Consider the following 57,671-nt stretch of genomic DNA (forward strand, 5'->3'; position numbering starts at 1 on the left):
GCCCTTGAACCCGCCGAAAGCGCGACGGAAGCTGGGGTTTCCCAGCAGGCCCGCCGAAAGCCTCACCATTGCCGGCACCGGCGCCGTTGCCGTGCTAGTCATCCAGCACCACCGCCATCGACACCCGGGCCCCTTGCCGAAGCCCCTCTGCGCTCAGCACTTCGCCGTGAAGGCACCGGCCGCCCTCGGAAAGGCGCCCCACCACCTCGGCCACATCGCAGGACACATAGCCCAGCACTTCGCCGTCGGGGCATTTCACCGCCATGGCCCAACGATCATAGGGGTTGCGATAGTCCCGCTCCAGCCGCAGCTGCTGGCCCTCGAAAAGCTCGGCGGCCAACCGCTTGGCGTCGGGGTTGTGGAACAGCCCGGCCACCTTCGTCTCTTCCACGATGACCACGGCTCTGTTTGGTTTGGCGTGTGCGGGGTAATCCATTTCTGCTGCCTTTCGCTTGCTGTGCCTGTTGAGTGCAGTATGACTGCCGACAGCATTTCATGTGTCCCTCTTTTGGTACAGTTAAAGAAACAATCGCCCGAAAAGAGAAAAGGGCGGAACGGCCAAGCCGCCCCGCCCTTGCATGCACGCGTTTGCGGAAGCAGATGCTACACGATGCCCTGGGCCATCATGGCGTCGGCCACCTTCTCGAAGCCGGCGATGTTGGCGCCCATCACGTAGTTGCCCTCATGGCCGTAACGGCGGGAGGCGTCGTCGATGGCGTGGAAGATGGACACCATAATGTCCTTCAGCTTGGCATCCACTTCCTCGAAGGTCCAGGAGAGGCGCTCGGAGTTCTGGGACATCTCAAGGCCGGAGGTGGCCACGCCACCGGCGTTGGCGGCCTTGCCGGGCAGGAACACCACGCCCTGCTGCTGCAGGTAAACGGTGGCGTCCAGCGTGGTGGGCATGTTGGCGCCCTCGGCCACCACCTTGGCGCCGTTGGCCACCAGGCTCTGGGCGTCTTCCAGATGCAGCTCGTTTTGGGTGGCGCAGGGCAGCGCGATGTCGCAGGGGATGGCCCATACGCCGCGGCCCTCGTGGTACACCACGCCCTCGCGGCGGGCGGCGTACTCGGAGATGCGGGCGCGCTCCACTTCCTTCACCTGCTTGATAAGGGCGATGTCAATGCCGTTCTCATCGTAGATCCAGCCGGTGGAATCGGACATGGTTACCACCTTGGCCCCCAGCTGCTGTGCCTTCTCGGCCGCGTAGATGGCCACGTTGCCAGAGCCGGAGATGTCCACCGTCTTGCCCTGGAAGCTATCGCCGTTGCACTTCAGGTACTCCTCCACGATGTACACCAAGCCGTAGCCGGTGGCCTGGGTGCGGGCCAGCGAACCGCCGTAAGACAGCCCCTTGCCGGTAAGCACGCCCTCGAAAACGTCCTTGATCTTCTTGTACTGGCCGAACATGTAGCCGATCTCGCGGCCGCCCACGCCGATGTCGCCGGCGGGCACGTCGGTGTCAGCGCCGATATGGCGGGCCAGTTCGGTCATGAACGACTGGCAGAAGCGCATCACCTCCATGTCAGACTTGCCCTTGGGGTCGAAGTCGCAACCGCCCTTGCCACCCCCCATGGGCAGCGTGGTGAGGGAGTTCTTGAAAATCTGCTCGAAGCCCAGGAACTTGATGATGCCCAGGTTGACGGAAGGATGGAAGCGCAGGCCGCCCTTGTAGGGGCCGATGGCGCTGTTGAACTGCACGCGGAAACCACGGTTCACCTGCACCTTGCCGTCGTCGTCCACCCACGGTACGCGGAACATCACCACGCGCTCCGGCTCCACGATGCGCTCCAGGAGGCTGGCGGCCTCGTATTCGGGATGGGCCTCGATCACCGGCTGAAGCGATTCCAGCACCTCGGTTACCGCCTGAATGAACTCGGGTTGCTCGGCATTTTTGGCCTTGACCTGCTCGATGACGCGCTCTGTATAGCTCACTTTCGACCTCCTGTAATTGGATAGAGGGGGCGTTTTCGCCTGCAGGGGGCATTATAGGAAGGAGGGTGCGCGGGGCGCGGTTTTTTTAATATGCCCGAAACAAAGCGTTTCACCAGCGGGCGGTCGCGGCGGCAAACGAGTCGACAGCGCTGCGAACCCGGCGCTATTCGGGGGAAATGACGCGGGCCGAAACCACGTTCGCGTGATTGATGACCAAGGCCCCCACGCTGCCCACGTCCGGCGTGCGCACCACGAAGGTGCCGTCCACGAAGCCGCCGTCAATGCTCAAATCCTTCTCGGGGCCAGTGACGATGAGCACGTCCACGCTGGCCGGAGACGCCAGCAGCACCGTGGTGCGCGCGATGCAGACAACCGACGACGCCCCCCTCTCGCGCAACCCGTCCGCCAGCTTCTTCAGCTTGCGCTCCGACACGTAAGCAGAAACTTCGAGCACTCCGATTTTCCGCTCCCCCACCGTGAACAGTTGAGGCTCTTCGTACTGGCCGGCCTTGGTAAGGTTCAAGGAGAGCACCGAGGCGCCCTTTTCCCGGTAAAGGTCGTTCACGTCCGACAGGTAAACCTTATGGCCCAAGCCGTCCTCGGCCTCTCCCAGCTCCAGGATTTTACGCCCCTCTTCCACCTGGGCGTCGGTCCCCTCCTGGCCGGCCGGGGCGCCGTTGCCCATCCAGGGGGCGGCCGTATCTGCGGCGTCGGATTCCTCCTGCGGCTCCACCGTGCCGTTGTACACCACCACGGTGTAGTCCTCCATCGAACCCACCTGGTCGTCCACGTAGCTGGCGGCCACGTTGAAGTTGCGGCTGGTGAAGAAATAGCTCACCGAGGCCGCGGCCACAACGGCCAGCAGGGCGGCGAAGATGAGCAGCGCTATTTTCTCGCGGGTGATTTTCATGGGAGCTGTGATTGTAGCGCATATGGCGGCGCTGCGGGCGCGCCCCGGTCATCCCCCATGAACCTTAACGCTCCATTACAGGGCCGAGCGGCCCGCGCCGTCCCGCGCCGCCTACAACATGCGCTTGATGAAGCGGCCGGTGTGGCTGGCCTCCACCTTCGCCACCTGCTCGGGCGTGCCCTGGGCGATGATAGTGCCGCCGCGGTCGCCCCCTTCGGGCCCCAAATCCACAATGTGATCGGCGCTTTTCACCACGTCCAGGTTGTGCTCGATTACCAGCACCGTGTTGCCAGACGACACCAGTCGCTGCAGCACCTCCAGAAGCTGGCGCACATCCTCGAAGTGAAGGCCGGTGGTGGGCTCGTCCAGGATGTAGAAGGTTTTGCCCGTGGAGCGCTTCTGCAGTTCGCTGGCCAGCTTCACCCGCTGCGCCTCGCCGCCGGAAAGCGTGGTGGCCGGCTGCCCCAGGCGGATATAGCCCAGCCCCACGTCGAACAGGGTTTGCAGCTTGCGCTTGATGCCGGGGATGTTCTCGAAAAACGCCAGTGCGTCCTCCACCGTCATGTCCAGCACTTCGGATATGTTCTTGCCGCGGTAGGTGACCTGCAGGGTTTCTCGGTTGTAGCGCTGGCCGTTGCACACCTCGCAGGGCACGTAGATGTCGGGCAGGAAGTGCATCTCTATCTTGATTTGGCCATCGCCCTTGCAGGCTTCACAGCGGCCGCCGCTCACGTTGAAGGAGAAGCGCCCAGGCGAGTAGCCGCGCGCCTTCGACTCTTGGGTGGAGGCGAACAGGGCGCGGATGTCGTCCCAGAGGCCGATGTAGGTGGCGGGGTTCGAGCGCGGCGTGCGGCCGATGGGGCTCTGGTCGATGTTGATCACTTTGTCCAGATGTTCCAGGCCGGTGATCTTGCGGTAGGGGCCCGTGCGCTTGTGGGCGTGGTTCAGCCGGTTGGCCAGCGCCGGGGCCAGCGTGTCGGTGATAAGGGAGCTCTTCCCCGAACCGCTGACGCCGGTGACCACCGTCAGCGTTCCCAGCGGCACCTTCAGCGTCACGTTCTTCAGGTTGTTCTCGGTGGCGCCGGTGAGGGTGAGGGTGCCCTTCTTGGGATTGCGGCGCTGCTGCGGCACCGCGATGGAGCGGCGGCCGGACAGGTAGTCGGCCGTGAGCGAGCCCTCCTGGGCCATCACCTGGGCCGGCGTGCCGGCGGCCACCACATGGCCCCCGTGCTCGCCGGCGCCGGGCCCCATGTCCACCACATAATCGGCGGCGCGGATGGTGTCCTCGTCGTGCTCCACCACCACCACCGTGTTGCCCAAATCCCGCAGGTGCTCCAAGGTGGCGATCAGCCGCTCGTTGTCACGCTGATGCAGGCCGATGGAGGGCTCGTCCAAAATGTAGAGCACCCCCATCAACCCGGCGCCGATTTGAGTGGCCAGCCGGATGCGCTGAGCCTCGCCGCCGGACAAAGTGGCAGTGGCCCGCTCCAGAGTGAGGTAATCCAACCCCACGTCCACCAAAAACCGCAGCCGCGCCACGATTTCCTTCACGATGGGGTTGGCGATGAAGCCGTCTTGGCCGGCGAAGCGCAGCCCTTCGAAGAACTCCAGCGCGTCCACCGCCGAAAGCTCGGTGACGTCGTGGATGGACTTGCCGTTCACCGTTACCGCGAGAATCTCCGGCTTCAGCCGCCGCCCCTTGCAGGTGGGGCAGGGAACCGTGGCGAAATAGGCCCCCAGCTTTTCGCGCTGGGCATCGCTCTGGGCTTCGGAATAGCGGCGCGACACCGCGGCCAACGCCCCTTCCCACTGGATGAACCAATAGGTTTCCCGGCCGTCCACCGTGGTGTAGTCCACCCGGATCTTTTGATCGCCCAGGCCCTCCAACACCCCTTTCTGCACGCTGCGGGGCAAATCCTCCCATGGCGTATCGGCGGAAGCACCCAGATGGGCCACTACTGCCGCAAGAATCTGCGGGTAGTAATTCCCACTGCGAAACGGCGCAATGGCACCCTCGGCGATAGAGAGGGATGGATCGGGCACCACCAGCGAGGCGTCCACCTCATCGCGACTGCCGATGCCCAAGCAATCGGGACAGGCGCCGTAAGGGGCGTTGAAGGAGAAGTCCCGTGGCTGCAGCTCGTCCATGGAGTGGCCGTGCACGGGGCAAGCCAGTGCCAGCGAGAACAGGTACTCCCCTTCCCGCAAGCCACCGGTGGCACCCGAGGAAGTGGGGGCGTCCTGAGCCAAGGGCTTGCCGTCAGGCCCCATCAGCTGCACCAGCACCCGCCCTTCGGCCAGCTTGGTGGCCAGCTCCACCGCTTCGGCGATGCGGCTGGTGGCCGAAGCCTTCAGCACCACGCGATCCACCACCACGTCGATGAAGTGCTTGTACTTCTTGTCCAGCGTTAACGGCTCCCCTTCAAGGCGCATCATCTCGCCATCCACCCGCACGCGGGTGAAGCCCTCTTTCTGCAGATCGGCGAAAAGCTTGGTGAACTCGCCCTTGCGGCCGCTCACCACCGGAGCCAAAATGACCGCCTTGCGCCCCTCTTCTGCCAACGAGAGCACCTCGTCGGTTACCTGGTCGGTGGTCTGCTTCTTGATCTCACGGCCGCACTCGGGACAATGGGGAACGCCCACGCGGGCGAACAGCAGACGCAGGTAGTCGTAGATTTCAGTGGTGGTGCCCACCGTGGATCGGGGGTTTTTCGAGGTGGTCTTCTGGTCGATGGAAACCGCCGGCGACAGGCCGTCGATAGAGTCGAGGTCGGGCTTGGACATCTGCCCCAAGAACATGCGGGCATAGCTGGAGAGGCTTTCCACATAGCGGCGTTGCCCCTCGGCGTACATGGTGTCGAAGGCCAGAGACGACTTGCCGGAACCGGAAAGGCCCGTGATCACCACCAGCTGGTCGCGGGGAATGGTGAGGTCGATGTCTTTCAGATTGTGCTCGCGCGCACCCTTGATGACGATTTCGCTTTGGCCCATTGGCTATGCTCCTGAACAAACTAAAGGCCCGCGCATGCGGGTACGGCGCCGGCCGCGCAGCCGGCGATTGACCATTTTCGGTAGATTCTACCGCAGGGCAACCATAATAGATCATAATTTGGGAACTTATGTTCGCTTTTCAAATAATTATCACAGAGAAGCGGCAACAGGCCAGCCGCAGGGCGCAGAGAACCCCTCGCTTAAAGAGAGCGCAACGGATATCTTTCCCTTACAGGAAGAAGGGGATGTAGCACAGCACCACCAGGGCACCCCAAAACAGGATCTTCGCTTTTTTCCGGCTCATGGCTACCTCCTTTTGTCGGCGAGGTGCGCACAGGCTGCGCCCATTGCTCGACCATCAGTGTGTCACGGGCGCAGAAGCCGTGGAGGTGCAGCGGCCCGATGTAAAAGCGCCGAGCGCAGACCGCTAAAAAGCCGTGAATTCCGTTACCGGGGCGAAGGAATCCCCCCCCCCGAAGCGCCGCTATTGGGCGCGGGGATGGGCGCGGCGGTACACCTCGGCGATGTGATCGGGAGTAATGTGGGTGTACACCTGGGTAGTGGAGAGGCTGGAATGGCCCAGCAGCTCCTGCACGCTGCGCAAGTCGGCGCCGCCGGTGAGCAGATCGGTGGCGAAGGCGTGGCGCAGGTCGTGGGGGGTGTAATGATCAGGAAGGCCGGCCGCCTGCTTCGCCTCGTTGAACACCAGGCGCAAGGCGTTGGCAGACATCGGGCGGCCGCGGCTGGAGAGAAACAGGGCGCGCTCTCCCCTCTGGGCTTTTTCCGCCAGCTGGGGACGACCGCTCTGCAGGTAACGGGCCAAGGTTTCCAGCGCCAGCGGGTACACCGGCACAATGCGCTCCTTCGACCCCTTTCCCAGCACTTTCACCGTGCCGCCCTCGAAGCTCACCGATGTAAGCGCCAGCCCCGCCGCCTCGGAAATGCGCAGGCCGCAGCCGTATACCATTTCCAAGAAGGCCTGGTTGCGCAGGGCGCGGGCATTGGCCGGGTCGTCGTCGATGAGCTGGCGGTTCACCGCCAGCAGCGCCTCGGTTTCCGTTTGGCGCAGGGCGTGGGGCAACCGTTTGGGCAGCTTGGGGCCCGAAAGTACCGAAGCCGGGTCTTCGCGGGAGGAATCCTGCTCGGACAGCCAGCGGAACATGCCCTTGAGGGATGAAAGGCGACGGTTCATGGTGCTTTTCGCGTATTGGGCGCGGTCCATATCGGCCAGGTACAGCCGCAACCGCTTGTGAGTGGTGTCGAAGGGGCTCAGCTGTTGGCGCTGGGCCCAGCGCAAGTAGGCCAACAGATCGGCCCGCTTCGCCGCTAGGGTGTTGGGGGAAACCCGCCGCCCCGCCTCCAATTGCCCCAGATAGGCCGCCACTTTGTCGTAGCCCGGCAGCTGCTTGTCCTCTTCGATGGGCTCAGTGGGCTCCATGGCCTAGCCTTCCTCGGGCAGAAACGGCTCGGCCGCCTCGGCCCCCGCTTCCCGTTGCCGCGGGGACAAAAGCCCGGCTTCCACAAGCGCGCCCCCGTAGGCCCGCAGCGCCGCCGCGCCGCGCCGGGCGAACTGCCCGTAGCGCTCCCGCTTCTGCTTCACTGGATTCTCCAACGGCGGCATCAGGCCGAAGTTCACGTGCATGGGCTGGTAGTTTTCCGTAGCGGGGCTGGTGGCGTAGGCCATCAGCGCCCCGAACGCCGTGGTGGGCGGCAGCGGCACCGGGGCCGCGCCCCGCGCCCAAGCGGCAACGGACAGGGCGCAGTGCAGCCCCAAGCGCACCGCTTCGCAATAGCCCTCGGTGCCCGCCAGCTGGCCCGCTACCCACAAGGGCACGGGCATGCTTCCGACACTGCCCCCAACCATGCGGCCGCTGCCTTCCAGCAGGCGGGGAGCATCGATGAAGGTGTTGCGGTGCATCACGCCAAAACGGGCGAAGTCGGCATGCTCTAAGCCCGGCACCAGGGAAAACACCCGCTTTTGCTCGGGGAAGGTGAGATTGGTCTGAAATCCCACCAGGTTATAACAAGTTCCCTCGGCGTTCTCGGCCCGCAGCTGCACCGCGGCCCACGGGCGCCTCCCGGTTTCCGGATCCACCAGCCCCACCGGCTTGCAGGTGCCGAAACGGGGGGCATCGCGGCCAGCCCGCGCCACTTCCTCGATGGGCTGGCATGCCTGGAAGAGATCCTTCGATTCGAAATCTTTGGCCACCACCCGCTGGGCCGCCAGCAGCTCGTCGATGAAATGCTCGTACTGGTCGCGGGAGAAAAACGCGTTCAGGTAGTCGCCGGCGCCTTCTTCGTAGCGGCTCTGGCGCACCAGCTTGCCCATGTCCAGGGAGTCCGCCATCACGATGGGGGCCGCGGCATCGAAAAACGCCAACGCCTCGGTGCCGGTGAGCCGTTGCAGCTCTTCGGCCAGGGCATCGGAAGTGAGCGGCCCCGTGGCCAGCACGATGCCATCAAAGCGCTCCGCCAGCGGGGCAAGGCCTGCCACCTCTTCCCGCACCAGATGCACCAGCGGCTCTTCTTCCAGCGCGCGGGTCACATCGGCGGCGAACTGGTCGCGGTCCACCGCCAACGCCCCGCCCGCCGCCACCGAATGGCGCCGTGCGGTTTCCAAAAGCCGGGAACCCAGGAAAGCCAGCTCCGCCTTCAGCATGCCGGCCGCACTGTCGCGCTTCATGCCCTTCAGCGAATTGGAACACACCAACTCGGCCGCGAAAGAAGTCTTGTGAACAGGGGTTTTTCGCACAGGGCGCATCTCGAACAGGGTTACTTCCACCCCGCGTCCGGCCAACTGCAGCGCCGCTTCGCTGCCAGCCAGCCCTGCCCCCACAATGGCGATATGAGTTCTCTTTTCCATGGCGAGAAGCTTACCACAACCCCGCCCCGTCCCCCTGTCATGGATTAGCGGTCGGGGATGCGGGGGCCAAAGCGGCCGTCGGGGTATTGGCAGACGATGCCCCGGCGCTGGAGCGCGGCGATCTCGGTCATGAGCCAGGGCAGCGGGGCCACCCCCGGCAGCCACTGGCCCACTAGCCCCACCAGCTGCTCAGTGGAACAGCACTCGGCCGCCAGGGCCAGGGCCAGGCTCTCCCGAGCGCGCTCCTCGGGGGTAGCGGCAACGGACGCGGCGGCGCTTTCCCCGCGCGCCACTTCCTGCTTCAAGCATCCGAAGAGCGAGAGCAGGCTGTCGTCGAAGGCGTCATCGTCCACTATGGGCACCGCCCCCTGGTACACGAGGCGGTTGGCCCCCCGTGAGCTGAAAGACGTGATGGCGCCCGGCACCGCCCACACCTCGCGCCCCGCCGCCAGCGCCTCATCTGCGGTGGAGAAAGTGCCGGACGGCAGCCCCGCCTCCACGATGAGGCACGCGAGCCCCAGTCCGGCGATGATGCGGTTGCGCTCCCGGAACGTGGCCCGCAACGGGGCGAAACCCCATTCGTGCTCGGATATCACCGCTCCGCCGCTGTCCACTATCTGCTGGAACAGCTCCCGGTTCTCGGCAGGGTACAGCCGGTCCACTCCCCCGCCCAGCACTGCCACCGTAGGCGTCCCGGCCGCCAACGCCGCCCGATGGGCTTCGCTGTCGCAGCCCCGCGCGCCGCCAGAGACGATGGTCACCCCGGCCTCTGCAGCTCGGCCGGCGAATCTCCGCGCGCACCCGCGCCCATAAGGGGTGGCCTTCCGAGCCCCCACCACCGCCAAACCCGCCGTCAGCGCCCCCGGGTTCCCCACCCCGTAGATCACCTCCGGTGGACGCGGCACGTCCCGCAACGCAACAGGATAGCCCGCATCCGCGCGGCCGAGCACAAAGCGCGGCCCCGCCAGCACCTTACCGTTTGTCACAAGCCCTCCCCTTTCCGTCTGAGGCCCGCCGGGGCCACCGCCCGCCGCTCACAGGTTTCCCACCCCTTCGCGTAACCGAAACCCCAACGCTTCCGCCAAATGATCGCGGACGACAGCGGGGCGCTGTTCCATGTCGGCGATGGTGCGGGCCACGGACAGCAGCCCCATGATGGAACGGCCGCTCATGGCGCAGGTTTGCGCCATCTCCTCCAAAAATGCCTGCGTGACGCCGTCCATGCGGCAGGCCGCCACCAAATCGGGGGCCCGCATCCGCGCCCCCGTACCGGGCCGCCCCGCCGTCGCGTTGCGCCAAGACGCGTACTCCCGCGCCGCCAGCACGCCGTCGCGCAGCTGCGCCGACGATGTGCCGCTGCCGGTGGAAAGCACCGCCGAGGGCGGCAGGCGCGGAATGTCCAGATGAATGCTGATGCGGTCGAGAATGGGGCCGCCGATGCGCCCTTGGTAGGTTTTCACCTGCAAATCGGTGCACTTGCAGGCATGCTCCGCATCTCCCAGGTAGCCGCACGGGCAAGGGTTCGATGCCGCCAGCAGCATGAAATCGGCCGGCAGCACCACATTGCCATCGGCCCTCGTTATGCAAGCGCAGCCCGATTCCATGGGCTGGCGGATGCTCTGCAGCACCGAACTTTTGAACTCGGCCAGCTCGTCTAGGAACAATATGCCGTGATGGGCAAGGGAGATCTCCCCTGGCCGCACCGGCGTGCCCCCGCCCACCAACCCCGCTTGGCTTGCGCTGTGATGGGGGCTGCGAAAGGGACGCGCTCCGGAAAGAATGGCGTCGGTGGGCTCTCCCGCCACCGAATGAACGACGGCGCTCTCCAGTTTTTCCTCCTCGGTAAGGGGCGGCAAGATAGTGGCCATGCGCGAGGCCAACATGGTTTTCCCGGAGCCCGGCGGCCCCATCATCAAAAGGCCGTGACGCCCCGCCGCCGCAATCTGCAACGCCCGCTTCGCCACCTCGTGCCCGGCTATGTCGGAGTAATCCAGCGCTTCCACCGCGCAGCGCCCCGGCGGCGCGCCGCGCACGGGCACCAACCCCTCTCCGCCAGGGTGCAAGGCGCCGATGCGGGCCAGGGAAAGCTGCTCCAGCCCCTCCAGCGGCACTTGCGGCGCGCCAGCCGCTGCGACCAGCCCCAGTCCGTGGCGCAGGGCGCAGATGCCGAAGGCCAACGTGCCGGCCACTTCCCTCAAACCGCCCTCCAGCGACAGCTCGCCCACGAACAAGCGGTTTTCCGTCAGCGCCGGATCCAGCTGGCCAGTGGCCTGCAAAATGCCCAGCGCAATCGGCAAGTCGAAGCCGGCACCGGTCTTCTTCAGCGACGACGGCGCCAGGTTCACCACCACTTTGTCCGTGGGCATGGTGAACCCGCAGGCGCGCAACGCCGCGCGCACCCGCTCTCGCGATTCGTGAACTGCCGCATCAGCCATGCCCACCACGGTTACGCCGGGCAGCCCCGTCGACACCACCACCTCCACATCCACCGGATAGGCCTCCACGCCCCGAAGCGCCGCGCTTTTCACCACGCACTGGCCGTAACGCCCGCTCATGGGGTTTGAAAAGCGCCGATGTCATGGCGGATAAACGCCCGCGAATGCCCCAGCGCAATGACCGACACCACGTCGAAGCGCACATCGATGTCCACCAAATCGGATTCCTTGAGGTAGCACAGGGCAATGCGCTCGTAGCGCTGCCGCTTCTTGCGGGAAACCGCTTCGGAGGGAAACCCCTTGGCTTCGCTTCGGCGCGTTTTCACTTCCACGAACACCAAGCTACTGTCCCCGAGGCATATGATGTCCGCCTCGCCGGCAACGCAGCTCCAGTTGCGCTCCAGAATCACATAACCATGGCGATGCAGAAAGCGACAGGCCGCCTCCTCCCCCTTCGCCCCCAGCTGCTTGTTGCGCACCCCTTTGGGCACGTCCTCCTCATCGGGGAGAGGCTCCCAATCGATGGGCTCTTCCTCTGGCCCCTCGCCGGCGCCCAGAAACTCTTCTTTTGAATCGCCGAGCGCGCCAGGGCGGTGCGGCACGTTTCCCGCCGCCACTAAATAGGGAAAGGCCTTCGCCGCGCAATCGGGGGGAATGGGCACCGCCCCCATGGGCACGCCCCCTTCGCTGGAACATCCGGTACCGTCGCCGCTTTTCGGCCGTATGGGCATATCCATAGTCATCCTCTCTCTCGTTGGAGAGCATATTAGGTTCCGCAATCGCCAACAGGGCGCCAAACGGCCATCAACGCGACCCCACGATGACGGCGCCACGACACAAATCGTCCGCATCGGCGCCCGTCCCGTTCCCCGCGCGGGCGAGTGCGCCCAACGCGGTCCCATCGCCAAAACGTCGCGAATTCGCCACCGTCCCCTCCCCGATGCGCCGCCGCATCGCCGCCGCGGCGCCATGGCGGCGTCAACCCTCCTCCGACACCCCCTGCGCCATAAAAAACGCCCGGTCAGAAGACCGGGCGTCCGCTTTCCAACCGTCGCGCCGAAGCGCGCGGGGAAAATTCCTAGGCGAAGAAAATGGAAATCTCGCGCTCCGCCGACTCGGGGCTGTCGGAGCCATGGATCACGTTCTCGTCCATGATCAGGCCGAAGTCGCCGCGGATGGTGCCAGGGGCGGCATCCGCCGGATTGGTGGCGCCCATGAGGGAGCGGCACTTAGCCACGGCGCCCTCGCCGGAGATGACCATCTTCACCACCGGGCCGGAGGTGATGTAGGAAATGAGGCCCTCGTAGAAAGGCTTGCCCTCGTGCTCGGCGTAGTTGGCCTTCGCCTGCTCGGGGGTAACCATGCCCAGCTCCATACGCTCGATCTTCAGGCCGGCGCGCTCGAAGCGGTTCACAATCTCGCCAATGTGGCCGTTGCGCACACCGTCGGGCTTGATCATGGAGTAGGTCTTCTGAACAGTCATTCGTTCTCCTTCAATCGGTTTTCGCCCGGATGGTCCGGACCGCCACTTCCTACGCAGTGGCCGCGTTTTCAACAAAAAACAGCCGCTAGCTTTGGCTGGCGAAGTACAGCTCCACGTTGGAAATCTTCCAACTGGCCAGGTCGCGCACCATGGAAACGCGGTACGTGACCTGCCCCCCTTCGTCGGTGGTGGCCGTCACGAACACCTCCGATTCGGTCATGGAGCGGTTCACGCCATCCACCCGGGCATCCGGGTCGGCCGCCACGAATTCGGTCATGGTTTTGGCGTTCTCGGGCGAGGTGGCGCCGGAGAACAGACTGTCGGCCGCCGCAGAAGGATCGGCGAACAGCTCTTTGGCCACCATCTCCTGAGTGGGGTACCCGTAGCCCTGGGTGTAGGCGAACACCAACGCCGCCGCGGCCAAGATGACCACCACGATGAAGGCCACCGCAATCTTCAGTCCCACGTTGCGGCGCTTGCGGTCTTTCTTCGCAATGCCCTTTGACCACTGCTCGATCTCTTTATCGGTGGAGTTGAAGAAGTGATCCTGGCCGTCGGTGGCATTGTCGTACATGCCCAGATAACCGGGGAAATTTTCGTCCTGGGGAAGGTCGTCGTAATAGAACGGGTCCTGTGCGCCGGCAAATCCATCGCCGATGGGCATGCCGTCGGCGGCCACGTCCAAGCCAGACACATCCGCCACCGGCAGCATCTGGGTGGCGTCCGCCTGCCCCTGGGCCACCACACCGATGGCCCGCTGGTAGTCGACGCTGGCGGCATCCGAGAGGAAATAAGTCTTGTCTCGCAGCGCCTCCTCAAAGGCTCCCACCGCCTCAGTCATCTTGCCAGCAGCCACATAGGCCTGCCCCAGATTGGCGTACAGCTTGTTCTTGGTGGCCGGCTTCATCTCGAACGGCAGCGCGCTCTCGTAAGAGGCCACGGCGTCTAGCGGCCGGTCCAGCGCCATGAAGCACAGGCCCAGGTTCAGCAGTGCCTTGGTAACGTCGGGGTTGGCCTCGTCCAGGGCCGCTTCGCGAAACGCCACGCCCGCTTCGGCGGTCTTCCCCAGTTTCATCAGGGCGTTTCCCATGCCCATATAGGCCTTGTAGGGGGTTTCGTTGCCCCCTTCCTCCACGGAAAGCCTGAAGCAGCGCACCGCGTGCTCGTAATCGCGCAGCGACGCATAAGCCATACCCAAATTGCACTCCACCGTGGAAATGGCGGCGTACTGGGGGTCGGCGCTGGCCTGGGTGTAGGCCTGAATGGCCTCGGTGGGGTTGTTCAGTTTGATGAGGCAGTTGCCGATTTGATGATACAAAAGCCCCGTTTCGCCCGGTGCAAGGGGGGCCGAGGCATCCTGCAGGCACTCGGTGAAAGCGATGAGCGCCGTTGGGTAGTCCCTCAACTGGTATTGCCGGTTAGCGTAGTCGAAGAGCTGTTTGTTCATGGATTTCCTTACCTAGCCTCTGGTACTGCCCGCGAAAGTGGGTTACTGGGCCGCGTTCTCGATCTCGATGGTCTCAATCACGTCGCCAGCACGCAGGGTGCCGATGACCTCTTTGCCCTCGATGGTTTGGCCGAACACCGTGTAGTTGGGGTCCAGGAAATGCTGGGGGCCCAGGCACAGGTAGAACTGGGAACCGGCGGAGTCGGGCATCTGGGAGCGGGCCATGGCCAGCGCGCCGTCCTCATGGGAGTTGTTGGGGTTGGTGGTGTACTCCTGCTTGATAGTGTAGCCGGGGCCGCCCATGCCGAAGGGGCCGGCGCCGGAAGCCACCTGCTGCGAAGTGGCGTCGCGAGTGTTGGGGTCGCCGCCCTGAATGACGAAGTTGGGCACGTAGCGGTGGAACTTCAGGTTGTCGTAGAAGCCCTTGGTGGCCAGTTCTACGAAATTGCCCACATGGATGGGGGCGTCGTTTCCAGCCAGCTGCACACGGATGGTGCCCTTGTTGGTCTTGATGACGGCGATCTCCTCGCCGGTGGGCTGGTAAGCCGGGGTATAGAGGGCCATTTTCATCGCTCCTTAAATCGGAATCGTCTCACTTGATGGGCGCCGGCGCGCAAACGCCGTCAGCGCATCCGCTCAATTCTAGCAGTTACCTGCCAATCCCCGGCTAAAACCCCCTCAATCTTCACTGAATAGCGCGGCGAAAGATGCTGACGGTTTCAACGTGGTAGGTTTGGGGGAACAGGTCCACCGGCACGGCGGAGTGCAGCTGGTAACCGCTTTTCTCCAGCAGCGCCACGTCCCGGGCCCAAGTGAAGGGGTCGCAGCTCACGTAGGCCACCTTCTGCGGGCCGGCCGCGGCGATGGAGTCCACCACCCCCGGCGCCAGGCCGGCGCGGGGCGGATCCACCACCAAGGCATCCAACTCCCCCAGCTCCGGCAGCTCGCGGGCGGTATCTCCCCCCACCACTTCCACTTCCACATCGGCCCGCTGGGCGTTGCGGCGCAAGTCCCGCACCGAACTGCCGGCCGCCTCCACCGCCACCACATCGGCCCCGGCGGCGGCCAAGGGAATGGAGAAGGTGCCGCCCCCAGCGTAGAGGTCGGCCACGTAAGTGCCCGGCTCTACTTCAAGCCCCTCCAGCACCAGCTGCACCAACCGCTCCGCCTGGGCGGTGTTCACCTGGAAAAACGACGGGGCGCTTACCAGAAAGCGGAAGTCGCCCAGCTGCTCCTCCCAGCAGCCCTTGCCGAAAAGCGCCTCCACTTTCTTCACCTTGCGAGCGGCCCCCTCATCGGCCATCACCCGCACCAAAGAGGTGGGCTTGCAGGAGCTGGCCAGCGTCTTGGAAGCCACCGCCCGCGGAAAGGCGCCGGGGGTGGTCCACAGCGCCACTTCCACGTCCTTCGTGCGCACCGAGCCGCGGACCCCCACCCGAAACAGCCCGCAGGTTTCGCTTCCCAGGGCATAGCGCAAGGCGCCGGAAAGGGCGCGGGGAAGCTTCTGCAGCGGCCGCACCGCCGCCGGACAGCACTCCACCGGGTCCAGTTGATGAGCGCCCTCCTGATAAAAGCCCAGGCTGAGCAGGCCGCGGCCATCGGTGCCGCAGCCCAGCTCAATCTTGTTGCGGTAGCCCCACTCCCGCTTCGAGGGAACTGTGGCCGCTACCAGCTGCTCGGCCCGCTCGCGGGGAAACTTCCCGTTTTTCACCAGGGCGTCCACCACGTTGGCCCGCTTCGCCTCCAGCTGAGCCCCGTAGGAAAGGATGCGCCAGGGGCAGCCGCTGCAAGCAGCCTGGCACGCGGGCCGCTGCTCCCGCAGCGGGGAGGAATCTACAATTTGGCACACCCGAGCGCGAGCAAAGGTCTTCTTGTCTTGAACCAGCTCCACGGCCACGTTGTCGCCGGCAACGGCCCCTTCCACGAACACCGTCTTGCCCGACTTCAGCCGCCCCACAGCGGCCGAACCGTAGCTCATTCGGTCGATATGCACAATTTCAGCCACGACAGATGCCTCTCTGTACTATAATGGTCGGTACGCCCTCGTAGCTCAGGGGATAGAGCGTCTGCCTCCGGAGCAGAAAGCCGCAGGTTCGAATCCTGTCGAGGGCACCATTTTTTCTTGCTGCGCCCATTATGGGCGAATAAAAAAGAAGAACCCAACCGGGTTCTTCTTTTTTATTCATATGGTGCCCCCAACGGGAATCGAACCCGTGTCTCAGCCTTGAAAGGGCCGCGTCCTGACCTCTAGACTATGGGGACACATGGCTGTCCTTAAGACAGCTGGTCTATTTTTGCAGATATCAAACACCAATGCAAGAAGAATTTCCCCCGTCGGCGAAATGAACCAGGGAAGCAACGGGGGCCTAATCGAGGTAATCTTCCTCTTCGCCGCTCATCAGGCAGTTCAGGTAATCCTCAAGCTCTTCGCGCACCGCGCCGCCGTCCCGCAGCACCACTTCAATCTGCCCATCGGACAAATCCTGCGACAGCTCGTCGTCAATCCCCGCCGCAATGAGTGCGTCTAGCCCCAGCGCCTTAAGAATGCCGGCCGCTTTCTGGGGGGTGTTGTCAAAAACGGGCAGGTTCCGGCAATCGGTCACAATGCCCTTGTCCACGGTGTAGCAGACGAAGCTGGAGCAATGGCCGGGTTTGGAGGAAACCACTCCCCCGCCTTCGCATGCAACAGCTATCTTCATTCACACCTTCTTTCTCCAGCGTAAAACCTTAGCGGTTGCGTCAGCGGTTTGCGGCGAGGGGGCGGTGAGCGGGGCGAGGGAACGCAACGAAAGGCGCCCAAGGGGCTATAGCTGCCCGCGGGCCAGCGACGGCGCGGCCTAGCGCACGTGAGCCGGCTTATGGCCCCAATAGAAATGCAAGAAATGGCGCACGCCGGTACGGGTGGGCAGCTCCACGGCCGGATCGGCCAGCTGAAGGGTGCGCCGCGCAATATCCTTTGCCGCATCGGGGTGCCGCAGAAGCGAGGCGTTGATGAGAGCCGCCTGAATGGAGCCGGGATTGTCCTGGATGCTGCGCAGCGTGTCAAACAGCTCGCGGGCGGTGGTGGCGGAAAACGCCGCTCCCACGCCGGTAAGCATGCGCAAGTTGGCCTTCTCCTGCCCATAAGCGCGCCCCAGTAAAATCATGGGCACGTGAGCGTTCAAGCACTCGGTGGTGATCAGGCCACCCGATTTGCAAATGACCAGATCGCAGGCGGCCATTAACTCGGGCATCTTGTCCACATAACCCAGCACCGTAAGATTGTCGATGGAATATTCCTCCGCCAAATCTTCCACATGGCGGGTGTAGTCGGGGGAATCGCCGGTGATGATGACGAAGTGGAAGCCCTCCAAACTGTGCAGATGGGGAATCAGCTCGTCCATGGAAGCGCGGAAGTGCTGGTAGGGTTTGGGCAGCCGGGCGCCCGCCAGCGCCAGCACCACCCGCCTGTCCTGGGGAAGCCCGAACTCCTCCCGCGTCTTCTCGCGGTCGTGGGCCGCGCCGAAGGTGGGGCGGGTGGGCAGGCCGGTGATGGCGATACGCCGCTCTTCCACTTTGCGCGCCCGCAGCGTTTCGGCCATGGCCTCATTGGCCACGCAGAACACATCGCTGTAGAGATGGGGCCACAGCCCCTCGGTTTCGTAATCGGTGGGCACGCTTACCAAGGGAAACTTCTGTCCCGTGAGCATACGGGCGGAAACCACCGTGTTGGCGGCCGTGATGTGGGTGGCCACCACCGCCAGCGGCTTCACCCGGGCCACGTACTGGGTGAACTTGGGGAAGTTCACGCGGCCCCAGATGGTGCCCCCGCCCCACAAGAGGCGGCCGGTAAGCACGTAGCGCCAGGTGAGGTCATAGAAGGGGCGGGTGGCCCCGATGAACAGCGACGCGGTTTTGTCGCCGTCGAACACCACGCGGCCGAACTCCAGGATGTCCAGCACCTCCACCTTGAAGTCCCGCGGGATATGGGGGTAGCGCTCGAAGAAGCCTGGCTCTTCCCGCAGGGCCCCCAGCGCTTCGGCGATGGCGTTGGCGGCGCTGCGATGGCCCGAGCCCACCGAGGCGTGCACCACCAAGATGGTCTTGCCCGGTTCCACCGGCGCCTCCAGGGCAACCGAGGGGGCCGGCTGCGCGTCCGCACCGCCCTCCTCCCCCGCCGCCACGAGGCGCGCCTCCAGCACCAAGGGCTCTTCGCACGCCGCCTGGTGGCCCGAAGGCTCCGGCGCGGGGCTGCTCGTGTTCTGTGCGATTTCTTCCATGGGGAAATCTTACCCGAAGCGCGGGCGCGGGGCCACATCAACATATTTATCCCGCGAAACCGCCCCCTCGCCGCCGCTTCCTCAACACCGGATTACATGATTGCCCCGCCCGCCCGGCATCCCGGCCGGCTTCCCCTATAATTACCGGTTCGAGAAGATGCTGCACAGGAAGGAGCCTTTGGTGTCGAAAGCCATCGGACAGGCGCCCGCGGACAACGCCCCCCGCATTGAGGAAGTGCTCAAAGGCCAGGACGTGGCCGTTCTCATTCCCTGTTACAACGAAGAAATCACCATTGCCAAAGTGGTGGCCGATTTCCGCGCTGTGCTGCCGCTGGCGCGGATTTACGTGTACGACAACAACTCTTCCGACGACACCGCCCGCTTGGCGGCGGAAGCGGGGGCCATCGTGGCCCATGAGCCGCGCCAGGGCAAGGGCAACGTGGTGCGCCAGATGTTCCGCGAAATCGAGGCCCGCTACTACCTCATGGTGGACGGCGACGACACCTACCCAGCCGAAAGCGCGCCGGAGCTTTTGCGTCCTTTGGCCCAAGACGAGGCGGACATGACGGTGGGCGACCGCATCTCCAACGGCAGCTACCAGAAAGAGAACGAGCGTCCCTTCCACGGTTTCGGCAACAACCTGGTGCGCTGGATGATCCGCCGCATGTACGGCTACGGTTTCGAAGACGTGATGACCGGCTACCGGGCCATGAACCGCGCCTTCGTGAAAACCGTGCCCATCGTGAGCGAGGGCTTCCAAATTGAAACGGAAATCTCCATCCACGCGGTGGACAAGCGCTGGCGGGTGTGCGACGTGCCCATCGCCTACCGCGATCGCCCCGAGGGCTCGCAGTCGAAACTTTCCACCGTGGGAGACGGCATTTTGGTGCTGCGGGCCATCGCCAGCCTGTTCAAAGACTACAAGCCCCTAGCTTTCTTCGGCCTTTTGGCGCTGCTGTTCGTGGTGCTGGGGCTAGTGGCGGGCGTGCCGGTCATCGCCGAGTACTTCGATACCGGACGAGTGGAACGGCTGCCTTCCGCCGTGCTGGCCGTGGCCTTCGTGCTGTGCGGGGCCCTCTCCTTCACCGCGGGGCTCATATTGGACACCGTAGCCAAGAGCACGCGAAAGTTGTGGGAACTGAACGTGTACGCCGCCTACGAAACCGAGCGGCTGCTGGAGCGCTAGAAGTGAGACAGAGGGACAACCCTAATGTCTCATTGGCCCTGCGTCAATCCCGGCGCCTGCCGGCAATGAGACATTAGGGTTGTCCCTCTGTCTCACTGCCCTGCTCGGCCGGCCCCTGGGCCCCCGCGTCTAGGAACACTTTGCGGGTTACGAAGTTATACACCGCCACCAGGAAGGTGACGGCGATTTTGGTGATGCGGTAATCGATGGAGGCCAAATCGGTGCCCAGCCACATGAGGACGTCGTTCAGAAGAAGCCCCACCACCGACAGCACCACGAATAAGGCGAACTCGCGGCGGCGGGTGAGCCCTTCGCGATGGCGGAACACGTAGCGCATCGAGGCCAGGTAGTTGAACACCACCGAAACCACGAACGAGACAGTGGCGCTTATCAGGTAATCCACCGAGAACGCCTCGGTGAGCAGCACCATGAGGCCGTAATCGATGAAGAAGGCCAGCACTCCCACCACGCCGAACTTCAGCAGCTGTTCAATCAGTCTCTTCACGGGGCCCTTTCCAAAAGCGCCGGCGCCCGGCCGGCCTCAGACAAAAGTAACGGGGCGAGGGATGCACCCCCGCCCCGCGAAAAACGAACGCTCGATGGCCTTAGGCCTGCTTGGCAACTTCCACCAGGGCGGCGAAAGCGGCCGGGTCGTTCACGGCCATGTCGGCCAGCACCTTGCGGTCCAGCTGCACGCCGGCCTTCTTCAGGCCGTTCATGAACACGCTGTAGGACAGGCCGTTGATGCGGGCGGCAGCGTTGATGCGGGTGATCCACAGGCGACGGATCTCGCGCTTCTTGTTGCGGCGGTCGCGGTAGGCGTACTGAAGCGAATGCTGCACCTGCTCTTTCGCGGCACGGTAAGAACGGGACTTTGCGCCGTAGTAACCCTTGGCACGGGAAAGGACGGTGCGGCGCTTCTTGTGAGCGTTAAGGGCGCGCTTTACACGAGGCATAATCTATCACTCCTATAAGGGCCTAGCGAAGGCCAAGGTTACGGGCAACAACTTTCTTATCGGCTTCGGCAATCTCCGTCTCGTGGCGGAAGTTGCGCTTGCGCTTAGGGCTCTTCTTGGTGAGGATGTGGCTCTTGTAGGCCTTGGCGCGCATGATTTTGCCGGAACCGGTAACCCGGAAACGCTTGGCGCTGCCGCGGTGCGTCTTCATCTTAGGCATCTTGCTGGTCCTTTCCTTCGTCTTTCTTGGAATCCTTCTTTTTCTTCGCCGCAGCGGGCAGCGGAGCAATGAGCATGTGCATGTTGCGCCCCTCCATCTTCGGGGCGTTCTCGATAACCGCAACGTCCTTCAGATCGTCGGCCAGGCGCTCCAGAATGGAAAGGCCCTGGTCGGGGTGGGCCATTTCACGACCGCGGAACATGATGGTAATCTTCACCTTGTTCCCCGCCTCCAGGAAGCGCAGCACATGCTTCTTCTTGGTGGTGTAGTCGCCCACGTCGATTTTGGGACGGAACTTCATCTCTTTGATTTCGATCTTGCTCTGGTTCTTGCGAGCCTGCTTGGCCTTGATGGCCTGATCGTACTTGAACTTCCCGTAGTCCATGATGCGGCATACGGGCGGCGTTGCGTTGGGGGCGATTTCCACCAGATCGTAACCGGCCTCCTCAGCGATGCGCTTGGCCTGGGCGGTGGAGAACACTCCCATCTGGTTGCCCTCGAAGTCGATCAGACGGCATTCGCGAACCGTGATCTCGTCGTTGAGCCTGGGCTCTTGAGCGGCTATTGCGCTCACCTCCTTCTTGCGCCGTGGCCGGCGCACTAAAAAACCCGTTGCGCCACAACAGCACAACGGGTTTGCACAGTTTAAACCTTATGCAAAGGACCCATCAGCTGCCGAACAGGCGCCGAAACAGGTGGAAGCTTTCGCCTCACTTGAATAACAGCCTTTGCATAATAGGGCAACCAGAGGCCCCGCGCAAGGGGATTAGGCAAATTTACTCAGTTGCCTCGCCCTCGGCCGGCGGCTCTTCGGCGGTAACCGGCGCTTGGGCCGCCGGAGAATCCAGGTACACGTACACCGTACGCACCGTATCGGCCAAATTGCCGGTGGCGTTAGCGGTGTTGTAGTCGTAGGAAAGGATGGCCGACCACACGCAGTCCTGATCCCCCACCGTCACGCTGCCGCCGAAGGAGCAGTACTCGCGGGTGAGGGTGGCGCCGTCGGGGCCGTAGGTGGAATACACCGAGCTGTCCTCCGGCAGCACCGCCGCGCCGTCTTCCACGTTCGCCCCGGCCTCTTGCAGGGTGCGCTCCACCAGGTGCTCCGACTGCACCGCGTCGGCGAAGCTCAGCGATCCGTAGCCCAGGGAAGAGGTGGAAGCGGAATAGCCCGCCTGCACCACGGCGCCGTTGCTGTCCAGGCCCAGGTAAACCGTGGGCACGCCGATGCGGGCGTCGGCCGGTTCGTCGTTCAAGGACAGGCGCACCTCTTTCACGATGGCGCTGCCTTCTTGGCTCACTTCCCGCTCCATGGCCACCGTGGCACCGCGGCCCACCAGCTGAGCGGCCTCTTCGGAGGTTTTGCCCAGAAGCGAGGCCAGGTCGGGCACGGTGGTGGTTTTCTCAGCCGCAGAGGCGTCGGTGGCGGTAGAGCTGTCGATGGCGGTGACGTCCTGATTGTCCTGGGACACCTGGGCCTTCTCTACCGCGCTGTCCCCCACGGCGGTCACCAGCTGCGAAACGAAGTACACGCCGGCGCCCGCCAGCAAAATGAGCAGGATCACCACAACCGTGAGGATACGGCGGGTGCGTCGCGACTTCTTCATGTAAGCGGGGATGGCATCGCGCTGCTGCTGCTTGAGGGCCTTCTTCTGGGCCCGCGTCAGCTTCTCAGGGTCGGCCGACAGCTCGCGCCCTTCGTCGGTGGCGGTGAGAGTGGCCAAGGTTACCGGCGGAAAATCGCCGGTGTCCTCCCGGGCCTCTTCCGCCTCGTCCCCGTCATTGTCAAAATCCACCGGGACAGCGGCGTGGCGGGCATGGCGGCCACGGGGCCGCGGCTCCTCCTCGCCCCCGTCGGCGGCGGCGAAGGCTTCGGTGAGGCCCATCGGGCTGCCCTCTTCCTCGTCGCCCCCGTGCTGACGGGCATCCACCGGCGCGAACGCCTGGGTAAGCCCCATGGGGCTGCCCTCTTCCTCGGCGGCGTGGCCGTGATGGCGCGCACCGGCCGCGGCGCTGTCCGCCACGGGCGCGAACGCCTCGGTAAGGCCCATGGGGGCCTCTCGCTCTTCGCGCGTGTTCTTGTTTTCCCCAGAAGGATTGCCGGAAACCATTGCATTCCCCTTTTTCATTGCACGGCCGCCTTGGCGCGACGGCCGCCCCTTTGCATTTAACCGTTGAAAGCCACTTGCCAAACCGCGATGGCCACCACCAGCAAAACGGCCAGAGCGATGACCACCTTTTGCGTAGCCCCCATCTTGGAGCCCTGGATATCCTCCAGGGTGGTTTCGTGGTACGCGGCCTTGGCAGGGCGCGCCGCAGCTTCCGCCGCCGGCTGCGCGTCCTCTTCGGGCAAATCTGCCGCAATGCCGTCGTCGGCAACGGGTTGCCCCGCCGCCACCTCCTCGGCAACCGGCTGCGCGTCCGCTTCGACAGCCGCCGGGGCTCCGGCGTGGATCACCACGTCATCGTCGCCGGCATTGACCGAAATATGCGAGAACTTGTTGTCAGAAGCCATGGGGCCGCCTTTCTCCATTAACGGCCAAATTATACGGAAATCCCTTTTTCGGCTCCATTTTTTTCGGGAAATCCCCATGCAACGGGAGCTTTTGGGGCTGCTAACGCGCCTCTTGCGCCCCATTCGCCCGCCCGAAGGCGACGGCGGATGGGGCCGCTTGGGGCTTAACGAGCCTCCACCACGTACATGACGTTGGTGGGCGACACTCCCGGCTGTCCGAAGGCGTTGTCCTCCCGTGGTGAGTTTTCAGGATCGCCGGCCGTAATCACCGCCAGCTCCCCCGCCGCAAGGCCACCCGCTTCTTGCACCGCCTCTTCGGCGCGGGTGATCACGTGGTGCAAATCGCCCTCCACGTCGCTGGTAAGCGGCACCACGCCCCAGCTGAGCTGCAGCTGACGACGCACGTTCGAGAACGGCGTTACCGCGTAGATGGGCATCTTCGGGCGCAAGTTGGAGATGAGCCGCGCAGTGCGACCGCTCATGGTGGGGGCCACGATGCAGGCGGCGTGCAGCTTTTCCGCCGTTTCCACCGCCGCGATGCCCACCGCCAACGACGGCCGCGCGTGGGTGCGGCGCCGATCGGGGAAGCGCTCGTCGAACAGGAACGGCTCGGTGTCGCGGGCGATGGCCACCATGGTCTTCACCGCTTCCACCGGATGGGCCCCGGAGGCGGTTTCCCCGGAGAGCATGATGCAGTCGGTGCCGTCGTAGATGGCGTTGGCCACGTCCGCTACCTCGGCGCGGGTGGGCCGCGGGTTGCGAATCATGGAATCCAGCATCTGGGTGGCGGTGATCACCGGCTTCGATTCCCGGTTGCACTTGCGGATGATGGTCTTCTGGATATGGGGCACCCGCTGGGCCGGCACCTCCACGCCAAGATCGCCGCGGGCCACCATAACGCCGTCGGTGGCGCAGATGATCTCGTCGATGTTGGCCACCGCCTCGGCGCTTTCTACCTTCGACACGATGCGGATGTCGCCGCCGCCATGAGCCGCCAGAAAGTCGCGCACTTGGCGCACCCCTTCCCCGTCGCGGATGAAGGAGGCGGCCACGTAGTCCACTCCCTGCTGGATGCCGAACAGCAAATCGCGCTCGTCTTGCTCGGTGACCGCCGGCAGGGGCACGTTCACGCCGGGGATGTTCACGGATTTGCGCTGCCCCAGCACGCCGGGGTTCTCCACGCGGCAGATGACGTCGCCGCCCACCACCGACGTTACCACCAGCCCGATAAGGCCGTCGTCGATGAGGATGGCGTCGCCAGGCGCCACGTACCGGGCAAGGTCGGGATAGCTCACCTGCACGCACAGCGAGCTGCCTTCCACCGCGGCTGGCGTGAGGGCGATGGTGTCGCCGGCCGCCAGTGCCACCGGCTGGCCGCCCGCCAGAAGCCCGGTGCGGATTTCCGGCCCCTTGGTGTCCAGCATGATGGCGGTGGGGGTGCCCAGCTTCTCGCGGATGCGCTTCACGCGGTCGATGCGCACTGCCTGCTCTTCGTGGGTGCCGTGGGAAAAGTTCAACCGGGCCACGTCCATGCCCGCTTCGATGAGCTGCTCCACCGCCTCGTCGGAATCGACGGCCGGCCCCAGCGTGCAGATGATCTTGGTGCGCTTTTTCACGGAATGCTCCTTTTCCGCCCCTACATTAGCTTGCACCAGCGTATCCTAAAGAAAAGGCTCGCGGCCCCAAGAGCCGCGAGCCGCAATTATTCCGTTATCCGCCCAGCCGCAAGAAGCGTGCGCCCCTTCGCAGGGCAGGGGCTCTATCTCCGCCCGGGCAACAGCCGCGCATCGCCCCTCACGGGGCAAAAACCCTATTCCTGCCCAACCAGCACGCACCCCCTTCGTAGGGCAGAGATTCTATCTCCGCCTAAGCAACAGCCGCGAACGAGGGCCTAGCGCTCCCAGAGGCCGGTTTTGCCGCCGTCTTTCTTCAGCAGGCGCACATCCGTTATCTCCATGCCGCGGTCCACCGCCTTGCACATGTCGTACACGGTGAGGCAGGCCACCGACGCCGCCGTAAGGGCCTCCATCTCGATGCCGGTTTTGCCGGTAACGCCGCAGGTGGTGGTCACCTGGATGCCCACGCGGCCGTCTTCCCGCTGACCGGCGAACACCGGCGTGCACTCCACCTTCGCCTTGGTGATGTTCAGAGGGTGGCACATGGGGATGAGGTCGCTGGTCTTTTTGGCGGCCATGACGCCGGCCACCCGGGCGCAGGCCAGCACGTCGCCCTTGGCGGCTTGGCCAGTGGCGATGAGCTCCAGCGTTTCCGGCTTCATGAAGATGAAGCCCTCCGCAACGGCAACGCGCTCGGTGTCGGGCTTGGCGGACACATCCACCATGCGCACGTCGCCTTTTTCGTCGATGTGGGTAAGCTGGTCGCTCATGGGTTTTCCTTTCGGTGGAACTTGCGGCCGCAGAAGCGGCGGCGGTTACATGGTTGGTGCGGAGGCAGAGATAGAATCTCTGCCCTGCGAATATTAGATTGACAGCCACCCGGCGGGCGGGGCAAGCCAATGGATGGCAGGCCGGTGGGTGGCGGCAAACCGGCGGGCGTCAGCGCCAGCGGTCAGCGGAAAGCCAACGGGCGGCCACGAACCAGGCATCGGCGTCGAAGCCGGGTGCGCGACGTCAGCGCTAGCCGCCGATTTGGGACATGCGGCGCTCGGTGCCCACTTTGTTGTGGTGCTCATCGGGCTTGGCCCCCAGGGCCGCCAGCAGCACCGCCTCCACGTCGGCGTCGCTGCCGTTGCGCAGCGCCTCCCGCACGTCGTACTCTTCGTCGGAGAACAAGCAGGGGCGCACTTTGCCCTCGGCGGTCAGCCGCAAGCGGTTGCACTCGCCGCAGAAATGGCGCGACAGCGGAGAGATGAAGCCCACCGTGCCCTTGGCGCCGGGGAACTGGAAATAGCGGGCGGGGCCCCAGCCTTCAGGGCGCTTCTCGCCGGCCGGCTGCAGCGGCTCCATGCCCTCGGCCACGGCCCGCTGGTTGATGATGCCCAGCAGCTCTTCGCTGGGAATCACGTCCCGCTTGCCCCAACCGGTGCCGTCGGCGCCGGCCGACTTCCCCACCGGCATGTACTCGATGAAGCGCACGTGCAAGGGGCGGTCGATGGTCATCTTCGCAAATCCCAGGAAATCCTGGTTCAGGCTCTTCACCGCAACGCAGTTTATCTTCACCGGGTCCAGCCCCGCAGACAGCGCCGCCTCGATGCCGGCCATGGTGGTTTCCAGCTGGCCGCAGCGGGTAATCATCTTGAACTGCTCTTCGTCCAGCGTGTCCAGGGAAATGTTCACGCGGGCAAGGCCGGCCGCCTTCAGGTCGTCTACCATGGAAGGCAGAAGCACGCCGTTGGTGGTGATGGACACGTTGTCGATGCCCTCGGTGGCGCTGATCTTCTCCACCAGCCCCACCACGCCCTTGCGCACCAGCGGCTCGCCGCCGGTGAGGCGAATCTTGCGCACACCCAGCTTGGCGGCTACCGCCACCAGCCGCTCAATCTCCTCCATGCGCAGGATGTCACTGTGGCTGAGCTGGGCAACCCCTTCGTCGGGCATGCAGTAGATGCAGCGGAAATTGCAGCGGTCGGTCAGTGATATGCGCAGGTAATCGATGATCCTGCCGTGAGCGTCTTTCAAAGTCCCCTCCTTGAACGTCCGCCTATTATAGCCAAACAAGATTAAACAGGAAACCCGCCGGCGCGCTTCCACAAAACCATCGGGGCGAAGGGCCCGCGGCTAGCGCGTCACCAGGAACAACTGGTCGGCGGGGATGCGAATCCACAGCTCGTCGCCCCGCTGAGGCAGACGCCCCGGCAGCTCCCCCACCGGCTTCGGCACGCGCCAGAACACGTGGCTGTGGAGGAATTCCATCTCGCTGTCCGGCGAAGAAGACGCCAGCGCCCCGGCGAACCCCAGAAGGCACATGCGCTCGAAGCGGGCGTCGCTCACCCGGTCCACCCGCATGCGGAAGCAGTTCCGCTGCCCCTCTTCGCCGCGCGTCAGGTACTGGGCCCGCACCCCCAGGTACTTCACATCCACCGGCACCGGCTGTTCGGTGGCAAGCGTCACCCCCCACCGGGGCAGAAACACCTCGTGGGGGCCGCGGGGCTGGGCCGGCGTCACGTTCTTGCAGCCGGAAAGCTTCAGCGCCGCCTCCGACTGCGGGCTGTTCACCAGCTCGTCCCCGCTATCTATCTCCAAGATGCGCCCCGCCTCCACCACAGCGATGCGATCGCAAAAGCGCAGCGCCTCGTCGATATCGTGGCTCACGTACAAAATGGTGCCGTGATAGGCCTCGAACAGGCTGACCAGATTCTGCTCCAGCACGCCCTTCAGATGCGAGTCCAATGCGCTGAAAGGCTCGTCCAGCATGAGGATGCCCGGGCGCGTCGCCAGCATGCGGGCCAGCGCCACCCGCTGCTGCTGGCCACCGGAAAGCTGGGCCGGGTAGCGCCCCTCCAGGCCCTCCAGGCCAAAGCGCGTAAGCTCGGCCGCCACAAGGGCCGCTCGTTCGGCCGCCGCCACCTCCTTGCCGATGCCCGCTCCCACGTTCCGTTCCACCGTGAGGTTGGGGAACAGCATGTAGTTCTGGAACAACAGGGCGGTTTTGCGCTGCTGCGGCGTGAGGTTGATCTTCTTCTCGGAATCGAAGAACACCTGGCCGTTTACCACGATGCGCCCTTCGTCCGGCTTCTCGATGCCGGCGATGCAGCGCAGGGTGAGGCTTTTGCCGCAGCCAGATGCCCCCAGAAAGCCCAGCGTCTCGTCTTGGGCGGAAAACGCCACGTCCAGCGAATAGGCGCCGAAACTCTTGCGGATGTCCACTTCCAGGCTCATCGCGCGCCCCCTTCCAGAATGCCGTCAACCGCAAAGGCCTCGTCCATCGCCCGCGGCCCGGACCCTTCCTTCGCCACGGCGCCCCCGTCCGCGCGGCCGCCTCCCCCGCGCTTGCCGGTGGCGGCGCGGCCCCGATTCATGGTTTCCCGGCGCCGGTACTTGGTGGTGTGGCGGCTCCAGATGTTGATGAACAAGATGACCAGGAAGCTGAACACGATGAGCACGATGGTCCAGAACCACGTGGCCGCCTGGTTGCCGTTCATCCACTCGAAGTAGATGGCGATGGGGATGGTGCGGGTGGAGCCCAGCTGGTTGCCGGCCAGAAACAGCGTGCAGCCGAACTCCCCCAGCGCCCGGGCGAAGGCCAAAACGGTGCCGGAGGCGATGGACGACCACGCCAGCGGCAGCATCAGCTTCATGAAAATGCGCCCATTCGACCAGCCTAGCGTGCGGGCGGCGTCCAACATGTTGGGGTCCAGGTTCTCGAAGGCGCCGCGGGCGCTGCGGTACATCAGCGGGAAGGCCACCACCACGGCGGCGATGACCGTGGCCTGCCAGCTGAAGGCCAGCGGAAACCCGATGTCGATGAAGAAGCGGCCGAAGGCGGTATTGCGCCCCAGCAGCATCAGCAGCAGAAAGCCGCACACGGTGGGGGGCAGCACCATGGGGATGGTGAAAATGGTGTCGAAGATGTCCTGGGCCCGCTTGCTCACCCGCAGCATGAAGTAGGCGGCCGCAAGCCCCAGGAAGAACACCAGCACGATGGCCACGCCGCAGGTGCGAAGCGTCACCCAAAGCGGCGAGTAGTCCAGCTCGGCCAGGAAGGTGCCCAACTGCTGCAGCGGCGATCCGGCCTCGGCCACCACCGCCTCTTCGGCCGGTACCAGCCGGCAGGTGTCCATGGCGCCCGGGGCCACCGTCGCCTTGGCGTCGCCGCCGTTCACGGCCGCCACTACGGTGTAGTAGCGTCCCTCCTTCAGCTCTTGGGCGAACAGGAAACGGGCGTCGGCCACCTCGAATTCTTGGCGGGAGGTGAAGTGCCACACCTCCTGACGCTCCAGCGACGCGGCCCCCTTCGCCATGCCCTTGTCCAACGGCGAGAGCAATGCCTTAAGCTGCGCTTGCAGCCGTTCGTCTTCCAAGTTCAGGTCAAACGCGTCCACGCAGTCTTGGGGAACGTGCACCACGGCGCAGGCCGGGGTATTCACCACCGTCAGCAAGCCGGGGCCGTCCATGCTGTAGGTGTAGCCGTAGTAGGTGCCGTCTATCTCGCGGTTCGACCCCGTTTGGGCGCGGTAAAAGCCCTCGATGGCAAAATCGCAGCCCTCCATACGGGCTGCTTCGCCATCGGCGGACACCTCCACCCCGCCGACCGGCGCCTCATCGGCCCAGGCGAGCACCGGGGCCGCCCACATCGCCGCCAGCAGCGCCATCGCGGCCAAAACCCCGCCGACGGCCGCCCGCAGGCGGGCCGTGCGGCCGGCGGGCCCGAAAAGCTCTCCCTTGTTCACCGTTCCCCCTGCACATGAAACAAGGAGCCGCATCCCTCAGCGGCGCGGCTCCTTGAACGTACGTCTCAGCTTGTCGCCAAATTCAGGCGGAAGCTCCTCCAGCGCCTAGGCGGCAATGTCGAAACCCCACTCCTGCCAAATTTTAGCGCAATCGTCATCGGTCATACACCATTCCAGGAAATCGGCGGCTGCCTGGGCGTTCTCGCTCTGGGCAGTTACCGCGCCGGGGTACACGATGGCCTTGTGGGTGTCGTCGGGCACGATGGAGCAAATCTCCACGCCGCCCATGCGGTACACGTCGGAGGTGTACACCAGGGCGATGTCCACGTCGCCGGTTTCAGCGTACTTGCACACGTCGCCCACCTTGGCGCCGAAGGTGATCTTGGGCAGAAGAGACGCCGACCATTCGCCGCCGGTGCCGGTGGCATCGGCGCCCGTGGCACCATCGGGCTCGGTGTAAGCGCCCACCGTGGAAAGCGACTGGGCGGCGTAGTTGCCGGCGGGAACGTTCTCATCGCCCACGGAAAGGGTGTACTCGCCGGCGGCAATCTGCTCCAGGGTAATGTCCTGCCCCACCAAAGGCCCGCCGGCCTTGGTGACTATCACCAGCTGATTGGTGAACATGGTCTGACGAGTGGCGGCATCAACGTAGCCCTTTTCCTCGGCCGTGTCCATGGTGCCCTTCGAGGCGGTAATCAATATGTCGGCGTACTGACCGGCCCCCAGCATCTCGTTCAAGGTGCCGGAGCCCTCGTACTGGGTGTCGCCGAACTTCACGTTCGGATGCTGCTCGGTATAAAGGGCCTGGGCATCGGCCATGGCTTTAGTGAGGGAATTGGCGGCGAAAATTTGCAGCACCACTTCCTCGGCGGGCTCGGATGCAGTGGGCTCTGCGGTGTTTTGCTGCTCGCTGTTGGCGCCCTGCGATGAGTTCTGGCTGCCGTTATCCTGAGTGCAGCCGGCCAAGCCCATGGTGCCCACCAAAGCGACGGCGCACAAACCGGCGAACAGTGCTTTCGATTTCCCCATTGCCACTCCTTAGCTTTTGTTCGCAAATGCGTGATATATCCTCTCCCGAATATAATCACAAAACAAATGCTAAAGATTCAAATATTCGTTGTCAAGAATTATTTTGGTTTGAGGATAAACAAGGGCCGTCACAACTCGCGCCGAATCGCAGGGCAGCCGCAGGGCACCCTAAAATGCGATGACGGAATAGATGAACCAGTTGTCGGAGTAGGGGTGGAAGAACGATTCACTGCTCACCACTTCGCCACCGAAGCGCTCGGCAAACGCCGCCGCGGTTTCCGGTGCCCCGACGAATAACGCCTTGCCGCCATAACCGTCGAGCAGCTGAGGCCAAGAGAAATCCATGATCATACCCGGCTCAAGGGCCCGGTAGGCCTCCTGGGGGTCGATGTAGACGATGGGAAGGCCCTCTCCGCTCGCCGAGATGATGCTCGCCGCCAAGTCATCGGAGAACACCAAGGTCTCGTTCCCGCCATTTTCCGCTTGCAGCTCCTGGCATAAGGCACCGTAGGCAACAAGACCCTGGGGGTTCTCGGGACTGCAGGCGCAAACCAACAGGCACCCCGCAGTCAACGAGGCTAGAAGCACCGTCATCAGGATGCCGGCAACCCGGAGCAATCGGCCCTTAACCTTCTCAAACGCCCACGCCATCACCAGGATGATCGGCCCCAGCGCCACTGCCATGTAGCGGTAGTAGATAACCGGCTGATCCAACAAAAGCGATGCGACTGCCGCCACCAGGGCCGTCCCCGCGTAGATTGCCAAGAAAAACAGAGGGCCCACAAGAACAAGCTCGCGTTTTCGGGCACCTCCCGCTGCGTCGGAAGCCGAACCCGTCGCTCGCCCGATGCCATAGAGATAGCCCAGCTCAATAAGGACAATCAGGAGAGCCAAGACAGCAAACAACCTGTTTATTTCAGACGAGAACGGCATAGCGGAAGGAAAGCCAGTCACTTCTGGCGCATTGAAGGGAAAGAGGGCCAGCTCGGCAAAAGCGCCCGGATAGTTGAACGCTATCCAAAAGCCGCCGGAAACCGTTGCCGCCTGTGAGGCCGCCACAAGGAGCCACGGCGCATAGGAAACAACAGCCGCAGCGGCGAACAGCAACCAGCGGGCAAGGTTGCGTTTGCGATCTTGCGGCTGGCGGGCAACCGCCACCAACACCATCAGCTGGATGCAGAAGGCGGCAATGGCCCCATAATAGTGCAGGTAAGCCGCAACAGCGCTGGCCAGCGCCAGCAGCGCCCACCAGCTAAGCGGAAGCGGCGCCGAGTTTCCCCGGCCGTTGCGAAGGAGCTGAGCCGTCAGGCGCCAGCCGTAAATGGCGGCTACCATGACTGCCACCATAAGCCACGCATACATGCGAATCTGCAGCGCCACATGCATTGACCAGGGCACCAGAAAGACAAGGGCCGAAAACAGCATCCCCACTGTGGGGCCGAAATCCTTGCGCACGTGGGTGTAGCCCAGCATCGCCAACGCCACGGCTCCCGCCACAGAAACCAGTCGATAGACCACTATGTTCTGGCCGAACACCAGGTACACGCAATGGAGCATCCAATAGTAAAGCACCGGGTGCACGTCGGCGGCGCCGATGGTCCATATCTCTTCGAAGGAATGGGCGGCCATCCCCACCGAATAGGCCTCGTCGAACCACAGGGCGTCATAGTTGGCCATCAGGGCCAAGAGCAAGGCGCCCGCCGCCACAATACCAAGATGGATGCGCCCCCAGCGCCCCGCCGCACCGGTGCTCTTCGCTTCGGGCAACTGCACGCCCCCGCTACTCATCGCTTGTCTCCTTCACAATGTAAAGGGGCCTGCCTTTGGCCTCCAGGTACGTTTTTGCCAGATATTGCCCCAGCACTCCCAGGCAGAACAGCTGCAGCGAGCCCACGAACAGAATGATGCACGCTGTTGAGGCCCAGCCGGCCACCGGATCGCCGAACATCACATAGCGCACCACGATGAACGCCACCGCAACGATGAGCGTGGCGAACAGCACCAAACTGCCCAGCGAGGCCACCTGAAGGGGCGTGGTGGAGAATCCCATGATGCCGTTTAAGGCATAGCGGAAAAGCCCCGCCATGCTCCATTTCGTGTCGCCGGCACGGCGCTCTACGTTCTCGTAGGAGATCCACTCGGTATCAAAGCCAACCCAGCCATAGAAGCCCTTGGTGAACCGGTTGCGCTCTCCCAGGGCCAAAATCGCATCCACCACCGACCGCCGCATGAGGCGGTAATCCCGCTCGCCGGAAACGAACTCCACATCCGAAAAGGCGTTGATGATGTGGTAAAAAGCGCGGGAGAGGGCCGAGCGCAGCGGAGCCTCCCCCTTCCGGTTGCTGCGGCGGGTGGCCACGCAGTCGCACCCGATGGTTTGCATGCGGTCGTACATCTCCGGCAAAAGCGCTGGCGGATCTTGCAAATCGGCATCCATCAGCGCTACGTAATCGCCATGGGCAGCGGCAAGGCCGGCGTATATGGCCGCCTCTTTCCCGAAATTGCGGGAAAAGGACACCCATCGGATGCGACAACCCTCCCCTGCCGGGCGCGCCTGCCGCAATGCGGCCAAGGTGCCGTCCTTTGATCCGTCGTCAACGAAGACAAACTCGAAATCCAGCCCTTGGGCAACATGCATATCCAAGGCCACCCGGCCGCACTCCTCCAGGAATGCGGCCAGCACGGCCTCTTCGTTGTAACAGGGGACCACGATAGACATTAAGGGCATGAAAGCCGAGTTCCTTCCTGGCGCTTAGCACCAACTTGCTCGATTTCCGGCTTGAGACAGCAACCTTTTATCGACCGGATACGCCTACATTCATTTGGTTGTTCGGATAGTCTCCCTCGATTCCGTGCTCGGGGGCCGAAGCGGTGCCCTTGATAGCGCCGTTCTCGATGTACGCGACAACACCCGGCTTATCCCCGAACCACCAGTAACCCTCTTGGAGATACTCGGGGAAGTCGGCACCTAGCGGTTCCCCATCTTCCTCAAGCGAGGCAGTAGAGCCATCGGCAACGATGTTTCCCTGGATGTCCATCAGGCAGCTATAATCCCTGTCCCTGTCATCATCGGTGGCACCGTAGCCTTCCAGGATGTGATTCTTGGAATCCACTGAAACCCAGATCAGTCCCTCATTGGGCGTCCCAAACCTCAGATCGCCTTCCTGGAACGGAACGAGCCACTTCTGGGTAGAGATGCAGTAGAGGCCAGCGAGGTCTTTGTTGGCGCCCCCGTGGGGATTCACCTTCTCGGCCACAACCGACACTATGCTGTTTGCTCCCGGCTGATCGTCAAACGCAAACAACCGCGCGTTTTCGATATCGCCGGGCACGTTGAGCGTGCTGGGGTCGAAGACGACATTGCCAGAATAATCCACAACTACATCGGCATCGAAACCATCAAGCATGTAACCGTTCCCCAGCGACTCCAAATACTCTTCGTTTTGGGCCAACACCGTACCATCGGTGCTCAGAATACAGCCGCCGATGCACAAAACGCCATCGCGGTAGGCATTGTCCGAAGATGTAGCGGATCCGCGCATCTCGAATTGGATATCAAACTCAACCGGCACTGTGCCTTCGTCCGCATACTGATAGAAATCGCTATCTGCCACAGTGAATATCACGTTGCCCTGCTCATCCAAAACCACGAAGACCGGGCTATTGAAGCCACCCAGACGCAGCACCATTCTGCCATCAACATAAGTCGGATTATTTTCAACCTCGGCGCGGTGGAGGGATCCTTGAGAGTAGAATTCGAAACTATGCACAAGATCGGTGAGGTCTTTGACAATCTTTCCCGTTTGATCCAGCAGCGCATAATGGGTTAGGTTATTGAACTCCGTGTCCCATTCCTCGTCGTACTCGCTCGTTTCCCAGGCCACGAAAATACGGCCCTCGGAAAAACCGCCCATCGGATACATTTCCGGATTCTCGAATGGTGCTTGATTACCCTCCAAGTCTTCCAAGCCCCACTGATTCACAGCGTTGCCGTCAGCGGTCATGCGCAGTCCGGTCAGGAAATAACGGTTAGGGATGGAGAGCTTTGCCGCCTCCGGCTCGGGCTCCGGTTCGTCAGCGGGTGCCGCCTCCGGCTCGGGCGCCGGGGCTTCCTGCACCGGTTCGGGGGCAGGTGCTGGCTCCTCGCTCTTCGAGCACCCGCTCAACGCCGTCACGGCAAGAAGGGTTGCCAGCACCACCGCAGCGGCACCGGCAACTACCCCGGCCTTTTTCATGTTTTCCTGCTTTGCTTGCATCAATTCTTCCTTTCCTTCCTTTTGCATTCCCGATTTGTCTTCTTCTGTCAGCAGATACCCGCAACGAGCGCAATATGTCGAGCATCGTCCAAGGGGGCTCCTGCAGCGTGGGCATCTCATGGTTATCGCCCCTTCCTTCCGGCAGCATTCAATTGCGGTTCGCGCACTGGAAAACACCCAGAACCCGCCTTCTGAAGGAAAACGCAAAAATGCCCCAAAGGGGCGAACCCCCTCAGGGCAACTTGGCGGCAATGGCATATGAGGTTGTCGAAGCTATGAAAAGTAATCGAACGGGGAGAGCGGGCAGGACGCAAATCGCCCCGCCAAGCAAAGGGCGCGCTAGAGGTCTTTCTTAGAAGACCCCCCCCATTTCGTATTTGAGCAGTTAAAAGCATGGGTGGCAGTCTAGCACAAATACCTACGGGCGATATGGGAAAACGGCAGGGCGCCCCCAGTGCCCCAAAAACCGGGCCAAGCCCTACAGCGCGGGGGCCTCGTTGGTTTCCAGGATGCGCAGAAGCGCCGCCTCGTCCAGCACCGGCACCCCTAGGGCCACCGCCTTGTCATACTTGCTGCCGGCCGCTTCGCCCGCCACCACGAAGCTGGTCTTCTTCGACACGCTGCCGGACACTTTGGCGCCGCGGGCCTTCAGGGCCTCCCCTGCCTCGTCGCGGGTCATGCCGCTTTCCACCAGTGAACCGGTGAGTACGAAGGTGAGCCCCGCCAAGCACTGGGGCAGCCCCTCCCCCGCGCCGTCGGCCGCATCGGCCATCGACACGCCGGCTTTCTCCAGCCGCTCGATCACCTCGCCGTTGGCGGGGGTGCGCAAGAACAGGTACAGGGAACGGGCCACCTTCGGCCCTACCCCTTCCACCTGGGCAAGCTCTTCTTCGGATGCAACGGAAAGCGCCTCCATGGAAGGGAAGGTGGCGGTGATTTGCTCGGCCGTGGTTTTGCCCACATGGCGGATGCCCAACCCGAACAGCACGCGCGCAAGCGGCCGGCCCTTGCTGGCCTCCAACGCCAGCGCCAGCTTGTCGGCCGTCTTCTTCCCCAGGCAAATGGCCTTGCCGTCTTTGGAGAGGCGCCCCATGTCCAGCAGCGCCAGCTCGTCGGCGGAGAGCGAGTAGAAGTCGGCCACGTCGCTCACGCGGCCGGTCTCCACCAGGCGGCCGATGATCTCGTCCCCCATGCCGTCGATGTCCATGGCGCCGCGGCTCACCCAATGGGCCAGCCGTTCCAGCTGCTGCGCCGGGCATTCCAGCGAGATGCAGCGATAGGCCACTTCCCCCTCTTCGTGGATGACCGGGGCGCCGCAGCTGGGGCACGTGCGCGGCATCTGCCACTCCTGGGCCCCTTCCGGCCGCAGTGAGGCCACCGGCCCCAGTACCTCGGGAATCACGTCCCCCGCCTTGCGCACGATAACGGTGTCCCCCACCCGCACGTCTTTGCGGTGCACCTCGTCCAGGTTGTGAAGCGTGGCCCGCGCCACGGTAGAGCCCGCCACCAGCACCGGCTCCAGCTCCGCCACCGGCGTCAGCACGCCGGTGCGCCCCACCTGCACGGTGATGTCCCGCAAAAGGGTGGTCTTCTCCTCGGGAGGGAACTTGTAGGCGATGGCCCAACGGGGAGCACGGGCGGTGAAGCCCATGCGCCGCTGCAGGGCAAAGTCGTTCACCTTCACCACCACGCCGTCGATTTCGTAAGGCAGGCTGCCGCGCTTCTCCTGCACCTTCTGGCAGAACTCCAGCACCTCGTTGGCGGAAGACGCCCGCGTGACATCGGGGTTCACGTGGAAGCCGGCCTCCCGCAGCCACTCCAGCAGCTGGAACTGCCCCTCCACCGCCACGCCCGCCTCGTCGGCAATGGCGTAGAGGAAGGTGGCCAGGTCGCGCTTCTCGGTCACGGCTGGGTCTTTCTGCCGCAACGAGCCGGCGGCGGCGTTGCGGGGGTTGGCGAAGGGGGCGCGACCGTTGGCCTCGGCAATGGAGTTCAGCTTCTCGAAGGAGGCCTTCGGCATGTACACCTCGCCCCGCAGCTCGATGCTGCCGGCAACGACGGACCCCATGGCCTGCTGCCGCAACCGCAGCGGCACGTCCCGCACGGTGCGCATGTTGGCGGTCACGTCCTCGCCGGTGGTGCCGTCGCCGCGGGTGGCCGCCCGCACCAGCACCCCGTCGTCGTAGGTGAGGGCAATCGATGAGCCGTCAATCTTCAGTTCGCAGTCGAACTCCGGCAAAAAGCCCAGGTCGTCCTCCACGCGCCCCATCCAGGCGGCCAGCTCCTCCAGGTCCATGGCGTTGTCCAGCGAGTACATGCGCTGAGCATGGGCCACCGGGGCGAACTGCTCGCCCACGTAACCTCCCACCCGCTGGGTGGGAGAAGCCGCCGTGATCAGCTGCGGGTGTTCCGCCTCCAACTGGCGAAGCTCTCGCATCAGCGAGTCGAAGGCGGCGTCGGAAATCTCTGGCTTGTCCAGGGCGTAGTAGAGGTAGGTGTGGTGCTCTATCTCGCGCCGCAGCGCCTCGGCCCGCCCGCGCGCCTCTTCCAACCGCTCTTCATCAGTTGCAAACAGCTTTTCCTGATCGCTCACGTGAACCCCGGCCTTTCCCGCATCGCCTTCGCCAAAAAAGGGGCCCGGTTTCCCAGGCCCCGAAAACTTCCCTAGCATTATAGCCCCAGCGCGCCCTTTGGGGACACGGCTTTAGGCGGCGTGATGGGAAGCGGAAATCATGTGATCGATGGTGATGCCGCACACGGCCATGGTGACGCCGCGGCAGATGAGGAAGAACGCCAAGAAGATGACGAACGAAGCCGGCACCAAGAAGAACGCCAGGGCGCACAGCAGCGACACGATGCCGTTGAAGGCCACCCAGCCGCGGCCGGACGCACCTTTGGCCCGCACCGCGATGATCAGCTCCACGATGCCGTAAGCGGCCATGAACACGCCGGCCACCCACGGGATGACGGCGGAGAAGAACACCGGGTGCAGCAGCAGCGCCGCCCCCAACACGATGTCGCACACGCCGTACACGATGGTCCAGCCGTCCAGGTCCATCTGGTCGCGGTAACGGGCGTAGGCGTAAATGTCGAAGGCGCCCGCCATCACCAGGAAAGCGCCGGCCACCGAGGTAACCGCCACCAGAGTGATGCCCGGGACCACCAGGAACACAAAGCCAATGATCACAAGTGCCAGCCCAAGGAAGAACAGGCCCCAGTCGCGTTTCGTCTTTACATCCATTTGTACCACTCCTTCTTCTGCACAGCGCCTCCCCATAAGCCGGAGGCGCCAACTGCGGATGTTGCCAAGGCTATTATGGGCGCCTCCCCCACTGCGCATCTGGCAGAAAAACCACCTGTTCCCATCCAGTGGCCGCACTGTAAAGAGCCCATGGCGGAAACGGAGCGCCCCGACACACCCCCGACACGCCGCGCTGCTCCAGAAACGAGAAAGGCAGAGATAGGATGTGACAAAAGTGAACGTCCCCCTGACCCGGGCGGCAGGGGGACGTGCGAAGGATTGGTTGGCGGGAAGCGGTTAGCAGATGCCAGCGCGGCGGCAGAGCTCGTTGTTGGTGGCCAGCCAGCTCTCCACGGTGCCGGTGTCAAACCCGTCGGCCGGGTCTACCACCAGGGCGTACATCTCTTCTTCGGCCAGCACCGCCTCCAGCGCGTCAGTGAGCTGGATTTCACCGCCCACGCCAGGGCGCACATCGGCCAAAAGCTCCATGACCCGAGGGCTCAGCAGATATCGACCGAACACCGCAAGATGAGTGGGGGCGTCTTCAAGCGCCGGCTTCTCCACGAGGCCGCTCACCTTCCACACGCCCTCGGACACCTCGGCGCCGTCGATGATGCCGAAGCGGCTCACTTCCTCGTCGGGCACCGGAATGACCGCAATCACACTGGCGCCGCCGTGGGCGTCGGAGACTGCCTTCATGGCCGGCAGCATAGCGTTGTCGGGCACCAGCACGTCCCCCAGCAGCACGAAGAAGGGCTCGTCGCCCGTTTTTCCGGCCGCTTGCAGCACCGCGTGCCCCAGCCCCAGCGCCTCGTCTTGGTACACGTAGCTCACCGGCAAGTTGCCCACCCGCTCAACTTCGTCGGCATAGGCGGCCTTGCCGCGAGCGCGCAGCTCTTCCACCAGGGCGGGATTGGGGGCGAAATGCTCCTCGATCACCTTCTTGGAGCGGCTGTTAATCAGCACCACCTCATCGGCGCCGGAGGCAAGCCCCTCTTCCACCACGTACTGGATGGCGGGACGGTCCACCACCATTAGCATCTCCTTGGGCACGGCTTTGGTGGCGGGAAGGAAACGGGTGCCCAGGCCGGCTGCGGGAATGAGCGCTTTCATTATTCGTCCTTCCCCAGCTTCTCCTGCACTTCCTCTTCCAGAAGCGCGATTTGGGCAGTGGCCTTCTTGGTGCCGCGCATGATCATGAGCACGTACACCAGAAGCGCCACCCAGATGAGCGCGTAGGCGGCAATCACGTAGGGGGCGGACGGAAGGATGGTGCTGTAAATTTCCGCAAGAATGGGATCCATGGCTGTTCCTCTTTCTCATTCACCGGGCGCGCCCACAGGGCCAATGGCGAAGCGGCGCGGCCCGAACTCAACTCGTCAAGACTGGTGGCTAATTCTCTTCCAGGGCGTCTTTCAGGGCTTCAACCCGCTGGCCCAGGCGCACTTGGCCGAAGCGGGCTCGGTACAGGGCGAAACCCACCGCCAGCATGCCCACCAGCACTACCGCCAGGCAAATGCCCATATCGGCGGTCATGCCCCCTTCCCGCAGCACCACCGGGTGCACGCTGGAGGGAATGAGGCGGGTGATCATGAAGCAAATGGGCACGTCGATCAGCGCCACGATGCTCACAACGGCGGCGTACACGCTGCAGCGCTCCGGCTCGTCAACGGCATTGCGCAGAATGAAGTAGGCAATCACTATGAGCATCAAGATGAGGTAGGTGGTAAGGCGCGGCTCCCAGGTCCACCACACGCCCCACTCGAAACGGGTCCACATCTCGCCAGTGATCATGGTCATGATGATGAACAGCAGCGAAATTTCCATGGCCACCTTCGAGCAGGCGTCGAAACGGGCGTTGCGGGTGGCCAGAAACCGGATGCCGTAATAAGCGGCAAACACCAGCGCAATGAAGGACACCAGCGCCACCGGCATGTGGAAGTAAAAGATCTTCTGGGACAGCAGTAGCTGCTGAGTTACCATCGAATCGCCGATGAGGGCCGCCCCGTTCACCGAGGCCCCCACTACCGGCGGCACCCACAGAAACGTCAGCAAAAAGCCGATGGTGGTGAGCACCGCGCCCGCCACCAGCGCCACCGGCGCCACTTTATCGGGCCACTGCCCCGCCTCCGGCAGCACCGGCGGCTTCTTCTCCTTTGCCAAAACTTCCTCCTAAACCTTTCCATGCCGGGGCGCCCAACCACGACGCCCCCGTTACCCATCGGGCGTGAGCCTCTAGGCCGTCACCACGAAATCGTAGAGCACCCAGGCGGCGAGAATCATTATCACATCGTAGCCGGCGGCAAGCACCAGCGAAACCGTCCACGTGGCGGCGAACACCTCGCCCCCCAGCAGGGTGGCGGTGGTGGCCGACACGCAGGCGTAGAGCAGCGGGAAAACCACCGGCACGAACAGAAGCGCCAGCATCACGTCTTTGCCCCGCGTATTCACGGTTATGGTGGAAAGCAGCGTGCCCACGCCGGCGATGCCCACCGATCCCACCAAAAGCGGCACCACGCTCAGCCACGCGGTTTCCGCCGGCGTGGCGAAGGAGGCGAAGAAGAACCAGAACAGCGGCACTGCCAGCACTTCCACCAGCAGGATGAATATCAAATTCGACACCGCTTTCGCCAGAAAGATGGCGCCGCGGTCCACCGGCGCCAGCAAAAGCCCCTCAAGGCAACCGTTCTCCTTTTCGCGGGAAAACGACTTGTTCAGCCCCAGAAGCGAAGTGAACACGATGAGCACCCACAGAAGGCCGCCGCATACCTCAAGGTATTCCTGCGAGGGCTTGGCGAAGCTGAGGGCCACCCCCAAAACGATGATGACCAGCACCGCGTACACCACCATGGAAACCAGCATCTCCTTGGTGCGGAACTCTTGGGTGAGGTCTTTGCGCAGCAGTACCGAAAACTGGCGCAGCGCCGAGGGGGCCGCCGGGCGTCCGGCCACGGCAGTTGCCTTCGCGTAATCCTTCGCCATGGCTTAAGCCACCCCCATTCCCACCGTCTCGCGGTACAGGGCCTCGAACTGGGCGCGGTCGGTGTCCTCCTTCTCGCCGAAGGAAACCACCTTGCCCCGCGCCAGCACCAGCAGGTGGCTGGCCATGGCGAAGCCCTTGTCCAAATCGTGGCTCACCATCACGAAGGTGCGCCCTTCCCGCACGGTGGCCAGAAGCTCGTCGAATATTTCCACCGCGTGGGGGTCAAGCCCCGCGTAGGGTTCGTCCAGCAGCACCACGGAGGGGTTGTTGATGAGGGCGCGGGCGATGGACACCCGCTGGGTCATGCCGCGCGAGAACGTACGCACCACATCCAGCCGCCGGTGCTTCAGCCCCACCGCGTCCAGCAGCTCTAACACCCGCTGCCGGGGGTTTTCCACCCCGTACAGCTGGGCGTAGAGCATGAGGTTCTCTTCAGCGGTGAGGTCGGGGTACAGCATGGGGGCGTGGGAAATCAGCCCCACCTCCTGGCGAGCGGCGTCCGGCTGCTCCTTCAGCGCCACGCCCCCCACCCGCACGTCGCCCGACGTGGGCTTGGAGAGGGTGGCCAAGATGCGCAGCAACGTGGTTTTGCCCGCGCCGTTAGGGCCGAACACCGAAAGGAAGGCCCCTTGGGGCAGAGAGAAGGACACCTTGTCCAAGGCCTTGCGGGCGCCGAAAACCTTCGACACCTTCGCCGCCTCGATTGCAGGGGGCTGGGTCATAAGCAGCTGCTCTTCCTACTTGCCGTCGGCAGATGCGGGCAGCTCGGGCTCCTCGCTCGCCCCGGTTTTGGCCTGCGGCCGCCGCGACGCGAAGAGGGCCATCAAAGTGCCCAGGATGAGCATACCAAAACCTGCCCACACAAAGCTAATCAAAGGATTGACCTTGGCCTCCATCACGATGCTGCCCTCGTCGGTGATGCCCGAGAACACTACGAACAAATCTTCCAGCGGAAACCCGATCACCCCGGCGTTCGATTTCGTCTGCATGGTAGTGGCCGACATCTCGCGGGAAGGCGACACCTGTCCCACATACTGGCCGTCTCTGTACACGTCGAAGGTAACGGTGAAGATGGGGCCGTTATGGGTGGTGCCATCTTCCTGGCCCACGTAGCGCAGCTCGAAATCCTGGATGACCATGGGGGCGGCGGTGTTGCTCTCCTCGTCGTATTCCAGGTACCCCACCGCACTAGTGACGTACATGGACGAGCCGATGAGGCCCACCAGGATAACCGCCATGGCCAGATGGGCCACCGAACCGCCCAAAAGCGCTAGGCGACGGCGCAGCGCCCCCTTCAGGCGGGCGGCCGTGCGCACCACCATGTAGCCGGCGTTGAAGAACAACAGGCTGGCCACCGCAAAGCCCACCACGGCCAAGCCGTTGTAGTACCACGAGGGGCCCTGCTCCAGAAGGCCGCTGGCGGTTTCGCCGCCGACCGCCAGCATGGCGTTGTAGCTGGGCAGCAGGTAGGTGCAGAAGTACACCATCAGCACGATGAACAGCACGATGGCGCAGATGCCGGGGATGCGGGCCTTCCTGAAGAAGGCCTTGCCGTCGGTGCGGCCCCAGCCCAGAAGCGGGCACACGGCAATGAGCAGGCAGTACACGATGCCCAGCGGCCGGGCGATGGCGTTGTAGGTGCCCGCCGACAGCGACTGGCCGCCGAAGGGCAAGAAGCTGGGCAGCGCGGCGGAGATGGTCATGTAGGCCAAAAGCACCGCGAACACAATCATGATGAGGTTGTTCACATAATAGGCGGCATCGCGGGAGCACAAGGAATCGATGTCCTCCTGATTGCCGGCGGCGAAGCCCTTGCGGCGCAGCAGGAGCCCCACGGCGCCCGCCAGCAGCGACGCGACGATGAGCACCAGGAACAGCACGGTGGAAACCGGATCGCCGTTGAAGGAGTGCACCGACTGCACCAGCCCCGAGCGGGTGATGAAGGTGCCCAGGATGACGAAGGAAAACGCCAGACAGGCGCACATGATGGCCCACTTCTTGAAGATGCCCCGCTGGCGGTACAGGGTGAAGCTGTGCACCAGCGCCACGCACACCAGCCAGGGCAGCAGGCTGGCGTTCTCCACCGGGTCCCAGCCCCAGTAACCGCCCCAGCCCAGCACCACATAGGCCCACACGGCCCCCAGGCCGATGCCGATGCCCAGCAGCAGCCAGGAGAACATGGTGTAGGGGGTGGCGCGGCGCACCCACAGGTCGCCCTCGTTGTTGGCGACGAGGGTGGCGATGGCGTAAGCGAAGGGAATGGTGAGGCCGGCGTAGCCGATGAACAGAGTGGGCGGATGGATGGCCATGGCCCAGTGCTCCAGCAGGTTGTTCATGCCCCAGGTGAGGGCGGCGCCGCGCAGGGCGCCGGAGGCGTCGAAGTAAATGGCGTCGGTGGCCTTAAAGGGCATGTTGTCAGCAGAGAAAAGCAGCACACCCACGAAGCAGCCCAACACCACCTGGCTCACCAGCAGCGCCATGTTGTCCAGCGCCTCGCCCTTTTTGCGGGTGGCCAGAAGCACCACCACGTTGAACAGCGAGATGAGCCATGCCCAGAACAGCAGCGAGCCCTGACGGCCGGCCCACAGCCCCGACAGGCGGTACAGCCAGCCCAGCTCGCCTTCGGCGCCGCTGCGGTAGCGCAGCACGTACTCGATGGTGTTGTCGCCGGTCATGAAGCACCACACTAAAATGGCGCAACACAGCGTAAGCGACACGGCCGCCACCAGCACCGCCACGCGACCGCCCCAGAAGAAGTTATCGGCGCGCTCGGCGTGCCTGCGCTGCCACCAGCCGATACCGAAGCATCCCACCGAAATCACCACTGCGGCGAAAGCGACGAGGATGCCCAACAAACCAATCATCGACATGAAGCTTTACCCCTCTTGCCCAAACCTACCGTACCTGGAACGCCCGCCAGCAGCAGCCGGCGGGCAAAAAGCCGGAAGAGCCTTGCCCCCTTCCGGCGCTCTTACGCTTGCAACGCCACCTCGGTAGCATCGAAACCGCCGTCGCTGTTTAGCGAACCGGTGATCACCACCGTGGCGCCATCGGCCACTTCCTCGGACAGGGCGCCGTCAAACATCACGCCCATCTCCTCGGTGCCGTCGGTGACCACGAACCGCTGGCCCTCGCCGGCCGGCTTCAGGGTGCCGGGGACAACGGTGCCAGTCACCTTCACCATGGTGCCCACCATGTCGGGGCCGTAGCCCAGAAGGCGCCCCACCTCCAAAGCATCAGTGGCGCTCTCGTACTTCGACGGACACTTCGTCACCAGTTCAGAACAGGCCAGCACCCCGTCACCGCCCATGTGCCCCGTGCAGATGGCGGTAACGTCGTTGCCGAATGTGGAAGAGGCGGCGCCTTCGTACACCACCTTCAGCGGTTGGCCCGACTCGTTTTCGGGATCATAGATGCTGAAAGTGAGGGTATTGCCATCGGTGCTGAAGGAGTTCTCCACCACATTGCCGGACACCTGAACCTTTTTGCCGGCGTAACCGCCCTCGGCCGCCTGGGCCACCGACACGGTGGTGGCGGCGGAGTTGCCGCCCACGAAGGCCAGCACCAGTATCAGCACCACGATGATGATGCCGGAAACAGCTACTAAACGGCGCTTCATCTTTGCGTTCATTTCACCCTCCTTGGAAACAGTGGGTCATATTCTAGAGAGTTTCCCCATATGAGGGCCAGCCCGGAAGGCAACTCCCAAAATATCCCTACAAGATATATCAAAAGATACCGTGGCCATCTGTCGAAAAACGCCACTTGGCGCCTGCGCAGCCGGCCCACTGTAAACCTTACCCTAGGGAAAGAGTCAAGCCATCACCCTTTTAGGGTAGATTATCCCCATCGCATCGCCGAAACAGGGGTTTCCGCCGGCACGGGCGGGCGCGATGCCCCTTAAGCCTCCCCCAGCGCCAGCAGCGCCTGCCCAAGCGCCAGGAAATCCTCTTTGGAAAGCGCCTCACCGCGCAGGCGCGAGTCGATGGCGGCGCGGGCGAACAGCCGCGGCAGCTGCTGCTGCACGGGCGAGCGGCCGGCGAAGTAGGTCTTGCAGGAATTGGCCAAGGTTTTGCGGCGGGTGGCGAAGGCGGCATCGGCCATGGTGCAGGCGGCGGCCAGAAGCTCCGGCGAAGCCGGCCGGCCATCGGGGGCCATCACCGGGGCGCGGTCCAGGCGGATCACCGTGCTCTCCACCCGCGGCGGCGGGAAGAAATTGCCCGGGCCCACCGCGAAGTGCCCTGCCGGACGGGCGTACAGCCCCAGCTTGACGGTGTAGGCACCGTAGGTTTTCGTGCCGGGGCGGGCCATCATGCGCTCCGCCACCTCCTTTTGCACCATCACCGTGGCGCTTTCCAGGCTGGCGAAGCGCTGGAAGTAGTCCAGCACCACCGTGGCCGCCACCGCGTAGGGCAAGTTGGAAACCAGTTTGTTGGGCATCGCGCCCCCTGCGGCGGGCAGCACCGAAAGCGCCCCCTCCACATCGGCAGCGCTCAACTGCAGGGCATCCTTCTCCACCAGGGAAAACCGCTCTCGCCACGGGTACAGGGTGTCTGCCAGCACCGGCGGCAGATCGGCGTCCCGCTCCACCGCCACCACGTAGCGGCCCCGCTGCAGCAGCGCGGCGGTGAGGGTGCCGATGCCAGGGCCCACTTCCAGCACGCCGTCGGCCTCTCCTACTGCCGAAAGCTGCAGGATACGGCGAATCACGTCGTCGTTCACCAGGAAGTTCTGGCCGAAGGTGTACTTGGCGGTAAGCCCGTGGGCCTCCAGCACCGCCCGGGTGGCAGAGGGGCTGGCGTACGGGGAGCAGCGCTGCGGCTCAGCCACGGCGCCCTCCCTTGTCCTTCTTCTTGCCGCCCTTCGGAGCGGCCCCGTCGCCCAGGTTCAGCTGGGCGCGGCCCTTCGTTTTGGCGGGCTTCCCGCCGTCCTCCCCCTTGCGGCCGTCGCGGCCAGGGGCGGCCGAGGTGGCCTGAGCCGCCGAAGCCTGCGGGGCCGGGGCGCCTTCAGGGGCGCCCATCGCCTCCGGCGCTTCCTCTTCCGCCTCCAGCACCACCCACTCGTCGCTGCTGTCCCAGCCCAAAGCGGCGCACCCGCCCTGGGGCGGTATGGGGTATTCCTCCGCCTCGGCGGTTATCTCCCCGTCGGGGGTGATCTTACCCACCCAGTCGAGAACTAGCTCCAGCTGGAATCCGGCCACGTGCACGGCTGAGGCCAGCGATTGGACGAGCGGCTCGAACCCGTACGGGTCGTGCCCCTCCCCCACCAGGTGCAGCACGCAGGGGCGCGGCTCGCCCCGCCGCAGATCGCTCCAAAAATAGGGCTGCAGCCGGTCCAGCAGCGCCTTGAACTGCGAAGGGGCGCCGGCGAAGTACACCGGGCACACCACCACCAGCTCGTCCGCGGCGTCCAAGTGCTTGCGCACTTCGGTCATGTCGTCGGCGATGATGCACTGGTGCAGCGCCGCGGTGGAGGCCGCCACCTCCGGGCACGGGGAGAGCGGATCGCCGTCCTTCAGCGGCTCGGGCGGCCGCCCTTCGCGCTTGCAGCCGTCGCAGCCGTTGCAGCCGGCCACCGCCACGCTGGAAACGGCCACGATGGACACGCCGTCTTCCGGACATTCCTCGATGCAGGCGTTGAACAGCTCGTCGGCCAGGGCGGCGGTGCGGCCGTTGGCGCGGGGCGAGCCGGCCAGAATCAGTCGGTGCATGGGGGTCTCCTTACTCGGGCCTAAGGGCGCGGGCGGTTTAGCAGCCGTTGGGCGTTGCCATACAGCTGGGCCAGGAATTCTTGCGCCCCGGCGGTTCCCGCTTCAAAGCCGCGCACCGTGCACAGCACCGCGGCCGTGAAGATGGTGTGGGCCGGCTCGCAGGCAATGCCGCGCATGGGCTCGGGGGTCATGTATGGGGCGTCCGTCTCGGTAAGCAGCCGATCGAGGGGCACCTGCCGCACCGCCTCGCGCACCTCATCTGCATTCTTGAAGGTGGCAGGGCCGCCGAAGGCCACGTAGCAGCCCCGCTCCACCCAACGGCGCACCTCCGCCGCATCCAGGTTGAAGCAGTGCAGCAGCACGCCCGCTTCGGGGAAGCCCTCTTCCTCCAAGATGGCGAAGCCCTCGTCGTGGGCTTCGCGCATGTGCAAGACAAGCGGCAGGTCGAACTCGTGGGCGATGGCGATCTGGCGGCGGAACACGTCCCGCTGCGCACCGCGTGGGGAGAAGTCGTAATGGTAATCCAGCCCCACTTCCCCCAGGGCGGCCACGCGACCATCCGCCAGAAGCCGCCGCAGGCGCGCCTCCAGGGCATCGTCCCAATGGGAAGCGTTGTGGGGATGGCAGCCCACCGCGATGCGCACGGCGCCAGGGGAAAGCAGCGGCGGCTCTTCCGCATCCGCACCGGATTTGGCAACAGCGGGAAGCCCTTCCGGCGCCAATCCCTGCCCCGGCAGCAGCACCGGCCCGCTCTCCCCCGCCGGCAGCGCCCGCAGCTGCCCCAACAGCGCCCGGGCCTGCGCCTGCCACTGCTCCAAATGCTCGAAGGTGGCATCACCGTCTTCCCACACGTCCACGATGGTGCACAGAAAGTCAACGCCGAGGTGGGCGGCACGCGCCAGAGCCAAAGGCGGGCTGGCCAAAAGCTGCAGATGGGCATGGGTGTCCGCCACCGGCACCCCCAGCACGGGGGCCTCCACCGGCCGCCACTTGCCATGGCGGCGCGGTTGGCGGAACAGCAGGTCGAAATATACCGGGTCGTCATCGAAGCGCGTCATGGGCGGCCCTTATGCCATGTCCACCGAAATTTTCTCCACGTCCAGCCGCGGGAACAGGGGGTCGCCCTTCTCCACGGCGTTGCCGGCCGGCAGCTGGCCCCACGCGGTGGCCGCCTGGATGTCCTCCGCAGCGCAGGCGTTGCCCAGCCCCAAGCGGCGCATCACCTCGTTGGAAGTGTTGGGCATGAAGGGGGCCATGTACAGGGCGATGATGCGGATGGCCTCCAGCGAGTTGTAGATGACGGCCGCCAGCTCATCGGCGGTTTCCGGGCTTTTGGCCAGGTTCCACGGAGCCGATTCCTCCACGTACAGGTTCACCCGCTGGGCCACCTTCTGCACCGCGGCGGCGGCGCCGGTGAAGTCCACCTCGCCCATGCAGCCGTCGTAGGTGGCGTACAGCTGGTCGGTCAGCTCCCGCAGCGGGTTCTGCTCGGCGCCGGCGGGAGCCTGGGGCACCTTCCCCTCGAAGTACTTGCCGGCCATGTTCATCACACGGGAACAGAGGTTGCCCCAGGTGTTGGCCAGCTCGTTGTTGTACACCTGCACCATGCGCTCCATGGAAATGGAGCCGTCCTGGCCGAACTGCACGTCCGACATGAAATAGTAACGGTAGGCGTCCACGCCGAAGATGCTCACCAAATCGGCGGGCATGAGGCCGTTGCCCTTCGACTTCGACATCTTCTCGCCCTTGGTGAGCAGAAAACCGTGGCCGAACACCGTGTGGGTGATGGGCAGGCCGGCCGCCATCAGCATGGCGGGCCAGATGACGCAGTGGAAGCGGATGATGTCCTTGCCCACGAAGTGGTAGTTCATGGGCCAGTGGTAGTCGAATTCGCCGGGGCGGTTGGGGTCGGCGTAGCCGATGCCGGTAAGGTAGGCCAGCAGCGCGTCGGCCCACACATAGGCCACGTGCCCCTCGTCGAAGGGCAACGGAATGCCCCAGTCGAAGGTGGAGCGTGAGATGGAGAGGTCCTTCAGGCCGCGGCTCACAAAGGACACGATCTCGTTGCGGCGCGATTCGGGCCGGATGAAGTCGGGGTTGCTGGCGTAGAAGTCCAGCAGCGGCTGCTGGAACTCGGACAGCTTGAAGAACCAGTTTTCCTCCCCCGAGCTCATTAGCTGCACGGGGCGCTTGCAGTCGGGGCACACGAACTGCCCTTCCTCGTTCTTCTCAAGGTCGCTCTCGGCATAGTAGGTTTCCTCGTGCACGCAGTACCAGCCCTCGTAGGCCCCCTTGTACAGGTAGCCCTTTTCGTGCAGGTCGGTCCAGAACTTCTGCACCGTGCGCGCCTGGCGCGGCTCGGTGGTGCGCACAAAGTCGGTGTAGGTGATGTCCAGCAAATCCCATGCGTCGCGGAAGGCGGGCTCCATGGAATCGCACCAAGCCTGCGGCGTCATGTCATGGGCGGCGGCAGTGTCGGCCACCTTCTGGCCGTGCTCGTCCATGCCGGTGACGAAGGCAACGTCGTAGCCGTTCATGCGCTGATAACGGGCCACGGTGTCGGCCGCCACGGTGGTGTAGGCGGTGCCCAGATGGGGCGCGGCGTTCACGTAGTAAATGGGGGTGGTGAAAGAGTACGAGCCTTTCGACATGGATTCTCCTCGCGCTGGGTTCCCCGAACTGATGATGCCCGGAAAACGACGGATTTTTGCATCCGCTTATAGTACCACTGCGCACCCCAGACAAATGACAGGGGACGAGGATAACGTCATGTTTTATGGAGGGTGGGCCGACCCGACAGGCCTGCGCTCGACGCTCCGCACGAGGGGAACTAACTCGCCCTGGCGGGCGAGTGGATTTCCCCTCTGCTCCGCTTGGCCGGACCTCGCTCCGACCCGCCGGGTCTGCCCAGCCAGGATGCATCGCGGGTCCGGACATGACGTTATCCCCGTCCCCTGTCATGGACCCGGGTCGAATTCGTAGGGCAGAGATTCTATCTCTGCCTAAACGGACGGCCCGTACGGGGGCGCAACATCAGGCCGAGATAGAATCTCGGCCCTACGATAAAACCTTCCCCCGCTTCATTGTGGCTGGGCCGGTTGGGCGGGACGGAGCGAGGTAAGGCAAAGCCAAAGGAGCGCCGAGACTACAGGCTCGGCGCGACGACGCGTCGAGCGCAGCCCCGTCCAACCGGCCCACCCTCCAGAAACGAAAAGGGCAGAGATAGAATCTCTGCCCTGCGAATGCCAAGCGTCAAAGCGCTCGGGGCTAGTCTTCGTCCTCGTCGTCGATGTCGTGGCCGTGGTCGTGCTCGGAGATGTCGCTCACCGGCTTCTCCAGCCCCTCGATCATGATGCCGTTCTTCTCGGCGTAGTCCCACAACGCCGCATGGATGGCCTCTTCCGCCAAAAGCGAGCAGTGCACCTTCACCGGCGGCAGGCCGTCCAGCGCCTCCATCACCGCCTTGTTGGTAACCTCCAGCGCCTGCTGCACCGTTTTGCCCTTCACCAGCACCGTTGCCATCGAGCTGGTGGCAATGGCGGCGCCGCAGCCGAAGGTCTTGAACTTGGCGTCCTGGATGATGCCGTCGTCATCGATGTCCAAATACACCCGCATGATGTCGCCGCACACGGCGTTGCCCACCGTGCCGCAACCGCTGGCGTTTTCGATTTCCCCTACGTTGCGGGGGTTGGTGAAGTGATCCATCACTGCTTCAGAATAATTCATAGCCATGGGAGTTCTCGCTTTCTCAAAGCTCGTCGGGAAATGTGCGGTGCGCGGGGCTTATGTGGGAGAGGAGCCCGCGCCGCTGGGAGTGGGTTAGCTTACGTAAGGGACGCCTTGGGCCTTCATCTCGGCGATGATGGAGCCTTCGCCAGTTTTCTGGAAGTCCTCGTACAGGGGGCTCATGGAACGCAGGTTCGCCAGGGTGGCCTTCAGCGAGTCGATGGCGAAGTCCACATCCTCCAACGTGGTGTCGCGCCCCAGCGTCATACGCAGCGAACCGTGGGCGATCTCGTGGGGCAGGCCGATGGCCAAAAGCACGTGGCTGGGGTCCAGCGAACCGGAGGTGCAGGCACTGCCAGAGGAAACGCAGATGCCGCGGGCCGCCAGCTGCAGCAGCATGCCCTCCCCCTCGATGAACTCGAAGGAGAAGTTCACGTTGTTGGCCAGGCGGCTCTCCCAGCTGCCGTTCAGCTTGGCATGGGGAATCTCCCGCAGGATGCGCTCGATGGCGTGGTCGCGCAGCGCCAGCTGGGAGCCGTGCACCGCCTCCCGCTCCGCTTCCGCCAACTGCGCCGCCTTGGCGAAACCCACGATGCCGGACACATTCTCGGTGGTGGCGCGACGGCCCCGCTCCTGCTGGCCGCCATCGATGAGGTTTAGCAACTTCACGCCTTTGCGCACGTACAGAAGCCCCATGCCCTTCGGGCCGTACAGCTTGTGGGCGGAGGCGGACAGCATATCGATGCCCATCTCCTCCACATTTATGTACTCATGGCCGAAGGCCTGCACGGCATCGGTGTGGAACACCACGCCCGCCTCGTGGGCGGCAGAGGCCAACTCGGCGATGGACTGGATGGTGCCGATCTCGTTGTTGGCGAACATGATGGAAGCCAAGATGGTGTCGGAGCGGATGGCCGCCTTGAAATCCTCCACGCTCACCAAACCGTCGCCGTCAACCGGAAGGTAGGTTACCTCGAAGCCCTCCTTCTCAAGGGCGGCGCAGGTGTGCAGCACCGCATGGTGCTCCACCGCGCTGGTGATGATGTGGCGCCCCTTGGCGACGTTGGCCCGGGCGAAGCCCTTGATGGCCCAGTTGTCCGACTCCGATCCGCCACTGGTGAAGAACACCTCCCGCGGCTGAGCCCCGATGCAACCAGCCAGCGAGCTGCGGGCCTCGGCCACGGCGTCGGAAGCCTCTTGCCCCAGCGGATAGATAGAAGAAGGATTGCCGTACTGCTCGGTGAAATACGGCAACATGGCATCCAGCACCTCGGGGCGCATGCGGGTGGTGGAAGCGTTGTCCAGGTAAATCTGCTTCATGGGCCTTCCTTTTTCCTTAGCGTCTCCGGCAGCGGGCCGCGCCTCCGGAGCTTTAATGTCTAGTTATTTGCTAGGTTTAATATAATGCTCATCGACAAGTAGTCAATAGGCAGTTTTCCAAATGTGAAAAACTGATGACATCGTCCTTGGCTAAATGATGACTCATCAACTCATATATCCTAGTTAATCACTGGGTTTTCCGTGACACAGGCCCGCGCAATTTGTTATGATGCACGGAAACTTGTAGCAGGCCTTTACACGACCTTTGGCGAGGATTATGAAAATCTCTACTAAATCACGTTACGGCATGCGCTTTATGATTGACTTGGCGCAGCATTATGGCGAAGGACCCATCGCCTTGAAAGACGTGGCCGAGCGGCAATCCATTTCCAAGAAGTACCTGGAACAGGTAGTGGCCCCCTTAAGCTCGAAGGGGCTTCTGTCGGTTACCCGCGGCTACATGGGCGGTTACCAGCTTTCCCGCTCCCCTGAGAAAATCACCCTCGAAGACGTGGTTTCCGCCTCGGAAGACGGTTTGGATTTGATGGACTGCATCAGCGGCCACATCCGTTGCGACAGGGCCGACGGCTGCACCTCCCAAAAAGTGTGGGGCGGCCTGCAGCAAACCATGCGCGATTACCTGGCCTCCAAAACCCTCGCCGACATCATCAGCGCCTAAGCTCCCCAATCGCCGCCGCTCGCGTCCGCAGCGCCCCATCCGCAAAACAAAACGGCCCGGGACTCAACTCCCGGGCCGTTTTCATGGCATTAGGTAAAGCCGTTGCCGCCTAAGCGGCGCCGCCTTTCCCCAAATCCGGATGCAGCAGCGAAGGCGCCGCCCCCAGCAGAAGCCGGGTGTACTCGTCTTTGGGATTGTTGAATACCTGCTCGGCGGTGCCCTCCTCCACGGCCAGGCCGCCGTTCATCACCACGATGCGGTCGGAAATGTAGCGCACCGTCTGGATGTCATGGCTGATGAACACCATGGCCAGCCCCAGTTCCTTCTTCAGATCCATCAGAAGGTTCAGAATCTGGGCGCGCACGGAAACGTCCAGCGCGGAGGTGGGCTCGTCGGCGATGATGGCGTCCGGCTTCAGCGACAGGGCGCGGGCGATGGCCACGCGCTGGCGCTGGCCGCCGGACATCTGCCCCGGCAGCGCCTCCAACACCGAAGCCGGCAGGCCCACCATCTCAATCAGCTCGTTCACGCGGTTGCGGCGATAGGCTTCGTCGCCCACCTTGTGCACGATCATGGGGTCCATCAGCTGGTCCTGCACCGTCATACGGGCGTTCAGCGCGGTGGCCGGGTCTTGGAACACCACTGAAATCACGCGGCCGATAACGCGGCGGTCGGCGGCGGTACGGTTGGTCACGTCCTTGCCCTTGAAGAACACACGGCCGGAAGTGGGCTTTTGCAGGCCGCACATCACATTGGCGGTGGTGGACTTGCCACAACCGGACTCGCCCACGATGCCAATGGTCTCCCCCGGCATCAGCTTCAGCGTAAGGCCGCGTACCGCGTGCACCAAGTTGGGGTGCAGCAACGAGCCGGTACGGGTGCGGAAGGTCACCTTGATGTCGTCGAGGAAAATGATGGGCGTCTGCTCATCCTTCGCCTCGGGCGCCTCTTGAACGGGCGCGGAATTCATTACTTCTTCGCTCATAGTAGCGGACCTCCGGGAACATAGGGTTCAATGTCAAGCCGCTTGAGCTCGCTATCGGGCAGCTCGGCGTAGTAGTGGTCCGTGCCGCCGTGGCGCTTCAGCACCGGACGGATGTTGGACACCTTCTCGGGATGGCTGGAGCGCGGCGTGAAGCGATCGCCCTCGGGGAAGTCCTTGGGAGACGGCACCGTGCCAGGCACCTGGTGCAGGCGGTCGCCGCCCGCTTCGATGGAAAGCACCGAACCCAGCAGGCCGCGGGTGTACTCGTGGATGGGGTTGCCCAGAATCTCCTTCACCGGGCCCTGCTCCACCACTTGGCCGGCGTACATGACGGTGATGGAGTTGGCCACCTCCGCCACCAGGGCCAGGTCGTGGCTCACGAACACCATGGCAAATCCCAGCTCCTTCTGCAGCTTGTTCAGAAGGTCGACCACCTGCTTCTGCACGGTTACGTCGAGGGCGGTGGTGGGCTCGTCGGCGATGATCACCTTCGGGTCGCGGGTAAGGGCCATGGCGATGAGCACGCGCTGGCGCTGGCCGCCGGAAAGCTCGTGGGGGTAGGAGTCCAGCGTGCGCTTGGGGTCCAGGCCCACCAGCTCAAGCAGTTCCTCGGCGCTGCGGGTGCCGCCGCGCTTGGTGAGCTGCTTCATCTGGGCCTTGATCAGCATCGAGGGATTCAGCGACGACAGAGCGTCCTGGTAGATCATGGCAATCTCGCGGCCGCGCAGGGCGTTCATCTGGCGCTGCGACAGGTCAAGCAGGTTGCGGCCCTCGTAGAGGATTTCGCCGGAAACCTGGGCCTTCGGGTCCAACAACCCCATGATGGTGAGGGAGGTGATGGACTTGCCGCAGCCGGATTCGCCCACCAGGCCCATGGTCTGGTGCGGGCGCACCACAAAGCTCACATGGTCCACCACGTTCACGTCGCCATGGCGCGGGAACTTGATGCACAGGTCCTTCACTTCCAAAATGGGGGGCACGTCCGTATGGGCGTCGAAGCGGTCGGTGCGCAACCCCTCCATCTCCTTCAACCGCGCCAGGCGCGCCTCCAGCATCTCGGCTTGGGCGGCGTAGGCCAGCTTCGGGTCGGCCACCAGACGGTCGGCCATGCGGTCGGTGTTCAGCTTGTCGTCGCCGGCGGCCACGGGTGCCTTGGGCGCGGCGGCCATGGCGTCGGTGATGCCCTCCGAGAAGATGTTGAGGCACAGCACCGTGATCATGATGGCCAGGCCCGGGAACAGCGCCTGCCACCAACGGCCAGCCAGCACGCCGTCCTTGGCATCGGAGAGTATGTTGCCCCAGGTGGGGGTAGGCTCGGCGATGCCGGCAGAGATGAACGACAGCGACGCTTCGAACACGATGGCGTCAGCCACCAGCACGATGGTGAACACCAACACCGGCGCGATGCAGTTGCGAATGACGTGCTTGGTAAGAATCCACGGCGCCTTCGCACCGGACACGATAACCGCCCGTACGTAGTCTTGGTTGTACTCGCTCATCACATTGGCGCGCACGATGCGGGCGATTTGGGGCACGTACAAAAAGCCGATGGAGAAGATCAGCGCGGGGAGGCGCGTCTCGATGGTGGCGTTGGCGCTGAACACCACCACGAAGGTGGCGGCCAGGGCGATGCCGGGGAAGGACATGATGATGTCCATGATGCGCATGATGACGTTGGAGATCCAGTTGCGCGAAACCGCTGCGATGGCGCCGATGATGGAACCGATCACGAGGGCGAACGCCGTGGCTCCCAAGCCGATGACCAACGAGTAGCGGGCGCCGTACATCATGCGGGACAGCACGTCGCGGCCCTTGTCGTCGGTGCCGAACAGGAACTCCGAGTTGGGAGCCTGGCGGGCGGCGAAGATCTCGTAGGGGTCATGGGGGGCCAGGAAGTTGGCAAAGATGGCCACCAGCACGATGAGCGCCAGCACCACGATGGAGATGCGGGCACCGATGGTCATGTTCTTCCAGCGGCGGAAGCGCACCTTGCCCTCCAGCTTCTTGGTAGTTTTCTCACGAAGTTTCACCATGGGGCTACACCGTCCTAATGCGAGGATCGATCAGGATATAAAGCATATCCACGATGATGTTGATGATGATGAAGGCAATGGCCACGCACAGCACCACGCCCTGCACCAGCATAACGTAGTTGCTCTGGATGCCGGAAAGAATGGCCATGCCCATGCCGGGAAGCGCGAAGATTACCTCGATGATAACCGCGCCACCGATCAGGTAGCCGATGCGCAGGCCCAGCACCGTAACCGGGGTGATGAGGGCGTTGCGCAGCACGTTGCGGCCGATCACCACCGCCTTCGGTATGCCGGCGCCCAAAGCGGTGCGCACGTAGTCTTTGTCCAGCTCTTCCACCATGGAGGTACGCACCACGCGGGTCATCTGCCCCGTAACCGGCACCGCCAGCGAAATTGCCGGCAGCGCCATGCGCGCCAGCCATCCGCCGGGATCGGTGAAGAAGTCGGGCAGCTTGCCGGAAGCGGGCAGCCAATGGAGGTTGGCCATGAACAGCAGGATGAGCAGCACCGCCAGCCAGAACGACGGAGTGGCGATGCAGGCGATGGAGAACACGCGAATCACCTGGTCGGGCCATTTGTCACGCCAGATGGCGGAAATGACGCCCAGGATAACCGCGAAGAACACCGCAATGATGAGGCCCAAGAACGTGAGCTGCAGGGTTACCGGCAAGGCTTGGGCAACGCGCTCCCCCACCGAGGCCATGTTGGCGCCGTAGCTGCCAAGGTCACCCGTGAACAGCCCCGCCATGTAACGGCCGTACTGCACGATAACCGGGTCGTTCAAACCGTGCTCTTGGCGGTAAGCCTCCGCCTGCGCCGCTGAAGCGTTCTCGCCCAGAACCGAATAGGCCTGGTCGATGGGAGACAGCGACATGATGAAGAACACGAGGATGGTCACACCCAGCACCATGACCGGCAGCCACAGTATGCGGTTGACAATCAACCTCAAAAGATTGTTCACCTCATCCTCCTTTCGATACTTCTCGGCACACCTGCCCAGAAACAGCAACAGCGCTCTTGCCCCCTCCTTCAGGTTCCCCTGGAGGCGCAAGCAAACAGTGATTATTCTACCCCACAGATAGCCTAGAAACGACGGCGCACAAGAGCTATCTTGCCTCGAATTATGTTTTTTCTTATGCCTGATGAGGGGCCGAAAATGCAGGAGCCCCGCCCTTCATGAAAAGGGCGGGGCTCTGCGGAGTTTCCCATACGGCCAAGCGGCCTCGGGAGCTAGGCTTTAAGGCTTAGCCCTCAATGGGGGTGGTACCCAGGAACACCAGACCGGTGGTTGAGATGGGCTCGAAGTTCTCCAGCTTCTTCTCGTAGAAGCCGGTGGAAATCTGACGATGGAACAGCGGGTACAGCGGCACGTTCTCGGCAATCAGATCGAAGCACTGGTTCCAGATCTCCTGCTGCTTGGCGGCGTCGGCCTCTTCGCGGGCACTCTGCAGCAGAGTCTGCAGCTGCTGCCACTCAGGGGTGACGTTCCAGCAGCTGCGACCCTGGGTCCACACGTTGTCGCCGTACCACCAGGTCATCAGCAGGTCGGGGTCGTTGCCGAAGCAAGAGGGATCGCCCGGGGTGAGCATCACGTCGTAGGGCAGGATGTCATCGGAGGGCGCCAGTGCGGCCCAGTCGATCTTGGTCTCGTTGATAGTGGCCTTGATGCCCACCTGCTCCAAATCGTTCACGATCTGCGGAGCCAGGGCGTTTACCCAGTTGTTGTTCACCATCAGCTCGAAGGACAAATCGGTCTGATTTGCATCGGCCAGCAAGCTCTTGGCCTTCTCCACGTCGTGGGTGTAGATGGTGGACGCCTGATGATAGTTGGCGTAAGACTCCGGCAAAAAGCTGGTGCAAGCAGTGGCATGGCCGTCCATCTGGTTGGAAATCAGCTTGTCGTAGTCGATGGCGTAGTAGATGGCCTGACGCACGCGCACGTCGTCGAAGGGGGCCTTCTTGCAGTTGAACATCAGGAACGGCAGGGCGAAGCCGGGCACGTACTCAACGGCCACACCGGCGTTGTCCAGCTGGGTAGCGTTGGCATCCGGCACACTCTCGATAGCCAGCACGGTGCCATCGATGATGGCGGTGGTACGGGCGGTGCCGTCCAGCTGCACGGTCCAGTCCATCTCTTCGCAGGTGGCAGGCAGAGTGCCG

General features: G+C 63.8%; 52 protein-coding genes and 2 tRNA genes (2 of these 54 cut by a window edge). 3 read left to right on the forward strand and 51 right to left on the reverse strand.

What is annotated here, in order from left to right; translation table 11 throughout:
* The 14 genes from DMP11_RS01730 to rlmD all read right to left on the reverse strand — a co-directional run.
* Window positions 1-102, reverse strand: the start of a protein-coding gene (locus tag DMP11_RS01730; protein ID WP_123184752.1) for a hypothetical protein. Its footprint begins 753 nt before the window's first position; the window shows 102 of its 855 coding nt (coding positions 1-102); its start codon is at window positions 100-102; its stop codon lies beyond the left edge, outside the window.
* Window positions 95-436 carry an HIRAN domain-containing protein gene (locus DMP11_RS01735; RefSeq protein WP_123184753.1) on the reverse strand — a complete coding sequence of 114 codons (342 nt, stop codon included), beginning with the start codon at window positions 434-436 and terminating at the stop codon, window positions 95-97. Before DMP11_RS01735 ends, DMP11_RS01730 begins: the two co-directional genes overlap by 8 nt.
* A gap of 167 nt (window positions 437-603) precedes the next feature.
* Window positions 604-1,935: an NADP-specific glutamate dehydrogenase gene (gene gdhA / locus DMP11_RS01740; RefSeq protein ID WP_123184754.1), complete on the reverse strand. Its 1,332-nt coding sequence runs from the start codon at window positions 1,933-1,935 to the stop codon at window positions 604-606.
* Between the two features lie 163 nt (window positions 1,936-2,098).
* Entirely contained in the window at window positions 2,099-2,845 is a 747-nt protein-coding gene (locus tag DMP11_RS01745) for a hypothetical protein (protein ID WP_123184755.1), read from the reverse strand.
* A 111-nt stretch (window positions 2,846-2,956) separates the two neighbouring features.
* Complete coding sequence (gene uvrA / locus DMP11_RS01750; RefSeq protein ID WP_123184756.1) at window positions 2,957-5,836, reverse strand: excinuclease ABC subunit UvrA; 2,880 nt, start codon at window positions 5,834-5,836, stop codon at window positions 2,957-2,959.
* A 484-nt stretch (window positions 5,837-6,320) separates the two neighbouring features.
* Entirely contained in the window at window positions 6,321-7,274 is a 954-nt protein-coding gene (locus DMP11_RS01755; RefSeq protein ID WP_123184757.1) for a tyrosine recombinase XerC, read from the reverse strand.
* A 3-nt stretch (window positions 7,275-7,277) separates the two neighbouring features.
* Entirely contained in the window at window positions 7,278-8,699 is a 1,422-nt protein-coding gene (gene trmFO, locus DMP11_RS01760) for a methylenetetrahydrofolate--tRNA-(uracil(54)-C(5))-methyltransferase (FADH(2)-oxidizing) TrmFO (RefSeq protein ID WP_123184758.1), read from the reverse strand.
* A gap of 44 nt (window positions 8,700-8,743) precedes the next feature.
* Window positions 8,744-9,685, reverse strand: a complete 942-nt coding sequence (dprA, locus tag DMP11_RS01765; protein WP_123184759.1) for a DNA-processing protein DprA — start codon at window positions 9,683-9,685, stop codon at window positions 8,744-8,746.
* Window positions 9,686-9,733: 48 nt separating this feature from the next.
* Complete coding sequence (locus DMP11_RS01770; RefSeq protein WP_123184760.1) at window positions 9,734-11,254, reverse strand: YifB family Mg chelatase-like AAA ATPase; 1,521 nt, start codon at window positions 11,252-11,254, stop codon at window positions 9,734-9,736.
* A complete protein-coding gene (locus DMP11_RS01775) occupies window positions 11,251-11,871 on the reverse strand; it encodes a YraN family protein (protein WP_214646962.1) in 621 nt (206 codons plus the stop codon). The genes DMP11_RS01770 and DMP11_RS01775 overlap by 4 nt, the downstream gene beginning before the upstream one ends.
* Before the next feature lie 341 nt (window positions 11,872-12,212).
* Window positions 12,213-12,617: a nucleoside-diphosphate kinase gene (gene ndk / locus DMP11_RS01780; protein WP_123184762.1), complete on the reverse strand. Its 405-nt coding sequence runs from the start codon at window positions 12,615-12,617 to the stop codon at window positions 12,213-12,215.
* An 85-nt stretch (window positions 12,618-12,702) separates the two neighbouring features.
* The gene (locus DMP11_RS01785) at window positions 12,703-14,064 is read right to left on the reverse strand and encodes a tetratricopeptide repeat protein (RefSeq protein ID WP_123184763.1); all 1,362 of its coding nucleotides are present in this window, start codon (window positions 14,062-14,064) and stop codon (window positions 12,703-12,705) included.
* Between the two features lie 42 nt (window positions 14,065-14,106).
* Window positions 14,107-14,628 (reverse strand): peptidylprolyl isomerase, encoded by a 522-nt coding sequence (locus tag DMP11_RS01790; RefSeq protein WP_123184764.1) that lies wholly within the window; start codon window positions 14,626-14,628, stop codon window positions 14,107-14,109.
* 121 nt (window positions 14,629-14,749) lie between these two features.
* The gene (gene rlmD, locus DMP11_RS01795) at window positions 14,750-16,069 is read right to left on the reverse strand and encodes a 23S rRNA (uracil(1939)-C(5))-methyltransferase RlmD (RefSeq protein WP_214646960.1); all 1,320 of its coding nucleotides are present in this window, start codon (window positions 16,067-16,069) and stop codon (window positions 14,750-14,752) included.
* 34 nt (window positions 16,070-16,103) lie between these two features.
* Here rlmD and DMP11_RS01800 point away from each other — a divergent pair.
* Window positions 16,104-16,179, forward strand: a tRNA-Arg gene (locus DMP11_RS01800).
* 72 nt (window positions 16,180-16,251) lie between these two features.
* Here DMP11_RS01800 and DMP11_RS01805 read toward each other — a convergent pair.
* From DMP11_RS01805 to DMP11_RS01815, 3 genes are all read right to left on the reverse strand, one after another.
* A tRNA-Glu gene (locus DMP11_RS01805) sits at window positions 16,252-16,326 on the reverse strand.
* A 104-nt stretch (window positions 16,327-16,430) separates the two neighbouring features.
* The gene (locus tag DMP11_RS01810; protein ID WP_123184765.1) at window positions 16,431-16,763 is read right to left on the reverse strand and encodes a NifB/NifX family molybdenum-iron cluster-binding protein; all 333 of its coding nucleotides are present in this window, start codon (window positions 16,761-16,763) and stop codon (window positions 16,431-16,433) included.
* A gap of 138 nt (window positions 16,764-16,901) precedes the next feature.
* Complete coding sequence (locus DMP11_RS01815; RefSeq protein ID WP_183621446.1) at window positions 16,902-18,323, reverse strand: glycosyltransferase; 1,422 nt, start codon at window positions 18,321-18,323, stop codon at window positions 16,902-16,904.
* Between the two features lie 181 nt (window positions 18,324-18,504).
* Here DMP11_RS01815 and DMP11_RS01820 point away from each other — a divergent pair, with 181 nt between their 5' ends.
* A complete protein-coding gene (locus tag DMP11_RS01820) occupies window positions 18,505-19,509 on the forward strand; it encodes a glycosyltransferase family 2 protein (protein WP_235869362.1) in 1,005 nt (334 codons plus the stop codon).
* A gap of 73 nt (window positions 19,510-19,582) precedes the next feature.
* Here DMP11_RS01820 and DMP11_RS01825 read toward each other — a convergent pair whose 3' ends face one another.
* The 30 genes from DMP11_RS01825 to nifS form a co-directional block, all read right to left on the reverse strand.
* The gene (locus DMP11_RS01825) at window positions 19,583-20,014 is read right to left on the reverse strand and encodes a GtrA family protein (protein WP_123184766.1); all 432 of its coding nucleotides are present in this window, start codon (window positions 20,012-20,014) and stop codon (window positions 19,583-19,585) included.
* Between the two features lie 100 nt (window positions 20,015-20,114).
* A complete protein-coding gene (gene rplT / locus DMP11_RS01830) occupies window positions 20,115-20,465 on the reverse strand; it encodes a 50S ribosomal protein L20 (RefSeq protein ID WP_123184767.1) in 351 nt (116 codons plus the stop codon).
* A 22-nt stretch (window positions 20,466-20,487) separates the two neighbouring features.
* Window positions 20,488-20,685 carry a 50S ribosomal protein L35 gene (gene rpmI / locus DMP11_RS01835; protein WP_123184768.1) on the reverse strand — a complete coding sequence of 66 codons (198 nt, stop codon included), beginning with the start codon at window positions 20,683-20,685 and terminating at the stop codon, window positions 20,488-20,490.
* Window positions 20,678-21,259, reverse strand: coding sequence for a translation initiation factor IF-3 (infC, locus tag DMP11_RS01840; RefSeq protein ID WP_123184769.1), 582 nt, complete (start codon window positions 21,257-21,259; stop codon window positions 20,678-20,680). Before infC ends, rpmI begins: the two co-directional genes overlap by 8 nt.
* Before the next feature lie 202 nt (window positions 21,260-21,461).
* Window positions 21,462-22,814, reverse strand: coding sequence for a histone-lysine N-methyltransferase (locus tag DMP11_RS01845; protein WP_148041073.1), 1,353 nt, complete (start codon window positions 22,812-22,814; stop codon window positions 21,462-21,464).
* A 38-nt stretch (window positions 22,815-22,852) separates the two neighbouring features.
* Window positions 22,853-23,200, reverse strand: coding sequence for an SURF2 Surfeit locus protein 2 (locus DMP11_RS01850; RefSeq protein WP_148041074.1), 348 nt, complete (start codon window positions 23,198-23,200; stop codon window positions 22,853-22,855).
* Between the two features lie 164 nt (window positions 23,201-23,364).
* On the reverse strand, window positions 23,365-24,816 hold the full coding sequence (gene pyk / locus DMP11_RS01855; RefSeq protein ID WP_123184772.1) for a pyruvate kinase: 1,452 nt from the start codon (window positions 24,814-24,816) through the stop codon (window positions 23,365-23,367).
* 275 nt (window positions 24,817-25,091) lie between these two features.
* Window positions 25,092-25,586 carry a cyclic pyranopterin monophosphate synthase MoaC gene (gene moaC / locus DMP11_RS01860; RefSeq protein ID WP_123184773.1) on the reverse strand — a complete coding sequence of 165 codons (495 nt, stop codon included), beginning with the start codon at window positions 25,584-25,586 and terminating at the stop codon, window positions 25,092-25,094.
* Between the two features lie 250 nt (window positions 25,587-25,836).
* Window positions 25,837-26,838: a GTP 3',8-cyclase MoaA gene (moaA, locus tag DMP11_RS01865; RefSeq protein ID WP_123184774.1), complete on the reverse strand. Its 1,002-nt coding sequence runs from the start codon at window positions 26,836-26,838 to the stop codon at window positions 25,837-25,839.
* A gap of 99 nt (window positions 26,839-26,937) precedes the next feature.
* Complete coding sequence (locus DMP11_RS01870; protein WP_123184775.1) at window positions 26,938-28,038, reverse strand: sulfate/molybdate ABC transporter ATP-binding protein; 1,101 nt, start codon at window positions 28,036-28,038, stop codon at window positions 26,938-26,940.
* Complete coding sequence (gene modB / locus DMP11_RS01875) at window positions 28,035-29,549, reverse strand: molybdate ABC transporter permease subunit (RefSeq protein ID WP_214646959.1); 1,515 nt, start codon at window positions 29,547-29,549, stop codon at window positions 28,035-28,037. Before modB ends, DMP11_RS01870 begins: the two co-directional genes overlap by 4 nt.
* 105 nt (window positions 29,550-29,654) lie before the next feature.
* Window positions 29,655-30,578, reverse strand: a complete 924-nt coding sequence (locus DMP11_RS01880; protein WP_123184777.1) for a molybdate ABC transporter substrate-binding protein — start codon at window positions 30,576-30,578, stop codon at window positions 29,655-29,657.
* A 168-nt stretch (window positions 30,579-30,746) separates the two neighbouring features.
* Window positions 30,747-32,366, reverse strand: a complete 1,620-nt coding sequence (locus tag DMP11_RS01885) for a glycosyltransferase family 39 protein (RefSeq protein ID WP_123184778.1) — start codon at window positions 32,364-32,366, stop codon at window positions 30,747-30,749.
* On the reverse strand, window positions 32,359-33,306 hold the full coding sequence (locus DMP11_RS01890) for a glycosyltransferase family 2 protein (RefSeq protein ID WP_123184779.1): 948 nt from the start codon (window positions 33,304-33,306) through the stop codon (window positions 32,359-32,361). Before DMP11_RS01890 ends, DMP11_RS01885 begins: the two co-directional genes overlap by 8 nt.
* A 67-nt stretch (window positions 33,307-33,373) precedes the next feature.
* The gene (locus DMP11_RS01895) at window positions 33,374-34,861 is read right to left on the reverse strand and encodes a hypothetical protein (protein ID WP_148041075.1); all 1,488 of its coding nucleotides are present in this window, start codon (window positions 34,859-34,861) and stop codon (window positions 33,374-33,376) included.
* 451 nt (window positions 34,862-35,312) lie between these two features.
* Complete coding sequence (gene ligA, locus DMP11_RS01900) at window positions 35,313-37,505, reverse strand: NAD-dependent DNA ligase LigA (protein WP_183621445.1); 2,193 nt, start codon at window positions 37,503-37,505, stop codon at window positions 35,313-35,315.
* A gap of 33 nt (window positions 37,506-37,538) precedes the next feature.
* On the reverse strand, window positions 37,539-38,075 hold the full coding sequence (locus tag DMP11_RS01905; protein ID WP_123184781.1) for an HdeD family acid-resistance protein: 537 nt from the start codon (window positions 38,073-38,075) through the stop codon (window positions 37,539-37,541).
* A 297-nt stretch (window positions 38,076-38,372) separates the two neighbouring features.
* Complete coding sequence (locus DMP11_RS01910) at window positions 38,373-39,188, reverse strand: UTP--glucose-1-phosphate uridylyltransferase (RefSeq protein WP_123184782.1); 816 nt, start codon at window positions 39,186-39,188, stop codon at window positions 38,373-38,375.
* Window positions 39,188-39,379, reverse strand: coding sequence for a hypothetical protein (locus DMP11_RS01915; protein WP_123184783.1), 192 nt, complete (start codon window positions 39,377-39,379; stop codon window positions 39,188-39,190). Before DMP11_RS01915 ends, DMP11_RS01910 begins: the two co-directional genes overlap by 1 nt.
* 88 nt (window positions 39,380-39,467) lie before the next feature.
* A complete protein-coding gene (gene ccsA, locus DMP11_RS01920; RefSeq protein WP_123184784.1) occupies window positions 39,468-40,238 on the reverse strand; it encodes a cytochrome c biogenesis protein in 771 nt (256 codons plus the stop codon).
* A 72-nt stretch (window positions 40,239-40,310) separates the two neighbouring features.
* Window positions 40,311-41,057 (reverse strand): heme exporter protein CcmB, encoded by a 747-nt coding sequence (locus DMP11_RS01925; protein WP_123184785.1) that lies wholly within the window; start codon window positions 41,055-41,057, stop codon window positions 40,311-40,313.
* A gap of 3 nt (window positions 41,058-41,060) precedes the next feature.
* Window positions 41,061-41,780, reverse strand: coding sequence for a heme ABC exporter ATP-binding protein CcmA (ccmA, locus tag DMP11_RS01930; RefSeq protein ID WP_123184786.1), 720 nt, complete (start codon window positions 41,778-41,780; stop codon window positions 41,061-41,063).
* Between the two features lie 15 nt (window positions 41,781-41,795).
* A complete protein-coding gene (locus DMP11_RS01935) occupies window positions 41,796-43,928 on the reverse strand; it encodes a heme lyase CcmF/NrfE family subunit (RefSeq protein ID WP_123184787.1) in 2,133 nt (710 codons plus the stop codon).
* A 101-nt stretch (window positions 43,929-44,029) separates the two neighbouring features.
* Entirely contained in the window at window positions 44,030-44,689 is a 660-nt protein-coding gene (locus DMP11_RS01940) for a cytochrome c maturation protein CcmE domain-containing protein (RefSeq protein WP_123184788.1), read from the reverse strand.
* A gap of 269 nt (window positions 44,690-44,958) precedes the next feature.
* Window positions 44,959-45,888 carry a 16S rRNA (adenine(1518)-N(6)/adenine(1519)-N(6))-dimethyltransferase RsmA gene (rsmA, locus tag DMP11_RS01945; protein ID WP_123184789.1) on the reverse strand — a complete coding sequence of 310 codons (930 nt, stop codon included), beginning with the start codon at window positions 45,886-45,888 and terminating at the stop codon, window positions 44,959-44,961.
* A complete protein-coding gene (locus tag DMP11_RS01950) occupies window positions 45,881-46,768 on the reverse strand; it encodes a flavodoxin family protein (protein ID WP_123184790.1) in 888 nt (295 codons plus the stop codon). The genes rsmA and DMP11_RS01950 overlap by 8 nt, the downstream gene beginning before the upstream one ends.
* A gap of 20 nt (window positions 46,769-46,788) precedes the next feature.
* Window positions 46,789-47,826 carry a TatD family hydrolase gene (locus tag DMP11_RS01955; protein ID WP_123184791.1) on the reverse strand — a complete coding sequence of 346 codons (1,038 nt, stop codon included), beginning with the start codon at window positions 47,824-47,826 and terminating at the stop codon, window positions 46,789-46,791.
* 9 nt (window positions 47,827-47,835) lie between these two features.
* The gene (metG, locus tag DMP11_RS01960) at window positions 47,836-49,419 is read right to left on the reverse strand and encodes a methionine--tRNA ligase (protein WP_123184792.1); all 1,584 of its coding nucleotides are present in this window, start codon (window positions 49,417-49,419) and stop codon (window positions 47,836-47,838) included.
* 616 nt (window positions 49,420-50,035) lie between these two features.
* The gene (gene nifU, locus DMP11_RS01965) at window positions 50,036-50,500 is read right to left on the reverse strand and encodes a Fe-S cluster assembly scaffold protein NifU (RefSeq protein WP_328590234.1); all 465 of its coding nucleotides are present in this window, start codon (window positions 50,498-50,500) and stop codon (window positions 50,036-50,038) included.
* A gap of 87 nt (window positions 50,501-50,587) precedes the next feature.
* Entirely contained in the window at window positions 50,588-51,814 is a 1,227-nt protein-coding gene (gene nifS / locus DMP11_RS01970; RefSeq protein ID WP_123184793.1) for a cysteine desulfurase NifS, read from the reverse strand.
* Between the two features lie 277 nt (window positions 51,815-52,091).
* Between nifS and DMP11_RS01975 the strand changes: the two genes are divergently transcribed.
* On the forward strand, window positions 52,092-52,493 hold the full coding sequence (locus DMP11_RS01975; protein ID WP_123184794.1) for an RrF2 family transcriptional regulator: 402 nt from the start codon (window positions 52,092-52,094) through the stop codon (window positions 52,491-52,493).
* A 109-nt stretch (window positions 52,494-52,602) separates the two neighbouring features.
* Here DMP11_RS01975 and DMP11_RS01980 read toward each other — a convergent pair whose 3' ends face one another.
* The 4 genes from DMP11_RS01980 to DMP11_RS01995 form a co-directional block, all read right to left on the reverse strand.
* Window positions 52,603-53,478 carry an ABC transporter ATP-binding protein gene (locus DMP11_RS01980; RefSeq protein ID WP_123184795.1) on the reverse strand — a complete coding sequence of 292 codons (876 nt, stop codon included), beginning with the start codon at window positions 53,476-53,478 and terminating at the stop codon, window positions 52,603-52,605.
* Window positions 53,475-55,511, reverse strand: a complete 2,037-nt coding sequence (locus DMP11_RS01985; protein WP_123184796.1) for a dipeptide/oligopeptide/nickel ABC transporter permease/ATP-binding protein — start codon at window positions 55,509-55,511, stop codon at window positions 53,475-53,477. Before DMP11_RS01985 ends, DMP11_RS01980 begins: the two co-directional genes overlap by 4 nt.
* A gap of 4 nt (window positions 55,512-55,515) precedes the next feature.
* Window positions 55,516-56,472: an ABC transporter permease gene (locus tag DMP11_RS01990; protein WP_123184797.1), complete on the reverse strand. Its 957-nt coding sequence runs from the start codon at window positions 56,470-56,472 to the stop codon at window positions 55,516-55,518.
* A 283-nt stretch (window positions 56,473-56,755) separates the two neighbouring features.
* Window positions 56,756-57,671 carry the 3' portion of an ABC transporter substrate-binding protein gene (locus DMP11_RS01995; RefSeq protein ID WP_123184798.1) on the reverse strand. Its footprint extends 695 nt past the window's final position, so 916 of the gene's 1,611 nt are visible here — the last part of the coding sequence; its start codon lies off the right edge, out of view; the stop codon is at window positions 56,756-56,758.

Origin of the sequence: Parvibacter caecicola (assembly GCF_003725335.1) — a bacterium.
GTDB classification, from domain to species: Bacteria; Actinomycetota; Coriobacteriia; order Coriobacteriales; family Eggerthellaceae; genus Parvibacter; species Parvibacter caecicola.

Bases quoted from the DNA above. Each gene is read 5' to 3' on its own strand.
- moaC (WP_123184773.1), bottom strand. From the start codon at position 25,586: ATGAGCGACCAGCTTACCCACATCGACGAAAAAGGCGACGTGCGCATG.
- DMP11_RS01940 (WP_123184788.1), bottom strand. From the start codon at position 44,689: ATGAACGCAAAGATGAAGCGCCGTTTAGTAGCTGTTTCCGGCATCATC.
- DMP11_RS01815 (WP_183621446.1), bottom strand. From the start codon at position 18,323: ATGGAAGAAATCGCACAGAACACGAGCAGCCCCGCGCCGGAGCCTTCG.
- rplT (WP_123184767.1), bottom strand. From the start codon at position 20,465: ATGCCTCGTGTAAAGCGCGCCCTTAACGCTCACAAGAAGCGCCGCACC.
- ligA (WP_183621445.1), bottom strand. From the start codon at position 37,505: ATGCTAGGGAAGTTTTCGGGGCCTGGGAAACCGGGCCCCTTTTTTGGC.
- DMP11_RS01745 (WP_123184755.1), bottom strand. From the start codon at position 2,845: ATGAAAATCACCCGCGAGAAAATAGCGCTGCTCATCTTCGCCGCCCTG.
- DMP11_RS01950 (WP_123184790.1), bottom strand. From the start codon at position 46,768: ATGCACCGACTGATTCTGGCCGGCTCGCCCCGCGCCAACGGCCGCACC.
- DMP11_RS01935 (WP_123184787.1), bottom strand. From the start codon at position 43,928: ATGTCGATGATTGGTTTGTTGGGCATCCTCGTCGCTTTCGCCGCAGTG.
- nifU (WP_328590234.1), bottom strand. From the start codon at position 50,500: ATGGCTATGAATTATTCTGAAGCAGTGATGGATCACTTCACCAACCCC.
- DMP11_RS01775 (WP_214646962.1), bottom strand. From the start codon at position 11,871: ATGGATATGCCCATACGGCCGAAAAGCGGCGACGGTACCGGATGTTCC.
- uvrA (WP_123184756.1), bottom strand. From the start codon at position 5,836: ATGGGCCAAAGCGAAATCGTCATCAAGGGTGCGCGCGAGCACAATCTG.
- DMP11_RS01985 (WP_123184796.1), bottom strand. From the start codon at position 55,511: ATGGTGAAACTTCGTGAGAAAACTACCAAGAAGCTGGAGGGCAAGGTG.
- trmFO (WP_123184758.1), bottom strand. From the start codon at position 8,699: ATGGAAAAGAGAACTCATATCGCCATTGTGGGGGCAGGGCTGGCTGGC.
- DMP11_RS01755 (WP_123184757.1), bottom strand. From the start codon at position 7,274: ATGGAGCCCACTGAGCCCATCGAAGAGGACAAGCAGCTGCCGGGCTAC.
- DMP11_RS01910 (WP_123184782.1), bottom strand. From the start codon at position 39,188: ATGAAAGCGCTCATTCCCGCAGCCGGCCTGGGCACCCGTTTCCTTCCC.
- DMP11_RS01790 (WP_123184764.1), bottom strand. From the start codon at position 14,628: ATGGCCCTCTATACCCCGGCTTACCAGCCCACCGGCGAGGAGATCGCC.
- DMP11_RS01850 (WP_148041074.1), bottom strand. From the start codon at position 23,200: ATGGCTTCTGACAACAAGTTCTCGCATATTTCGGTCAATGCCGGCGAC.
- ndk (WP_123184762.1), bottom strand. From the start codon at position 12,617: ATGACTGTTCAGAAGACCTACTCCATGATCAAGCCCGACGGTGTGCGC.
- ccmA (WP_123184786.1), bottom strand. From the start codon at position 41,780: ATGACCCAGCCCCCTGCAATCGAGGCGGCGAAGGTGTCGAAGGTTTTC.
- DMP11_RS01770 (WP_123184760.1), bottom strand. From the start codon at position 11,254: ATGAGCGGGCGTTACGGCCAGTGCGTGGTGAAAAGCGCGGCGCTTCGG.
- DMP11_RS01955 (WP_123184791.1), bottom strand. From the start codon at position 47,826: ATGACGCGCTTCGATGACGACCCGGTATATTTCGACCTGCTGTTCCGC.
- DMP11_RS01980 (WP_123184795.1), bottom strand. From the start codon at position 53,478: ATGAGCGAAGAAGTAATGAATTCCGCGCCCGTTCAAGAGGCGCCCGAG.
- DMP11_RS01870 (WP_123184775.1), bottom strand. From the start codon at position 28,038: ATGAGCCTGGAAGTGGACATCCGCAAGAGTTTCGGCGCCTATTCGCTG.
- DMP11_RS01845 (WP_148041073.1), bottom strand. From the start codon at position 22,814: ATGAAAAAGGGGAATGCAATGGTTTCCGGCAATCCTTCTGGGGAAAAC.
- DMP11_RS01810 (WP_123184765.1), bottom strand. From the start codon at position 16,763: ATGAAGATAGCTGTTGCATGCGAAGGCGGGGGAGTGGTTTCCTCCAAA.
- nifS (WP_123184793.1), bottom strand. From the start codon at position 51,814: ATGAAGCAGATTTACCTGGACAACGCTTCCACCACCCGCATGCGCCCC.
- DMP11_RS01885 (WP_123184778.1), bottom strand. From the start codon at position 32,366: ATGAGTAGCGGGGGCGTGCAGTTGCCCGAAGCGAAGAGCACCGGTGCG.
- metG (WP_123184792.1), bottom strand. From the start codon at position 49,419: ATGTCGAAAGGCTCGTACTCTTTCACCACCCCCATTTACTACGTGAAC.
- DMP11_RS01925 (WP_123184785.1), bottom strand. From the start codon at position 41,057: ATGGCGAAGGATTACGCGAAGGCAACTGCCGTGGCCGGACGCCCGGCG.
- DMP11_RS01895 (WP_148041075.1), bottom strand. From the start codon at position 34,861: ATGCAAAAGGAAGGAAAGGAAGAATTGATGCAAGCAAAGCAGGAAAAC.
- DMP11_RS01880 (WP_123184777.1), bottom strand. From the start codon at position 30,578: ATGGGGAAATCGAAAGCACTGTTCGCCGGTTTGTGCGCCGTCGCTTTG.
- DMP11_RS01905 (WP_123184781.1), bottom strand. From the start codon at position 38,075: ATGGATGTAAAGACGAAACGCGACTGGGGCCTGTTCTTCCTTGGGCTG.
- DMP11_RS01975 (WP_123184794.1), top strand. From the start codon at position 52,092: ATGAAAATCTCTACTAAATCACGTTACGGCATGCGCTTTATGATTGAC.
- DMP11_RS01915 (WP_123184783.1), bottom strand. From the start codon at position 39,379: ATGGATCCCATTCTTGCGGAAATTTACAGCACCATCCTTCCGTCCGCC.
- rpmI (WP_123184768.1), bottom strand. From the start codon at position 20,685: ATGCCTAAGATGAAGACGCACCGCGGCAGCGCCAAGCGTTTCCGGGTT.
- DMP11_RS01890 (WP_123184779.1), bottom strand. From the start codon at position 33,306: ATGCCCTTAATGTCTATCGTGGTCCCCTGTTACAACGAAGAGGCCGTG.
- DMP11_RS01785 (WP_123184763.1), bottom strand. From the start codon at position 14,064: ATGAACAAACAGCTCTTCGACTACGCTAACCGGCAATACCAGTTGAGG.
- DMP11_RS01735 (WP_123184753.1), bottom strand. From the start codon at position 436: ATGGATTACCCCGCACACGCCAAACCAAACAGAGCCGTGGTCATCGTG.